General features: G+C 42.8%; 42 protein-coding genes and 3 pseudogenes. 20 read left to right on the forward strand and 25 right to left on the reverse strand.

Annotated features, from left to right (window positions below; translation table 11 throughout):
- Positions 1-487 precede the first annotated feature (487 nt).
- From CKY02_RS18305 to CKY02_RS26415, 3 genes and pseudogenes are all read left to right on the forward strand, one after another.
- The gene (locus CKY02_RS18305; RefSeq protein WP_112896389.1) at positions 488-673 is read left to right on the forward strand and encodes a hypothetical protein; all 186 of its coding nucleotides are present in this window, start codon (positions 488-490) and stop codon (positions 671-673) included.
- A 682-nt stretch (positions 674-1355) separates the two neighbouring features.
- Positions 1356-2019, forward strand: a pseudogene (locus CKY02_RS18310) (hypothetical protein).
- Positions 2020-2111: 92 nt separating this feature from the next.
- Positions 2112-2246, forward strand: a complete 135-nt coding sequence (locus CKY02_RS26415; RefSeq protein ID WP_275658228.1) for a hypothetical protein — start codon at positions 2112-2114, stop codon at positions 2244-2246.
- Between the two features lie 159 nt (positions 2247-2405).
- On the opposite strand, the gene nqrM is transcribed toward CKY02_RS26415, so the two are convergent.
- The 8 genes from nqrM to CKY02_RS18350 all read right to left on the reverse strand — a co-directional run bounded on the left by nqrM (position 2406) and on the right by CKY02_RS18350 (position 9600).
- Positions 2406-2633, reverse strand: coding sequence for a (Na+)-NQR maturation NqrM (gene nqrM, locus CKY02_RS18315; RefSeq protein WP_112896390.1), 228 nt, complete (start codon positions 2631-2633; stop codon positions 2406-2408).
- Between the two features lie 13 nt (positions 2634-2646).
- Positions 2647-3675, reverse strand: coding sequence for an FAD:protein FMN transferase (locus CKY02_RS18320; RefSeq protein WP_112896391.1), 1029 nt, complete (start codon positions 3673-3675; stop codon positions 2647-2649).
- Between the two features lie 79 nt (positions 3676-3754).
- Positions 3755-4981 carry an NADH:ubiquinone reductase (Na(+)-transporting) subunit F gene (gene nqrF / locus CKY02_RS18325; RefSeq protein WP_112896392.1) on the reverse strand — a complete coding sequence of 409 codons (1227 nt, stop codon included), beginning with the start codon at positions 4979-4981 and terminating at the stop codon, positions 3755-3757.
- 15 nt (positions 4982-4996) lie between these two features.
- Positions 4997-5593, reverse strand: a complete 597-nt coding sequence (gene nqrE / locus CKY02_RS18330) for an NADH:ubiquinone reductase (Na(+)-transporting) subunit E (RefSeq protein ID WP_112878722.1) — start codon at positions 5591-5593, stop codon at positions 4997-4999.
- An 8-nt stretch (positions 5594-5601) separates the two neighbouring features.
- Positions 5602-6231: an NADH:ubiquinone reductase (Na(+)-transporting) subunit D gene (locus tag CKY02_RS18335; RefSeq protein WP_011145526.1), complete on the reverse strand. Its 630-nt coding sequence runs from the start codon at positions 6229-6231 to the stop codon at positions 5602-5604.
- Positions 6224-7021, reverse strand: coding sequence for a Na(+)-translocating NADH-quinone reductase subunit C (locus tag CKY02_RS18340; RefSeq protein WP_112896393.1), 798 nt, complete (start codon positions 7019-7021; stop codon positions 6224-6226). Before CKY02_RS18340 ends, CKY02_RS18335 begins: the two co-directional genes overlap by 8 nt.
- Positions 7014-8252: an NADH:ubiquinone reductase (Na(+)-transporting) subunit B gene (locus tag CKY02_RS18345; RefSeq protein WP_112896394.1), complete on the reverse strand. Its 1239-nt coding sequence runs from the start codon at positions 8250-8252 to the stop codon at positions 7014-7016. Before CKY02_RS18345 ends, CKY02_RS18340 begins: the two co-directional genes overlap by 8 nt.
- A 4-nt stretch (positions 8253-8256) precedes the next feature.
- The gene (locus CKY02_RS18350; protein ID WP_112896395.1) at positions 8257-9600 is read right to left on the reverse strand and encodes a Na(+)-translocating NADH-quinone reductase subunit A; all 1344 of its coding nucleotides are present in this window, start codon (positions 9598-9600) and stop codon (positions 8257-8259) included.
- Between the two features lie 419 nt (positions 9601-10019).
- Here CKY02_RS18350 and CKY02_RS18355 point away from each other — a divergent pair, with 419 nt between their 5' ends.
- On the forward strand, positions 10020-10754 hold the full coding sequence (locus tag CKY02_RS18355; RefSeq protein ID WP_112896396.1) for a L,D-transpeptidase family protein: 735 nt from the start codon (positions 10020-10022) through the stop codon (positions 10752-10754).
- Here the strand turns inward: CKY02_RS18355 and CKY02_RS18360 are convergent.
- Positions 10725-11492, reverse strand: a complete 768-nt coding sequence (locus tag CKY02_RS18360) for a class II glutamine amidotransferase (RefSeq protein ID WP_112878728.1) — start codon at positions 11490-11492, stop codon at positions 10725-10727. The genes CKY02_RS18355 and CKY02_RS18360 overlap by 30 nt on opposite strands.
- 25 nt (positions 11493-11517) lie before the next feature.
- Entirely contained in the window at positions 11518-12099 is a 582-nt protein-coding gene (gene lpcA / locus CKY02_RS18365) for a D-sedoheptulose 7-phosphate isomerase (RefSeq protein ID WP_112896397.1), read from the reverse strand.
- A 260-nt stretch (positions 12100-12359) separates the two neighbouring features.
- On the opposite strand from lpcA, the gene fadE reads away from it, so the two are divergent.
- Positions 12360-14795 carry an acyl-CoA dehydrogenase FadE gene (gene fadE, locus CKY02_RS18370; protein WP_112896398.1) on the forward strand — a complete coding sequence of 812 codons (2436 nt, stop codon included), beginning with the start codon at positions 12360-12362 and terminating at the stop codon, positions 14793-14795.
- 364 nt (positions 14796-15159) lie between these two features.
- On the opposite strand, the gene CKY02_RS18375 is transcribed toward fadE, so the two are convergent.
- From CKY02_RS18375 to CKY02_RS18400, 7 genes are all read right to left on the reverse strand, one after another.
- Complete coding sequence (locus CKY02_RS18375) at positions 15160-17898, reverse strand: DEAD/DEAH box helicase family protein (protein WP_112896399.1); 2739 nt, start codon at positions 17896-17898, stop codon at positions 15160-15162.
- Positions 17899-17910: 12 nt separating this feature from the next.
- Positions 17911-19698: a site-specific DNA-methyltransferase gene (locus CKY02_RS18380; RefSeq protein WP_112896400.1), complete on the reverse strand. Its 1788-nt coding sequence runs from the start codon at positions 19696-19698 to the stop codon at positions 17911-17913.
- A 13-nt stretch (positions 19699-19711) separates the two neighbouring features.
- Complete coding sequence (locus CKY02_RS18385; RefSeq protein ID WP_112896401.1) at positions 19712-21412, reverse strand: AIPR family protein; 1701 nt, start codon at positions 21410-21412, stop codon at positions 19712-19714.
- A complete protein-coding gene (locus CKY02_RS18390; protein WP_112896402.1) occupies positions 21412-24255 on the reverse strand; it encodes an SNF2-related protein in 2844 nt (947 codons plus the stop codon). Before CKY02_RS18390 ends, CKY02_RS18385 begins: the two co-directional genes overlap by 1 nt.
- Complete coding sequence (locus tag CKY02_RS18395) at positions 24255-24494, reverse strand: helix-turn-helix domain-containing protein (RefSeq protein WP_021323000.1); 240 nt, start codon at positions 24492-24494, stop codon at positions 24255-24257. The genes CKY02_RS18390 and CKY02_RS18395 overlap by 1 nt, the downstream gene beginning before the upstream one ends.
- A 237-nt stretch (positions 24495-24731) precedes the next feature.
- Positions 24732-25034 carry a Tn7-like element transposition protein TnsE gene (locus CKY02_RS26770; RefSeq protein ID WP_162120455.1) on the reverse strand — a complete coding sequence of 101 codons (303 nt, stop codon included), beginning with the start codon at positions 25032-25034 and terminating at the stop codon, positions 24732-24734.
- Positions 25021-25539, reverse strand: a complete 519-nt coding sequence (locus tag CKY02_RS18400) for a hypothetical protein (protein ID WP_146747472.1) — start codon at positions 25537-25539, stop codon at positions 25021-25023. Before CKY02_RS18400 ends, CKY02_RS26770 begins: the two co-directional genes overlap by 14 nt.
- Between CKY02_RS18400 and CKY02_RS18405 the strand changes: the two genes are divergently transcribed.
- Positions 25516-26709 carry an IS4 family transposase gene (locus tag CKY02_RS18405; RefSeq protein WP_112896404.1) on the forward strand — a complete coding sequence of 398 codons (1194 nt, stop codon included), beginning with the start codon at positions 25516-25518 and terminating at the stop codon, positions 26707-26709. The two genes, CKY02_RS18400 and CKY02_RS18405, sit on opposite strands and share 24 nt — an antisense overlap.
- Before the next feature lie 41 nt (positions 26710-26750).
- Here the strand turns inward: CKY02_RS18405 and CKY02_RS18410 are convergent.
- Together CKY02_RS18410 and lysA are read right to left on the reverse strand one after the other, a co-directional pair.
- A pseudogene (locus tag CKY02_RS18410) lies at positions 26751-26963 on the reverse strand (alpha/beta hydrolase); the annotation flags it as partial.
- A 160-nt stretch (positions 26964-27123) separates the two neighbouring features.
- Positions 27124-28416, reverse strand: coding sequence for a diaminopimelate decarboxylase (lysA, locus tag CKY02_RS18420; RefSeq protein ID WP_112896405.1), 1293 nt, complete (start codon positions 28414-28416; stop codon positions 27124-27126).
- 124 nt (positions 28417-28540) lie between these two features.
- Here lysA and CKY02_RS18425 point away from each other — a divergent pair, with 124 nt between their 5' ends.
- Positions 28541-29476, forward strand: coding sequence for a LysR family transcriptional regulator (locus CKY02_RS18425; protein ID WP_112896406.1), 936 nt, complete (start codon positions 28541-28543; stop codon positions 29474-29476).
- On the opposite strand, the gene CKY02_RS18430 is transcribed toward CKY02_RS18425, so the two are convergent.
- Entirely contained in the window at positions 29459-30373 is a 915-nt protein-coding gene (locus CKY02_RS18430; protein WP_112896407.1) for a LysR family transcriptional regulator, read from the reverse strand. The genes CKY02_RS18425 and CKY02_RS18430 overlap by 18 nt on opposite strands.
- Positions 30374-30478: 105 nt before the next feature.
- On the opposite strand from CKY02_RS18430, the gene CKY02_RS18435 reads away from it, so the two are divergent.
- Both CKY02_RS18435 and CKY02_RS18440 read left to right on the forward strand, forming a co-directional pair.
- A complete protein-coding gene (locus CKY02_RS18435) occupies positions 30479-31363 on the forward strand; it encodes an MBL fold metallo-hydrolase (RefSeq protein ID WP_112896408.1) in 885 nt (294 codons plus the stop codon).
- A gap of 31 nt (positions 31364-31394) precedes the next feature.
- Positions 31395-32036, forward strand: coding sequence for a DsbA family protein (locus tag CKY02_RS18440; RefSeq protein ID WP_112896409.1), 642 nt, complete (start codon positions 31395-31397; stop codon positions 32034-32036).
- A 76-nt stretch (positions 32037-32112) separates the two neighbouring features.
- On the opposite strand, the gene CKY02_RS18445 is transcribed toward CKY02_RS18440, so the two are convergent.
- Positions 32113-32799 (reverse strand): prepilin peptidase, encoded by a 687-nt coding sequence (locus tag CKY02_RS18445; RefSeq protein WP_240002088.1) that lies wholly within the window; start codon positions 32797-32799, stop codon positions 32113-32115.
- Between the two features lie 252 nt (positions 32800-33051).
- Here CKY02_RS18445 and rsmE point away from each other — a divergent pair, with 252 nt between their 5' ends.
- The 4 genes from rsmE to ruvX all read left to right on the forward strand — a co-directional run bounded on the left by rsmE (position 33052) and on the right by ruvX (position 35836).
- Positions 33052-33783, forward strand: coding sequence for a 16S rRNA (uracil(1498)-N(3))-methyltransferase (gene rsmE, locus CKY02_RS18450; protein ID WP_112896410.1), 732 nt, complete (start codon positions 33052-33054; stop codon positions 33781-33783).
- Between the two features lie 9 nt (positions 33784-33792).
- Entirely contained in the window at positions 33793-34743 is a 951-nt protein-coding gene (gene gshB / locus CKY02_RS18455; protein WP_112896411.1) for a glutathione synthase, read from the forward strand.
- A gap of 109 nt (positions 34744-34852) precedes the next feature.
- Entirely contained in the window at positions 34853-35416 is a 564-nt protein-coding gene (locus CKY02_RS18460) for a YqgE/AlgH family protein (RefSeq protein ID WP_112878744.1), read from the forward strand.
- Positions 35417-35836 carry a Holliday junction resolvase RuvX gene (gene ruvX, locus CKY02_RS18465; protein ID WP_112896412.1) on the forward strand — a complete coding sequence of 140 codons (420 nt, stop codon included), beginning with the start codon at positions 35417-35419 and terminating at the stop codon, positions 35834-35836.
- A 102-nt stretch (positions 35837-35938) separates the two neighbouring features.
- Here ruvX and CKY02_RS18470 read toward each other — a convergent pair.
- A pseudogene (locus CKY02_RS18470) lies at positions 35939-36457 on the reverse strand (RNA-guided endonuclease InsQ/TnpB family protein); the annotation flags it as partial.
- Entirely contained in the window at positions 36381-37445 is a 1065-nt protein-coding gene (locus CKY02_RS18475) for a type IV pilus twitching motility protein PilT (RefSeq protein ID WP_112896413.1), read from the reverse strand. The pseudogene CKY02_RS18470 and the gene CKY02_RS18475, both read right to left, overlap by 77 nt.
- A 21-nt stretch (positions 37446-37466) precedes the next feature.
- On the opposite strand from CKY02_RS18475, the gene CKY02_RS18480 reads away from it, so the two are divergent.
- The 7 genes from CKY02_RS18480 to CKY02_RS18505 all read left to right on the forward strand — a co-directional run bounded on the left by CKY02_RS18480 (position 37467) and on the right by CKY02_RS18505 (position 42266).
- Complete coding sequence (locus CKY02_RS18480; RefSeq protein WP_112896414.1) at positions 37467-38162, forward strand: YggS family pyridoxal phosphate-dependent enzyme; 696 nt, start codon at positions 37467-37469, stop codon at positions 38160-38162.
- A gap of 25 nt (positions 38163-38187) precedes the next feature.
- On the forward strand, positions 38188-39009 hold the full coding sequence (proC, locus tag CKY02_RS18485; RefSeq protein WP_112896415.1) for a pyrroline-5-carboxylate reductase: 822 nt from the start codon (positions 38188-38190) through the stop codon (positions 39007-39009).
- 18 nt (positions 39010-39027) lie between these two features.
- The gene (locus CKY02_RS18490; RefSeq protein WP_112878749.1) at positions 39028-39576 is read left to right on the forward strand and encodes a YggT family protein; all 549 of its coding nucleotides are present in this window, start codon (positions 39028-39030) and stop codon (positions 39574-39576) included.
- A 26-nt stretch (positions 39577-39602) separates the two neighbouring features.
- Complete coding sequence (locus CKY02_RS18495) at positions 39603-40196, forward strand: XTP/dITP diphosphatase (protein ID WP_112896416.1); 594 nt, start codon at positions 39603-39605, stop codon at positions 40194-40196.
- Complete coding sequence (gene hemW / locus CKY02_RS18500; protein WP_112896417.1) at positions 40189-41319, forward strand: radical SAM family heme chaperone HemW; 1131 nt, start codon at positions 40189-40191, stop codon at positions 41317-41319. The genes CKY02_RS18495 and hemW overlap by 8 nt, the downstream gene beginning before the upstream one ends.
- A gap of 592 nt (positions 41320-41911) precedes the next feature.
- Positions 41912-42085: a hypothetical protein gene (locus tag CKY02_RS24895; protein ID WP_162120922.1), complete on the forward strand. Its 174-nt coding sequence runs from the start codon at positions 41912-41914 to the stop codon at positions 42083-42085.
- 16 nt (positions 42086-42101) lie between these two features.
- Positions 42102-42266 carry a hypothetical protein gene (locus CKY02_RS18505; protein WP_238399272.1) on the forward strand — a complete coding sequence of 55 codons (165 nt, stop codon included), beginning with the start codon at positions 42102-42104 and terminating at the stop codon, positions 42264-42266.
- A 436-nt stretch (positions 42267-42702) separates the two neighbouring features.
- Here CKY02_RS18505 and CKY02_RS24900 read toward each other — a convergent pair whose 3' ends face one another.
- Positions 42703-42870 carry a hypothetical protein gene (locus tag CKY02_RS24900; RefSeq protein ID WP_162120923.1) on the reverse strand — a complete coding sequence of 56 codons (168 nt, stop codon included), beginning with the start codon at positions 42868-42870 and terminating at the stop codon, positions 42703-42705.
- 88 nt (positions 42871-42958) lie between these two features.
- A complete protein-coding gene (locus tag CKY02_RS18510; protein WP_112896418.1) occupies positions 42959-43939 on the reverse strand; it encodes a siderophore ABC transporter substrate-binding protein in 981 nt (326 codons plus the stop codon).
- Positions 43940-44131 lie beyond the last annotated feature (192 nt).

A 44131-nucleotide genomic window follows, 5' to 3' on the forward strand; every position in this document is an offset into this window, starting at 1 on the left:
TTAAAGGTTAAAGGTTAAAGGTTAAAGGTTAAAGGTTAAAGGTTAAAGGTTAAAGGTTAAAGGTTAAAGGTTAAAGGTTAAAGGTTAAAGGTTAAAGGTTAAAGGTTAAAGGTTAAAGGTTAAAGGTTAAAGGTCAAAAACATAGGCGCTCCATTAATACCAGATTTAAAAAAGAGACAACGTGACTAAAAACGGTTTTATTTTCTGGCACGTTTAATGCGTTTATCAGCAATGCTAATCGTCTGTCTATTTTACATTTATCTAACCGACCTAACCATTTAAAAACACTAATATAAAAAGATTAAAGTTTTATATAAAAGACAGATTTAAATCAATAAATGCACTTTTCAGATAAATAGTAAATCGAATTTAATCGAAAGCTATTAAACATTAAAAGAGAATTAAAAAGAAAACAACGAGAAAAAGAATATAATCTAAATAAGTTCATATTAAAGTGTTTTCCCGTCGTTATTTTACGAAGAAAACCATGAAAAAAATAGTAAAAAGATTAATTTGGCAAGATTTAAACCCTAAAAAAAGAGGGATTATCTTAAAAGAACATAAATGGGTATCTTTATATCATCAGACTATTTACTCATTGATTTATGAAGATAAAACCATGATGATTAAACTTGAAAAAACAGACGTTTCTCCCCGAAAAAAGGACAAATAAAAAGGTGAATGGTTTTAATACCAAATTTCTTTCCTAAAGCATAGAAGCTTTTATTTACCTGTTCGAGTTAATAGTTTCGTTTATTGGGGATAGTTGGGATAACAGAATTTAAAGCATTTATTTATCATTTTCACACTTAAATGCTCATTCCCATCTCGTCAGGTTAAATCACATTTGAGTGTGGGGCTTTATTCTATTACTCAGCTTTAAGCATTATAAAAACCCGAGCCTAAAGGGCTTAAGTCTATAATGCTATCTCATCAGGGATTATTTTAGCCATTATGATGTAGGAATATAATGGCTGACGCGTTGCGCTTATACAACTTTTTGCTATTATGTAACCAATGCGGATTTTTTTTACACAACGATGTTATACTCAAATCGGAAACTCCGTCCGTTAAATACTAATGTGACGACTTTTGATTTTAAGAATATTAAAGGAAATTTCACAATGACACATAAAAGACACAGCCCCTCTTGGGAAGGCTATATGGGGGATTTTCTAAGAGGTAATGTTGGGATTAATCATTTAAATCCCCAATATCAGTTCTTTGATGCTATTGGTCTTGAGAAACAGTTAAACGAGAATACAACGTATATTGCACTGCTATCCTTAGAGGAAGCGAAAGATGTTTTAGAGGATCTTGACTCTCCAAAACCAAAAAGCCCATTTATGAAGAAAGTGTTTTCGGTTGCCGATCCTATATCACCCTATGCAGGTAATATACGTGATGCTTTCGACTTTATAAATGTAATAGGAGAATTTAAAAAATTAGGGATTAAAGCCACAGAGTATGTTGGCAAAGATATATTAAAATCTCAGGTCATGCGGGGCTTAGAAAAATCATCACCGCTTCAAGATACAGCGCTTCTAACATGAAGATAATCTCTATGGGAATAGGGCAACAAGGAATAAATAGTGGCATAGTTAAGGGAGTTAAATTCAATATATTATTTTCCTCAGCCTATCGGGCGGTTGAATACATCTTTAAGGATGAATACACGCTGGCTGATTTCTTAGGAAATATTTCAGTCTGGCTAAGGCGGCAGTGGCGGCTTTTACTTCTTGGGTTATTGGGGCTGTTCTCTCAGCTTTCTTTGTGGCTGGTGGTAGTGTAATTGCTGTGGCTGGTATTATGCTTCTCGTAGGTGTTGCAACTGTATATACACTTGATATAGTGGATAAAAAATTTAAAATCAGTGAAAGCGTGATTAATTTGATCAAAAAAGAAATAGAAAGAAAACCAAAAACGCCAGAAGCTAATTTCAATCAATTTCTTCATAACTGGGGTAACTTTGGCATCTATTTTTCGCAAGGATTTATTAAACTAACCCCTGTCGATTAAATAGTTTTAAAAGGTACAATTACATAATCTGAATTTCATATTTATATGAATTCAGATTACTCACTTTATTTTAAAACCTATATTAACGGAGTGTGTATACCTTATGGATTTCAAGATGCATCGCGGCGGCAAGGGAGCGAATCCCCGGGAGCATAGATAACGATGTGACCGGGGTGAGTGAGTGCAGCCAACAAAGAGGCAACTTGAAGGATGACAGGTATATTTAAAAAACCCTTCACAGTAAACCGTTTAATATGAAGGGGATTTTATCAAACTGACATCTCTGTTTTTTATTTGCTTTATCTTAAACTACGTGAAATCTCTCTAAAAGTTCGCTTTGCTCTCAATGAGTATTGAGGAAGGAGTATTACGCAGATTTGTTAAACTCAGATAATCCGATGTTTCTCTAATTGAACCTGCCGCACAGCCTCACGAGCCATACGTCTCTTACGAGCATCACAAGGTTCCGGGCAGTCACATATTTTCTCTACGCCAATACTGCTTAAACCACCACAGCTCCCTTGTATGCTTTTACGTTTAATCATATAGCCTAACGACATTCCCGCAAAAGCCAGCAGGAAGAAGACGAAGGCTGCAATAAATACTTTCAGCATTTTCTTCCCCTTCTCATTGATTTTTCTGTAAGTATGGCTCAAAGGCTTTATTGTAACGCTCTTCAAAACCATTTTTCGTTTTTATGATCATAAAAACCGGGATACTCAGATTTTCTGCAACTTCCATCCCTTTTTCCGGCCCTAAAACATTCAGTCCAGTAGAAAGGCCATCAGCGCTCATACAAGCTGGAGCAATCACTGTAATAGAAACTAAATTATGAGAAATAGGGTTCCCCGTTTTTGGATCAATCGTATGTGAATAGCGCACACCATCTTGTTCAAAGTAATTACGGTAATCACCAGAAGTCGCTATCGACATATTCCCAGGCATTATCACTTCCTGAGCATTTTGTGCCATGCCAGTATCAGATGGCTTTTCAATCGCAATCCGCCACGGCAGATCTTTACCATTATGGCCTGATGTACGGACTTCACCGCCAATATCAACCATATAATCCTTGATATTCTGCGATTCCAGATATTCAGCAATAACATCTACGCCATAACCTTTAGCGATAGATGATAAATCGATATACAGCTCTGGAACGGTTTTAATCAGGTTATTGCCTTCTACCACCAGTTTATCAATTCCAGTCCATTCACGGCGTTTTTCCAGTTCACTTGCAGAAGGTGCTTTCGTCACGTGCCCCTCAGGACCAAACCCCCATAAATTAACCAATGGGCCAACCGTCACATCCAACGCGCCATCCGTCAATTTATTAATGTAGATCGCTTCTTTAACCACTTTGGCTGTCGCGGGCGATACCGGGAATGGCCGATCAATTTGACGGCTTTGATTAAAACGACTCAATTCAGAATCGGGGCGATATGTCGACATCTGGTCGTTAACCTCCTCCAGCAAACGATCAATCTCTTTTTGCAGAGCTTCTGGCGAAGGTGCCGATGAACCCGTGACAAATTTAATGGAATAGTAAGTCCCCATTGTTTGCCCATGAATATTTTTCTGCTCCAGACCATCGCATGCCGCCAGCAGCAGTACTGCAAATATTAACGCTATCCAGCTACTTATCTTTTTACGCACAGTTAATTACTCTTTCTGAATTGTTAGCGCCCACAAAATTGTGGGCGCCAGTCATTAAAATCAAACTATTTATGGCCTATCAGCCACCGAAATCATCCAACATGATGTTTTCATCCTCGACACCAAGATCTTTCAACATTTTGATCACCGCGGCATTCATAACCGGAGGCCCACACATGTAGAACTCACAATCTTCTGGAGCCGGATGATCCTTCAAATAATTCTCATACAGAACATTATGGATAAAGCCGGTGTGACCATCCCAGTTATCTTCCGGCAGTGCATCGGATAGAGCTACATTCCAGGTAAAGTTTTCATTTTCAGCCGCTAGCTGATCGAAATCCTCTGTATAGAACATTTCACGTTTAGAACGGGCACCATACCAGAAGCTAATCTTACGTTTGGAATTCAATCGATTAAGCTGATCAAAGATATGAGAACGCATTGGCGCCATACCTGCGCCACCACCGATGAAGATCATTTCCGCATCAGTATCTTTTGCGAAAAATTCACCGAACGGACCAGAAATAGTCACTTTATCACCGGGTTTTAGTGACCAAATATAAGAAGACATAATTCCCGGAGGCGCTTCCGAATTTTTTGGCGGCGGCGTCGCAATACGAACGTTAAGCATGATAATTCCGTGTTCTTCTGGGTAGTTTGCCATTGAGTAAGCACGAACTGTTGGCTCTTTCACCTCAGAAACAAAACGGAACAAATTAAATTTATCCCAGTCCTCACGGTATTCTTTCGGCACATCATAATCCTCGTAACGAGCAATATGTGGCTGCGCTTCAATCTGGATATAACCACCTGCACGGAAAGGCACAACTTCCCCATCAGGGATCTTCAATTTTAGCTCTTTAATGAAAGTTGCTTTGTTATCGTTGGAGATAACTTCACATTCCCATTTCTTAACACCGAATATCTCTTCCGGTAACTTAATTTTCAGGTCCTGTTTTACATTGACCTGACAAGCCAGACGACAACCCTCTTTCGCTTCACGTTTACTAATGTGAGAAAGTTCCGTTGGCAGAATATCGCCACCGCCATCTTTAATCTTTACGCGACACTGACCACAAGAGCCTCCACCACCACAAGCAGAAGAGACAAAAATCCCCTGGCTTGACAACATATTTAGCAATTTATCACCGGCAGGAGCGGTAAAGCTCTTTTCCGGATCACCATTAACTTCAACCCTAATATCCCCAGTGTTAACTAACTTTGATTTTGCGAACAAAATCAGCGCCGTCAGTACCAACACAATTAGGGTAAACATCACTACGCCTAAAATTATTATATCCATGAACGCTTCTCGCCCTTATAACTGCACACCAGAGAAGGACATAAAACCCAATGCCATCAAACCCGTAGTGACAAAGGTGATCCCCAATCCTTTCAGCCCTGCCGGAACATCAGCATATTTCATTTTTTCACGGATAGAAGCTAGCAGAACAATCGCCAACATCCAGCCTATACCTGAGCCAAAACCATATACAACGGATTCCGAAAAACTATAATCACGCTGCGCCATGAAAGAGACACCACCAAAAATTGCACAGTTAACGGTAATCAGTGGTAAAAAAATGCCGAGCGCGTTATAGAGTGAAGGGAAATAACGATCAAGGATCATTTCAAGAATCTGCACTAACGCAGCAATCACGCCAATAAATGTAATAAAGTTCAGGAAGCTGAGATCAACCCCTTCAACCAATGCACCGTCACGCAATACCAAGTTATACACCAGGTTGTTGGCAGGAACAGAGATCCCCAAAACCACCGTGACGGCAATACCCAGACCAAACGCTGTTGTGACGTTTTTCGATACGGCCAAAAAAGTGCACATACCGAGGAAGAAAGCCAACGCCATATTCTCAATAAAAACGGCGCGGACAAACAGGCTTATAAAATGTTCCATGTTGTCAGTTACTCCTTCTCAACCTGCGCCGGTTTCAAAGTCCTCAGACCCCAAATCAGCATACCAATAATGAAAAACGCGCTAGGGGCTAACAGGAACAAACCATTAGGCTGATACCAACCGCCATTCTGTACCGACTCCATCACAGTAATTCCGAACAGTTTGCCGGAACCAAACAACTCACGCAGGAAACCAACCAGTACCAGAATAACCCCGTAACCCAAACCATTACCGATACCATCCATAAAGCTCTCAATGGGTGGAGATTTCATGGCATAGGCTTCCGCACGTCCCATCACGATACAGTTAGTAATAATAAGGCCAACAAATACAGATAATTGCTTGGAAATTTCATAAGCATAAGCCTGTAAAATCTGATCTACCACGATAACCAGTGATGCAATAATCGCCATCTGGACAATGATTCGCACACTGCCAGGAATGTAATGACGAATCAACGAGATAAAAAAGCTGGAAAAGGCAGTAACCAATGTTACCGCTATTGTCATTACCAATGCCGTTTCCAGCTTGGTTGTTACCGCCAGCGCTGAGCAAATCCCCAGAACCTGCAATGCAATCGGGTTATTATCCAAGAGTGGCCCAAGAAGGACTCGCTTTATTTCTTTACTATCAGCCATCTTTCAACGCTCCTTCGCGTACTTTTTTCAGGAACGGACCAAAACCGTTATCCCCTAACCAGAAATTAAACATATTCTGGACACCGGTAGAGGTAAGAGTCGCACCAGACAAACCATCAACACCATAAGGGTCATCGGCAGCAGCCCCGCCACGAACAATTTTGATCGCCGGATTGCCTTCATCGTTATACAGTTTTTTACCTATCCACTTTTTACGCCATTGTGGGTTATCCACTTCTCCCCCCAATCCCGGCGTTTCGCCATGTGAATAATAAGTGATACCGCGAGCCGTTTTGCCGTCTACATCAACGGAGATAAAAGCATGCATGACAGACCACAGGCCAGAACCATAAACAGGCAGAACGATTTCGCGAGTTTTACCCTGTTCATTCTTCACCAAATAGACCTCGGCCATATTGGCGCGACGGCGAATTTTCGCCAAATCCTTTTCAGGTGGTAATGCAATACTGGTATCATCACTGCGCAACGCATCGTTCAGGTTAAACTTGCTCTGACTGCTTTCAAGCGTTGCCGTCTCCAGATTCAATAACTCAGTTTTAATGCGGCTTTTGAACGCTTCTTTAACCTCATCGGCACTCATCCGTGGATTGAGTAACCCCGCAACATCGAGGATATTACGCTGTTTATCCAGCAATTTTTGTTCCTGTTGCTGAGATTTCAGCCCTACGGCAGAACCTGCTACCACAATTGAGCAAACGAGACATAGCACAAAAACAACGATAAATGTTCTGCCAATGCTGTCATTATTTTTTGGTTTATCATTAGCCACGGGCTTTTCTCCGCTTAATATTGGCCTGCACTACCAGATAATCAAACAATGGCGCAAACAGGTTCGCGAACAGAATCGCCAGCATCATACCTTCCGGGTATGCCGGGTTAACAACCCTGATCAGAACGCACATTACACCAATCAGAACGCCGTACCACCATTTACCTTTATCGGTAAATGAAGCAGACACAGGATCGGTCGCCATAAAAATCATACCAAAAGCAAAACCCCCCAGAACCATATGCCAATACCATGGCATAGCAAACAGTGGGTTAGTATCTGAACCGATAGCATTAAATAAGTAGGAAGCTGCAACCATACCTAACATCACCCCGGCGACAATGCGCCATGAAGCAATGCGGGTAAACAGGATAATTGCACCACCGATGAAAATCATCAGCGTAGACACTTCACCGATAGAGCCAGGAATATTACCAATGAAAGCATCCATCCAGGTAACAGGCTGACCGGTAACGGTATTCACTAATCCCTGACTACCACTAGCCGCCCATTGAGATAACGGGGTCGCCCCAGAGAAACCATCAGCCGCAGTCCATACCAAATCACCTGAAATCTGTGCAGGGTAAGCAAAGAATAGAAAAGCACGGCCAGCCAGTGCCGGATTCAGGAAGTTACGACCTGTACCACCAAATACTTCTTTCGCAATGACAACACCGAATGTAATACCCAGCGCCGCCTGCCACAGAGGAATAGTTGGTGGAACAATCAACGCAAATAAAATAGAAGTAACGAAAAATCCTTCGTTAATTTCATGCTTGCGGATAAGGGCAAACAGCACTTCCCAGAAGCCGCCGACCACAAATACAACGATGTAAACGGGCAAAAAGTAAGTTGCACCAAGCAACATTTTACTGCCCCAACCCGCATCCAGTGTCAGTGACGCACCCAAAAACCGAGCAACACCATAGTGCCAGTCAGATGCCAAATGTTGTTGTAATTCTGCGCCACTGTATAAATGATACAAAGCAGGGATTGCCTGCTGACCAACGTTATACATTCCCCAGAACATTGCCGGGAATACCGCCAGCCATACCATGATCATCATGCGCTTTAGATCGATAGCATCACGGACATGGGCACGGCCAGAAGTTACTGTACCCGGTGTATAGAAAATCGTCGTTACCGCTTCATACAGCGGATAATATTTTTCTAATTTGCCCCCGGGTTCAAAGTGGCGCTCAATTTTTTCAAAATAGTTTTTCAGGCCCATGAAATCATCCTTCCTGCTCAATCTTAGTCAGCACTTCACGCAGTACCGGACCATATTCATACTTGCCAGGACAGACATAGGTACAAAGCGCTAAGTCTTCCTCATCTAACTCCAGACAACCCAGTGCCTGAGCACTATCGGTATCACCCGCCAGCAGATCCCGCAGTAAATGTGTTGCCATGATATCCAAAGGCATAACACGCTCATAGTTACCGATTGGTACCATAGAACGTTCACCACCATTCATTGTCGTTGAAAAAGCAAAGCGCTTATTTTTCAGGAAATGACCAATGGTGGTGCGAGTGATGGAAAATTTATCGATACCCGGCATTATCCAACCAAATAGCTCTTTTTCGCGACCTTCACGCAAAACAGAAACCAAAGTGTGGAAACGACCAAGATAGTGATGAACCTCATCTGACTGTGTACCGCACAATACGGAACCTGAAATAATACGGTTTTCACCCTCTTTAAGCTGCTCCTGAGTTAACTCAAGCAGATCAGCCCCTAAGCAAGTACGTATAAGACGTGGTTTCTCAACCTGTGGACCGGCCAATGCAATGACACGATCAGTATAAAGTGTGCCGGTAGTGAATAATTTACCGATAGCAATCACATCCTGATATCCCAGGTGCCATACCGTTTTAGTCGCACTGACGGGTTCAATAAAGTGAATGTGAGTTCCAGCTAATCCCGCAGGGTGCGGACCTGAGAACTGATTATAAGTGATTTGTGCATTATTACCGACACTCGGCAAGCTTCCTGCACTATGGCAAACATGGACTTTACCTTCGGTCAGTCTAGTCAGCACATTCAGACCATCAACAAAAGCCTCTTCATCGGTAGCAATAATAACCTGTGGATTCGCAGCCAGAGGCTGAGTATCCATCGCGGTTACAAAAATTGCTTTTGGCGAGGAGCCGGGAGCAGGATTTCGACTGTAAGGACGGGTACGCAGTGCAGTCCATAACCCAGAATCAATCAGATTCTTTTCCACTTGTTCTCGGGATAACTGAGAAAGTTGGGAACGATCATAACGGCCAAAATCAACCTGTTCGTCTCCCGTTATCTCAATCACAATTGACTGCAAAATACGTTGTTCACCACGATTAATCGCCACAACCCGCCCACAGGCTGGGCTGGTGAAAACCACACCTGGATTCTTTTTATCTTCAAAAAGAATCTGGCCCTTCTTAACATGCTCACCTTCCTTCACCAACATAGAAGGACGCATTCCAACATACTCTTCACCCAACAGTGCTACATGGCGAATCGTCGGACCGTCTTCTATTACTTGAGCAGGCGCTCCTGCAATCGGGAGGTCGAGTCCTTTTTTAATTTTAATCATAAGATTTGCACAAGTTTATCAATTAAATCATATGCTACAGATTACCTGGTGGTAATATAGCCACTCTATAAAAAACCCCTTAAGTCACGAATCGTGCCCAGGTTATAGTTCTCCGATAATTGTTACTATTTTTTATTAATCTCCGGGCGGCAATTTTAACATCTCCCTTCTTAGACTGTCTGACTAATCAAGTGATTTAGTTCAAGCAAACAGGAATAATTTTGGCACTGAATGATTAATCGATCGCAAAAAACGAATGATTATATCACCTTTACCGACAACTGATTGTATTTTAACCTAACAATCACTTTGTAGTGATAATGTTACCGTCATCATTTTCTATTCACAAAGTCGATGACTCATGGCAATCTTAAGCTAAATTTTTAGTTAGTCCGCTACATCGCTATTACGGTAGTCACATGAAAAAAACTGCGGCTTTTCCTGCAATAATATTGTTGTTATTTAGTTCATTCACTCCTGTCTATGCTCAGGATACTTTAGTGCAATTGAAGCAAAATTTCCCTGTGCAGCCTGGCTCTCCTGTCTTTATCCAAATATTCAAAGAAGAGCGGATATTGGAGCTTTATACTAAAAATAGTCATGGAAGCTACCAACTATCTAAAAGCTACCCCATCTGTAATTACTCTGGCGGCCTTGGTCCCAAAACCACAGAAGGCGACCTGAAAAGCCCGGAAGGTTTCTATCGTGTAAAACCCCATCAACTCAATCCAAATAGTCGATATTACCGATCTATTAATCTCGGTTTTCCAAATGAATACGATAAATTCAGAGGCTATTCCGGCAACTATTTAATGATCCACGGAGAGTGTAAATCTGTCGGTTGTTACGCTATGACTAATGGTTACATGGATGAAATCTACGATTATGTAGAAAGTGCATTATTGCGCGGGCAGTATGAAATTAATATCAATATTTATCCATTCAGAATGACACCGCAAAATATGTTACGCCACCGTTCATCCTCCTATTACATGTTTTGGCTACAATTACAGCCAGCCTATGAGTATTTTGTAAAAAATCACCGGCCAGCAACGATTAGCGTCATTAACGGCCAATATGTGGTTAATGCTACACCTGAAAAATCGCCACTTTTGCAGCATCAATCACAATATGCGTTCACCAAGATGAAATAGTGCATAGCGACCCGGCTCAATACGATTCCAAGCTTCATTACCCGTTAAAGGTTGAGTAACAATAACAGAAACAACATCATCCGGCTGTGTATGTTGTTGAAAATCAATTTCAATATCCTGATCCAGAAGTTTTGCTTTTCCAAACGGCGCCCGACGGGTAATCCAATAAAGGTTGGTTGAACAATATGCCATCACAAAACGCCCATCCGACAGCAACATATTGAATACGCCTTTTTTGCTGAGTTCATCTGCGAGTGAGGCGATAAAACGAAAAACCTTAGGCCAGTTCGAGGGAGTTCTTGGATATTTTTGTGAAAGTCGCTGTAAAATCCAGCAAAAAGCATGTTCACTATCCGTTTGTCCAACGGGACGATACTGACCAGTTTCAAGCTGCCGATAGCCCCGAAGTTGCCCATTATGGGCATAAGTCCAGTTGCGTCCCCACATCTCACGAATGAAAGGATGAGTATTTTCCAACGCAACATTACCGCGGTTTGCCTGCCGGATATGAGAAACCACCACTCTAGATTTAATCGGGTACTCTTGTACAAAGCGGGCAACGGGCGAATTGTAACCTGGTTGATGATCTTTAAATGTGCGACAGCCCCGCCCCTCATAAAATGTGATCCCCCAACCATCTTTATGAGGCCCAGTATGACCCCCCCGTTGAATCAGACCACCTAAACTAAAGCAGATATCTGTTGGCACATTTGCACTCATGCCAAGTAACTCACACATTGCCCACCTCTGTAGCCTGTATAAATCAGGCTTTAACCATCTCTTTTTCAATAAGTTGAATCAGGATATGAATAACTTTGATATGAATTTCCTGAATACGATCTGCATAACCAAAATGCGGGACACGAATTTCCACATCAGCGGTTCCTGCCATTTTACCGCCATCCTTGCCTGTCAGCGTAATGACTTTCATGCCTCTTACGCGGGCAGCTTCTACTGCTTTGATAATATTACCGGAATTACCGGAAGTAGAAATACCCAGTAACACATCCCCCTCTTTCCCAACCGCTTCCACATAACGAGAAAAAACAAATTCATACCCGAAATCATTACTGACGCAGGAAAGATGGCTGACATCAGAAATCGCAATCGCCGGATAGCCAGGACGATTTTCGCGGTAACGGCCGGTTAATTCTTCAGCAAAATGCATCGCGTCACAATGCGAACCCCCATTACCGCAGGACAATACCTTGCCGCCCGCTTTAAATGAATCAGCCAGTAATACTGCTGCTTTTTGAATTGCTTCAATATTTGCATCGTCACTTAAAAACTTTGCCAGCGTATCCACGGCTTCGTTCAATTCACTACGGATCAGGTCTTGATACATAGGCTCCTCACTTCGGTCAGGTAATCTTTAATGTTGTGCCGAATGGCAGTTTACCGGATCAAGAGAATTGAAAGAAGACAACATTACGTTTCTGGAGAATTAAGCCGCCCCCGATCACCATGAGTTTGTGAGCTACATTGTAATTAAGATGTAAAGATATTGCTAAAAGCAATTTCCTGGTCTAAAAAAGAGAAGAACACCACAACAGGTCCGACCTCTGATGACTTATCTGACCCTGAGATTAACCAGGAGCTTTTATTATGACCACATTGAGTATTGTTCTATTCTTAGTATTGATTGGGATACTTTGCTATCACAAAGTCAATCTCAGTCTTAGCAGCTTACTGCTCCTTGTCTATACCGTCTTGATGGGCGCTATTGATGCATGGAGCTACTGGATGTTGTTACCAATGGCCATTATTCTGTTCCCGCTGAATTTTGCGCCAATGCGCCACTCCTTACTTACTGTTCCGGCCTTAAAAGCCTTCCGTAAAGTAATGCCAAGTCTATCTCGCACGGAAAAAGAAGCTCTTGATGCAGGTACTACCTGGTGGGAAGGCGAACTGTTCCGCGGTAAACCCGACTGGAAAAAATTACATGACTATCCAAAGCCTCAGTTAACCGTTGAAGAACAAGCATTTCTGGATGGCCCGGTAGAAGAAGCTTGCCGCATGACCAATGATTTCCAGATAAGCCATGAACTTGCTGATTTACCACCTGAGTTATGGCGTTACCTGAAAGAACACCGCTTCTTTGCCATGATCATTAAAAAAGAGTATGGCGGTCTGGAATTTTCAGCCTATGCACAGGCACGAGTCCTGCAAAAATTGGCGGGTACATCCGGCATTCTAGCAATTACCGTAGGTGTACCTAACTCTCTCGGCCCTGGTGAGTTATTACAGCATTATGGCACCGAAGAGCAGAAGAACCACTATCTACCTGGGCTTGCCCGTGGTGAAGAGATCCCATGTTTCGCACTGACCAGCCCGGAAGCTGGCTCTGATGCCGGATCAATCCCAGATACAGGCGTAGTCTGTATGGGAGAATGGCAAGGTGAACAAATTCTCGGTATGCGCCTGACCTGGAACAAACGTTATATCACACTTGCCCCTATCGCTACCGTACTCGGTCTGGCTTTCAAACTGTCTGACCCTGACCATTTATTGGGTGATACAGAAGAATTGGGCATTACCTGTGCATTGATCCCGACCAATGTACCAGGAGTAGAAATTGGTCATCGCCATTTCCCATTGAATATTCCATTCCAGAATGGTCCAACTCGCGGTAAAGATATCTTTGTTCCGATCGACTACATTATTGGTGGGCCAAAAATGGCCGGACAAGGCTGGCGGATGCTGGTTGAGTGTCTGTCTGTTGGCCGCGGTATCACTCTGCCATCAAATGCAACCGGCGGTTTGAAAAGTGTTGCGATGGCGATTGGCGCATACTCTTATATCCGCCGCCAATTCAAAATGCCAATTGGTAAAATGGAAGGGATTGAAGAACCACTAGCACGCATTGCCGGTAACGCCTATTTGATGGATGCCGCTTCAACGCTTGCAACAACCGGTATTATGCTAGGTGAGAAACCCTCTGTGTTATCCGCTATCGTCAAATATCACTGTACTCACCGAGGCCAAAAGTCTGTTATTGATGCAATGGATATTGCCGGTGGTAAAGGGATTTGCCTTGGTCCATCCAACTTCCTTGCTCGCGCTTATCAAGGCGCACCTATCGCCATTACCGTTGAAGGTGCCAATATTCTGACCCGTAACATGATTATCTACGGTCAGGGAGCTATCCGCTGCCATCCTTATGTTCTTGATGAAATGGCCGCGGCTGAAAATAATCGTATCAAAGATTTTGATAAAGCACTGTTTAGCCACCTTGGTCACGTTGCCAGTAACATGTTACGCAGCTTCTGGCTTGGCTTAACCAATGGCCGCACCAGCAGCACACCGGTCAATGATGCAACACGCCGTTACTATCAACAATTAAACCGCCTGAGCGCCAACCTTGCGCTATTATCAGATGTGGCAATGGGGGTATTAGGTGGTAGCCTGAAACGTCGTGAACGTGTCTCCGCCCGGCTTGGGGATGTTCTGAGTCAAACCTATCTGGCTTCCGCGACGTTGAAACGCTACGACGATGAAGGTCGTCAAAAAGAAGATTTGCCGCTAGTTCATTGGGCCGTTCAAGATAGTTTGTATCAGGCAGAACAAGCGATAGATAATTTACTGAGTAACTTCCCTAATCGTCTGGTCGCCGGCCTGATGCGTGTTATCGTCTTCCCTCTAGGGCGTGTACATTCAGCACCATCTGACCATCTGGATCACAAACTGGCCCAGATCTTACAACAACCGTCGGCTACCCGTGATCGCATTGGCCGAGGTCAATATCTGACACCAAGCGAGCACAATCCTCACGGATTACTGGAAGAAGCTCTGCACGACATTATTGCCGCAGAACCGATCCATTCCCGTTTGAGTCGCGAAGCGGGTAAACGCCTCGGCTTTACTCGCCTTGATAAACTGGCAGAACGCGCACTCGCGGAACGTAAGATCACGCCAGACGAAGCCGAAATTCTGAAACGTGCCGAAGCAAGCCGTCTACGTTCTATTAACGTCGATGAGTTTGAACCAGAAGCACTGGCTGTCGCAGCCCCGGTCAAAAAGCCGAGAACAAAAGCGGCCTAAAACTGACGATTAAAGGATGGACGTAATCACGGGGCGATACCTTAAAGTATCGCCCCAGATTGTTGGCTAACCCATTTAAAAAAACAAGGGATGTTTTCACATCATCGAAAATTTCAGATTGTATGTTATCGGTTGATTGGCTTTTCTCCAATGCTTAATAACACCTTATTGCATCAACGATGGTTCAAGGTCTGGCAGATTAATCCACCAAAAAGGTTATAAAAGTTAAATAACCTCAGCTGTATGTTTCCAAGCCAAATTGAATCTTACTTTTGCCTTGGGAACACTGAGTAATTCCTCAGTCCCAGCGGATTTTATTGTTTTCCCAATAAAACTTCAGAATTATTCATTATGTTTTCTTTTCTTAAATCGTCGAGACGAACCCCGACAAATCTCTGTTCTCCAGCACCTCATCATGTGGTATCAGCCAATACTCCCACGGCTTACCCCCGTGTTTCCCGAGATACTCTGACGCGTTTTTGCACCATTTTTTGGCAGCTTCCGCTTTGGCTAGAACAATTGCATCTGTCAGATCAGCTCTCGCCTTGGTTTCCACCATAATGACTTTATCGTTCACTTCTGCCACAAAATCTGGCAAGTATTCCCGCTGGTTGACACCATCCTTGTAGTAGATCTGAAACTGACCACTGACCGGCTTGAACCACTTCTGAGCCTCACGCTCCAGGATCAACGCAAAGGTGCGTTCAGTATCGGAGTCGAATTTCTGCACGTCATACAGGCAGTACTTGAAGCCACCAAAAAGCATTTTTTTGATTTTGCTTTTATCCTGCACTGTTGTACGAACATTATGAATATCTTTATCCCCAGTGGTATAGACCGCGTCCTTCAGAGGAATAAAGCCAGCGGTTACGGTTACCTCGTAAGAGCTTGCTTTTTCCCAGTAATGCTCGGCCATTTGTGCATGAATAGTGTCAGCTATTCGTTTTCCAAAGCCGAAGAATATGTTATGAAGTTCGTCTTCTGAATACTCACGAACGTCACAGAAATAATTCACCGCTTGAGTAGCCAAGTCATAAATAAGCTCTGCGTGTTCGTCATAGGAGATATCATCATAGTCAACAAGATGCTCAACTACATAATCTTCCAGTCTTTGATATTTATGACTCATTGAGCTTGTTAAACTAACCTGCTCATCTGTTTGCAAACTTCTGATGATCAGATCTCTATTGGATGGCTGAAGATTGAGATTACCCATATCTAGAAGGAAAGGGGTGTACCCATAAGTTATTTCTCCCGAAGGCACCACCATGATTCTAGGAATATCAATGGTTTGCTCTATCACAAGTTGAGTGGTCTTATTAATCAACTCATACAGATCAATCTTTTCTTCTTCCGCCAGCAGTGATTGCTGTCTGCCGCTTAGGTGTTCCGATACGGCTTTATAAGTATGCTGCTGAATCTCTTCGTTAAGCAGTGCTTTGCTTGTCGGCACCACGCTTGGTTTGTTCTGGTAACTTTGCAGCACACGCAGAGCAGCAATTGCCGCTTCCTTTTCTGCTACGCCGCTGAATATTGGTTTTTGGTGCTTCTTGTCGCCTCCGACTTGATATTGATGGCCTGTAGCACTCTGTACCGATTGCCCAGTTACCAGCGCTTCAAGCTTGGAAATCACGGCTACGCTGTCTTTCGGCTGCCCACCATTGTCCTTTTCCAGAATAACCTGACGCATCCTCAACGGATTATTCGGGTTGTTGGCTTCGTCTACAATTTCCTGGAAACGATCATGGGCAACGATGTTAAGTCTGTCTATCGCATCAACGCCGATTCGCTTGCCATAAGGTAGGCGAAGACCACGCCCAATGGATTGCTCAATCAGGGTACGCGCATTCGCAGCTCGAAGCGGAACAATAGTATAGAGGTTAGTTACATCCCAACCTTCTTTAAGCATATTGACGTGTATAACAATCTCGGTAGGCTCATCAACACTTTCAACAGCCAGCAAACGTGTAATCATTTCTTCTTCCGCCGCGCCACTCTTGGAGCTGTCTACTTGAATGGCTTTACCTTGATAGCGTCCGTTAAAGAAAGCATCAGACTCAATATGCTCCAACAACTGTGCAGCGTGAGACGTGTCTCGTGCAATCACCAACATAAAGGGTTTAACTTGTTTTACGCCATGCAGTTTGGCATAGGTGAAGAGCTCTAACTTAGTTGCCTCGTGCAGTCTTACCCCATCTTCTAGCTTAACGCCCTCAAGTTGCTCTTGGCTGTACTGCTTGGGGTCAAAGTTGCGTTGAGTAACTACCGCTGGCTCTTTAACAAAGCCATCGTCCATCGCGCAAGCCAATGGATAATCAACAATCACGTTTTCAAAAGGTACAGGTCCCTTGTTTGACTCCGTGAATGGAGTGGCGGTTAGCTCCAAACCCAAGCGGGGCTTAAGTTCGTTAATGGCACGCATACCCGCACTAGCCCGATAACGATGGGATTCGTCCATCAGTAATACCAAATCATCCAGCTCGGCAAGATAACTGAAGTAGCTATCGCCAAGATATTCGGATAAGCGCTTAATACGAGGGGCTTTACCACCCCTTACTTCGGAAACTATTTTTGAAATATTAAAAATATTGATACGAATATCCAAAGCATCCCCGAATAAGTCATTCTTAAGCTGTGCACCTTTTTCTTCGTAGTTATCTCCTGTAATTACGATAGGCAGTTCAACTGCAAATTCTGCTATCCCGGTAAACACGTACTTGGGCGTGTTCGGGGTAAAATCCGCAATCAGCTTGTTATAAATGGTCAAGTTAGGCGCCAATACAAAGAAATTCTTAATGCCATATGCCAAGTGAAGGTAGGTGATAAACGCGCCCATCAGACGGGTTTTACCCACACCAGTTGCCAGCGCAAAACACAACGAGGGGAAATCTCGCTCGAAATCAGACAAAGTGGGGAATTCCGTACTCAAGGTCTTTAACAGTGCGGAAACATTTTGCGTAGGGGACAGCACGTCTGGCGCTGCCTCAATTGCCTTGGCCAGTGCATGGAGCGATTGTTCCTGAGGCTTACGCAGGCTCAAACGACCAGTAATGGCCTTCAGGATTCGAGACCTGTTTACATGATGAGTATTATTCGCAGTCATTCTGTACGTCCCTTAATCCTGATTGCCTTCAACATCGAATAAATCCGCCTGCCTTTGATTTGATTGGGGGGCTTCTTTTGGTTTTTCTTTCATTGGCAGGTTTTCTACGTTAAGGCTGTAGTCATCATGACCCCATTCACAGCGCGACAACACCATTTTCGGGATCTTCTTAAGTGTTAGATTCGGGAAGCGGTCAACCTTGCATCTAAAGGCGCTGCAGCACACCAGCAAGGTACGATCTTCACCCACTTCGTCACTCAAGACTTCCAACTGCTCAACAGACAGAGTTTGCGTTGTTACATAGATACGATCCTGCTCGGTGGAATAACCGTGATTCCACCATTCAGTATCGGAAGGCGCATAGGTAAAGCCTTCTAGCTTGCAGATCGCTTCGGCTAACATGGCGGCATCGTAGTCTTTACTGATCACCCAGCGACCCCAGCGATCTTGCTCCAGTAAGGAAGGAGCGAGTTTGTAGTAGCGGAAGCCACCTCCGCCTTGCCAGTTGACCGCTTTAGATATTCCGGTTTGGTCTTCACCGTCTATAACTTTTTTAAGGCGAGGAATAATATGCGTATTGCATTGATCACCAAGCTCAACCAAAACCCATTTTCTTCCCATTTTATGAGCTGTGGCAGCTGTTGTTCCAGAACCACCAAATGAATCTAAGACTAAATCTCCGGGGTTTGTCGAAATCTCCAATATGCGCTTTAGTAATTGTTCAGGTTTTTTTCCTCTAGGGAATTTAACACCACCTTCATTTGCAATATCTGCTTTTGGGATGTCCTCATTCCGCCAGAAGTTCGTTAAATTTGAGAACTTAACAATACTGTTATCCTTTATTTCTGCTGTGTCTTTTAACCAAGAAAACAGCTCCGCATTGTAATAAAATAAATCTATCTTCTGCCCCTCATATTTACCTCTACTTGGTGTGTATTCAACAGAGTAGAGTTTTTTTTTGTCCATATCTGAAACTAAATCTTTCTGAAACGAGTTTTCCTTCTGAATCTGGTTTGTTCTGAATAATGTGTCGAAGTTAGTTATTAGCTGCGAATCAATTTCTTGCTTTCTCTTTTCATAGTCTCGCAAAGAAATTGTTGCGATTTCAAAATCTTCATATTCGTAGACTTTTACTGGCTCACCATTTGATTTTGAAACAAAATCTCTTACGAGTCTTTTATCACCAATACGAGCAAGATATTTGTTGTATCTCTTAATTGTTTTAAGCTCCAATAGTATAGCGTTTTTTACATCATGCTCCTTCAGAGTCTCTTTTTTGTAACACAGGATGTGCTCTGATGTATCAACTAAAAATCCACCTTGACCTATACCCGCAGCAGCAGAACGCTCATATGAGATATGTGAAACAAAACATCCTCTACCAAATATTTCATCTAGCATTACTTTTAAATAATGCACCTCAGAGTCGTCGAGGTGAACCCACAATAGTCCGTCAGTCGACAACAAACGATTAATGATATTTAGCCTCTGATACATCAAATCGAGCCAAATGGAGTGCTCTAAACCATCGTCATAAAGATCAAAAGCTTGTCCTGTGTTAAATGGTGGATCTATGTATACACATTTTATTTTTCCAGTATATTCTTGTTCCAACGCCTTCAGAGCCAGTAAGTTATCACCGAAAATAAGTTTGTTATCAAAGATATCGTTTTCACCAACCTTATGACTGGCATGGTACGATTTGCTAGGTTCTTCCACTAAAATACGCGGTTCAAGCTTCGGTCGCTTGTCTTTACCAATCCACGTTAATTCAAGTTTCTTTTTGGATTTATTGCTCATACTTCAAAAATTCCTATGCGTCAGCCAGTGCGGCCATAACGGCACCTTTCAGTATCTTAAGGTCCGAGGCATTCTTAAACACCGAGACTGGAGATTTTCCCCAATTGACTTTTTTATACTCTGTGATGATGGTTTGTGCAATCGACTGTGCCGTCGTACAAACGATATTGCTGTGTGCCAGTGAAAGCTTTAACTCGTTGTGTTCTATATATTGTTTAAGCTTCAGATAAACAATATGAGACAGCAACATTAGAGAATTTGCGTTAATATCTTTATCAACGCCAGTAGACTGCCTTGCATCTGATTTAAGTGACTCGCGAATCAGCAAATAGATTTGCACAATCCGCCAAAGTTGCCGTGCCTGAAGGCTATCTTTAAACAAACAATGATAGGTAGAACCATGTAACTCTTCACCAGCCACGCGGGAAAACAGCTTTTTGGCGTCTTTCTTCGCTTGAGCAATTAAATTGCAATCACTGTCGCTCACCCAGCAGGCTAACGCTTTTGCTGCGGTTTCAACATCAAAGTCTTCCTGGTCCAGATCACCTGATTTATAGCGATAGAAAACACCAGACTGCTGAAGTGTTTGCGCCCATTGGATCTGGTTCTCATCCAATGCCGCGAAGTCAATATCGGACACTGTATTTTGATTGTTGCGAAAACGGGTGATCTTGCTGCCAAATTCTTCTAGGTCTGCGTCGAGCGCGATAAGGGTAGCCAGTACCTTAATATCAGGCTCTTCAGATTTTTCATCCAAGTCAATGGTCAGACTGCTGACAGTTTGAGCTCCGTTGATGACGGAAAGATTTTCTACCCTGAACTTTCCGCTTGAGCGTGTCTCATCACGGGCTCCAATAGGACGAATTGCATCGCAGATAAACGTTACCCCATTGTTAAAGTAGAAGAAGTGTTCGGGGTTGTTCTTGATGGTTTCTGAAATATCCTGATTGACGACCGTGTTACCCTGAAAATGTCGGATGTTCGCATCAAACAACTTCTCGCCATACTGATCTTTTAAAGACTTCAATTGGGTACCGGTGATGCTGCCGAAATAGCACAAATAGGGCTCATCAATGTGGCCATAGTTTTCCAATGTAATTTCAGCGGTGATAGGTGCAGGTAAATGCTCGTCCAGTTGGATTCGGTGGAAGGATGCCAATCCTCGATTCAGAAAGCTTAAAAAATAGGGATCAGCAGGTTGGTTGAGTGCTGCCTCTAAATCAGACATTAGTCGCTTTTTATCGTCGCCTAGAGCACCACCCGTATAGGCCAACACAGCTTTAACTTTTGCGACTCCGGAATCAAAAGCGAAACTTAAAGCCACAGTTTTTGCTTGAAGGTGCTCGTTAAAACGTTCGTACTTCTGTTTGGCTAAGTCTTTAACGCCGTCTACAAACTTGCTAACCTCTGCCAGTTCTACTTCACCAATACCTGAGTCTTTGTATTTCGACTGGACAAGCCAAACGGTTTGGGTGGCATCCACATAAACCGAGTCTATGCCATGATCCTGTCCGCCATCAATGGAAGCTTGAATGGCCTCCTGCTCGGAGGCACCAGCCTCTTGTATTAAAACATAGGCCGCCAGTGCTTTACTGTAAAAATTCCGATGTTTGGCATTTGCGTCGGTGCCAGTACCGATAATCTTCCCCCCAAATCGAGCATCCAACAATTCACATAGTTGGATAAGCTCGTGCGGCTTGACTCCCCCAGCCATTAAACAACCTCCCAAGTAATACTGAACAACACCTGTTCTTCAACGGTTTGATTCATTTTGTCTTCCAATTCGGTAATTAATACCTCTCGGCCTTCGTCGACTTCGTCCTGTCGATCAAACAGTTCACGGCGCTTTTTGTGACGCAGTTTTTCTAATTCTTTTTGCTTTTTCTGCCAATGCAGTTTTTCATGGAGGTCAGGCGCGAGCTTTGCAGTCCTGCGAACTTCTCGAATCTCTCGGTCGGTCTCTTTTATGTTCTGCTCTAACACCACTTTAAGGTCGTCTGCCCAAGCATCCAGCTTTTCAACTTCCGCTTCGAAGTATTTGAGATTGCGCTGACTGATATCACTGAGCAGCTCCTGTTTAGCCTGAGACAGTTCTTTTTCAATAGTTGGGTTGATTGAGAAAGTGGTTTGAGAATCACTTTTAACCGGGTAGGAAAGCAGCTTTTCCAGTACATCGGAATGAACCACTTCACCCTTGTTATTGATGCCAATGACAGCCAAGTGATCTTCGGCTCGTTCCATGGATTCAACCGTTACCCTGCATACTTGCAATTGACCAGTTTGTCCCCTGAGTTTTTCTACTACAGATACCTTGGTATCTCTGGCATCAGTGTTAAATACAAGATGTGCCTGACCTAAGCTTTTACTCTTTGCATTATCAATAGTCCACTGAGCCAGCGGGTGTTTGAGCCGGTACAGGTGGCAGTCCCCATCGCGTCTCGGTAGTTCGTACTCACCTGTCGGGATGTTGGCAGGTGCTCCCGATGGTAGTGACTTAATAACAAAGCCACCCTGGACGGGTTGAAAATGACTCGAAAGCTCTGTTTGAGTCAGCGCTAACAACATCTGTTCATACTTGTCGAGAGAAGCTTCGGTATCAATTTTCAAGCGTTGCAGAACGTCTTCATCAAAGTTTTCGAACAGTTGCTCACGCGTATTAATCATCTGAGCATTAATTTCGTGAGCAAGATCTTGCTGAAGTTTGTCAAATGCGCTTTTGATTTCTTCTGGGTCGCGACAAGTGTCATAGATTTTTTTAATTCGGCGCTCGAAATCCACCCCATTTTCGATTGCCCCCAGTACTTCATCAGAAGCCCCGAAGACCCCGTCAAATATCTTGAACTTCAGTTTTAATAACTCATGAACCCGTTGATCAGCAGGGTTGGTAGAATCAATAAAGTTGAGTACAACCACATCATGCTTCTGTCCATATCGATGACAACGTCCTATACGCTGCTCCATCCTTTGAGGGTTCCAAGGCAGGTCATAGTTGATCACCAATGAGCAGAACTGGAGGTTTACACCTTCAGCCGCCGCTTCAGTAGCGATCATGATCTTACCTTTTTCCTTAAAGTATTCCACCAATGCGGCGCGGGTATCCGCGGTTTTAGAGCCGGTAATATTGTCGCTACCTTCGTGCTTGACCAACCAGTTTTTGTAGATCTCTTTCGCCTGAGAGTCGCTGTTAGTGCCATTAAAAAGCAAAATGCCATCTTTGTATTCGCTGTTTCCTAATAGCTCAAACAGATAATCCTGAGTTTTTCTGGACTCAGTAAATATGATGGCTTTTTCTTGTGCGCCAAGCTCCTTAAGCTTCTCAAAAGCAATTTTCAGAGCTTTGAGTAAGGCCTCGCCCTTGGAGTTCTCTCTTATATTCTCCGCAAGCTCTTTGAATGACTTAAGCTCATTGATTTCGTCGATAATGGATTGGTGATTGGGCTTTTCTGATGAGCATGCGCTGTCTTCATCATCAGACCATTCTTCTGCAGTTTCATCCAGCGATTCATAGTCAGCATTGAGGTCACTATAAACACCTGATCCCACCCCATCGTTTTTCAGATCATTTTCCAATCGATTGATAATTGAGTTTAATGCACCAGCTATTGCAAAGGATGATGAAGCCAGAAGCTTCCACATCACCATGGAAATTAGTTGTCGCTGACCGCTTGGCAATGCATTGAGGTTTGATCGCTGTAGATAAGCCGACACAAGCCAATAAAGCTTTTGTTCATCACTAGACGGCGTAAACTCTTCAACCATAGCAATTCGCTTGGTATAGGGGACGTAGGCTTCAACATCTTTTCTTAAGGTACGCTTGCATACGGGTTTAATGCGTTTCCGCAGCTCGTTAAAGGAGAGGTTGTCGTTAAGACGTCCATACTTGATACGGAAGCTATCAAGATCTCCAAATACTTTTTCATCAATGATGCTGACCATACCAAACAGCTCCAACAACGAATTTTGAAGCGGCGTGGCAGTGAGCATGACCTTAAATGTACTACTCAAGGCATCGCGAATTGCAGCGGCTATTTTGTTCCCTTTTTTGTAGACATTTCTAAGCCTGTGAGCTTCATCTATTACCGCCAAATCCCAGGGGATCATTTGAATGTCATCTGCTTTAGCTTTTGCAAACTGATAGGAGCAAATGACTATTTTCTCACCCGCATCAAATGGGTTTTTGACACCTTCTTTTTTAACCTTTTTGTAGCTGTCTCCTTCTAGAATGAGGCCGTCTACACCAAATTTCTCTTGAAGCTCCTGGTGCCACTGTTTACGAAGGTTTGCCGGAACAACAATGAGGATACGTCGTTTACGCTCGGCCCATTTCTGGGCAATGACAAGACCAGCCTCAATTGTCTTACCGAGGCCCACTTCATCTGCCAGTATGACGCCATTGGATAAAGGATTACGAAATGCGAAGAGGGCAGCATCCACCTGATGGGGATTCAGATCTATCTGCGCATCCATAATTGCTCCAGTCAGCTTGTCTTCATCCTCACTATCTAGGCGACGAGTAAGCTGCCACGCAAAGTACTGGGCCTGGTGCTGGCTGTACATTATGCATCCCCCTGACTTTTAACTTTGATATGCTCTGCCAATTGCCCTAGGCTTACCTGGAAATACTCACAGAGCTTGTCCAGGACTTCGGTAGTCGTGTTATAACCTTTCTGATTGGATACCTTTGAGAGCGTTGTCCGGTGAATACCTGTTGCTTTAGAAATCTCCTCCAAGGTGATACGGCGTCCTTCTTGGAATTCTTTTTCAGCGATGAGTTCTTTTAGTCTAAATCTAATCATTCGGGGCACCTTTGAAGTGAAACATCACTATACCGAAATACGAATATAGATCAATTTGTATGTTTGATGCTTTATAAGGCTAAATATGATTTATAAGCACGAATGCAGAGTGAGAGTGACCTTTCCCTTTGGATTTGGACTCCCCCCACGAAGGTAGATAAATTCTATCCTTATAATAACGCCGCCTGAGTACCCATTACCTCATCGCTGCATAGACACGTTCAACCCAACGATTGATTACTTCTTCATCAAAAAAGATTGACCATCTACAATCATCTTCGGGTGTGAAAGACGCTCAAGCTTGTTGCCACATTTCGTTTTCAAGAACGAGGCCGACCAAGATAACGATTTTTTGACCAACAGCGTTTTCAGCTCAGACAAGAACTCAACCCATTCATGCGCAACCATTGGTTGTTTAATCAACAGGGTAGAAAGACGAGTGTTGTTATCTGAAGTATCTACCTCCAGTAAGGCATACTGCAGACCTTTCCTTTGCAGAAGATGAAACGCAATACAACGAGGGTTCCTAAGACAATAAATGTCTGGTGCATCTTTTTAGTACTGGAAGACGACGTAATTTAGCCGTCACTAGCTCACAATCAGGCATGGTCAACAATTTATCTACCATGCGATAGAAGGCATCAAAACGCCTGGCATACAAATACAAGTCATCGCTTTTATCTTCGATACCATCAAAATCAGCAGAAGGTAAAGCCCCCTGAACCGTTGCTTCATCGGTACTGACAGAAACAGTTGCCTTATCGGATGGCGGTAAATCGTTCTCGTCCTGCTCCCCTTTGCGTCCTTTTCTTATAGTCTCAAAAGGTTCTGAAAATTCAAAGGCCAATATCTCTGCTTCGATTTTTTTCAGGTTCCCATCCGCACCTGGATTTTCATCCTCGTCAATCTCAAGCTCAGAACCGGCGGCAGCCCCCACGGGGCTGAGGAATCCCCAGAAAATAGACAGGCATAGCGTTGTGTGATCTACTGATTGTTCCACCAAGTCAATAAGGTCACTGCTATGCCTGCACGTAAAGTATGTCACAACTTCTTCAAAGATGCCTTAGCACCGTTTCATAAATATCGCCAGAATGCATTAATCGATGCCACTATGGCTTTGATTAATGGCGCTTCTCTTACGCTAACCAGTATTGGACGTTTTTTGCCCGGACAGGCTCAGGTCAAAAACAAGATAAAAAGGGTTGATCGCCTGTTAGGAAACACCGCTCTTCACAACGATATTCCTGCGATTTTTAATAATATTACTGCCATGATAACTCGTCAGTTGCCTCTTTGCGTTATTGCTGTGGACTGGAGCGGTTATCCATCGCAGGAGTATCATGTGCTTCGTGCCAGCCTTCTTTGCGACGGTCGGGCAATGCCGTTATTGAGTTGGGTTGTATCCTCGGAAAAACAAAATAACACCTTAATACAAAATCAGTTTCTTGATTCCCTCGCTAAAGCCGTCTCTTCCGATGCCAGAGTCATCATCGTCACAGACGCAGGATTTAAGAGTCCATGGTTTCGACATATTGCCTCATTAGGCTGGGATTTTATTGGGCGGATCAGGAATAACGTTCAATTTCACCTGGCAGATAGTCCTGAAATATGGCTGAAAATCTCTGACTGTCCCGGAACAATAACGCCGAAATACATGGGGGCGGGAACGCTGGTCAAAGAAAAGAAAAACCGTATTAATGGTCATTTTTATACATACAAGAAATTACCTAAAGGGCGGAAAAGTAAACGTTCAAAAGGCAGGCCAATGTATACTAAAACAGACAACGAGTATCGGCAGTCAGCAAAAGAAGCCTGGCTTATTTTCAGTAGTATAGATGATTTAAAGCCACGGGAGATCATCAAGTTATACAGTCGTCGCATGCAGATAGAGCAAAACTTCCGCGATGAAAAAAGTGAGCGTTTCGGATTTGGTCTTCGTGCCAGCCACAGTCGCTCTGCGGGTAGAATGCGGGTACTGAGTTTACTGGCAACACTGAGCACAATCGCCCTGTGGCTGATTGGTTATCACGTGGAGAATAAGGGATTACATCTGAGATATCAGGCCAACAGTATCAAATCACAGCGGGTCATCTCATATCTGACGTTAGCAGAGAACGTCTTACGACACTCCCCACTGATTTTAAAGCAAATATCACTGAATGATGCTCTTAACCACTTAACAAGAGTCTACCGAAATATGGTGCTGGTTTATTAGCACCGATTTGTGGGGATCCCTCAGCCCCACGGGGGCAGAGGCTTCATCCGAGGCTCCACCGCCGCAGCGCTGAGGGCAAACCCTCCATTCCCGCAGATGCCGATGACACCAATGCGATTTCTGTCAACAAATGGCGGGTACCAATAAAATCCACAGCGGCACTAAAGTCCTCCACAAAAGCTTCAGGGGAGGCAATCGAACGAAGTTCACCCCCCACTCTCGCCATTATAGGATACATCCCAGGCCAGAGTAATATGAATAACAGCCTCCAAAATGGAGGCAAGAAAAAGCGTAATTGACCTGATGGGTTACCAGATCGATAATCTCTTTACACACCCATTTTCCGGCTTCACTAAACCATGCATCAAACTGGGCAAGGAGTTCAGCGATACCTTTGGGTATTGTCCCCATATTTCACGGCACAGATGCAAAAAATACGTCTTCCAACGCTAATAACTCTTCAATCGTTTGGCGACGACGAATTAATTGGGGGCTACCATTAACAAACAACACCTCAGAGATAAGCGGACGGCTGTTGTAATTGGAAGACATTGACGCACCATAGGCACCAGTATCATGAAAAACTAAATAGTCGCCAACTTGAACAGGCGGCAACGCTCTTGGCGCAACACCCCCGCCTTCAACCTGTGTAAAGATATCACCGGATTCACATAGCGGCCCCGCAACTAATGTTTCCCGCAATGGCAATTGCTCAATCTTACGTCCATCAGCAGGCAAAACTGAGATATGGTGATAACTGCCATACATTACTGGACGCATTAAGTCATTAAATCCCGCATCCACCAGAACATAATTACGGTTCCCCATCTGCTTAACCGCCCTAACTTCTGTCATCAGAACGCCAGATTCCGCCACCAAAAAACGCCCCGGTTCAATTTCCAGCTCAATTTTATGACCTAAATGCTGCTCAATTCTTTTACGAGCATCATCCCACAACCCAAAATAATGAGCGATATCGATTCGTTCATCACCCTGATGATAAGGCGTCGATAAACCGCCGCCGGCTGAAATTGCCTGAATATCTTCATCACAGAGAATAACCTGTTCAACCATCGCATTACACACACTGGCAAGATGATGATAATCAACACCAGAGCCAATATGCATATGTAAACCAAGCAATTTCAATCCATAGTGGCGGATTTTCTCAATTGCTCGTGGAAGATCCTGATACCAAATACCATGTTTACTGTTTTCCCCGCCCGTATTCGTCTTCTGGCTATGACCATGGCCAAACCCAGGATTAATCCGCAACCATACCGGGTGCCCTTTTTTATATTGACCAATCTGTTCCAACATATCGATAGAACCCGCATTAACCGGAATATCCAATTCAGTTACTCTTTGCAGCGTCGACACATCGATTAAATCAGCAGTGAAAACGATGTCTGCCATTTCTTGTCCTGGACAAAACCCTGCCCGTAAAGCACGCTCAATTTCTCCTAATGAAACGGCATCAACTTTCACACCATATTCACGCATCAGGCGCAAAATATGAGTATTAGAACAAGCCTTCTGCGCAAACCTGACCACATCAAACTGACATAATAATTTGATTTTTTGGATAATTTTTTCACTATCGTAAACCCATAATGGAGTACCGTACGTTTCTGGCAAACAACTCAAATTCTCCGCTATCAGATTGGGACAACTATTGCGGGTAAAATTGTAGGTAAAAGCACTCATCAGGGTTTCTCTCACAAAGTCAGCAGATAACCCATTATTGGCAGTAAAAAACAGGAATAAAAATATCCATTTCGCTATAGTCTATTCATCTGTGATATAGAATTATCTTTCGAAGGAACAATTTATGTCTTCTTGTTCATGGCGCCATATTGAAATCTTTCATGCGGTAATGACGACAAAAAACCTGACAGAAGCGGCTATTTTATTACAAACATCACAACCAACCGTCAGTCGCGAATTAGCACGATTCGAGCATCTAATAAAATTCAAACTATTTGACCGAGTAAAAGGCCGCCTGCATCCGACAGCACAAGGATTGCGCCTTTTTGAAGAAGTACAGCGCTCTTATTATGGACTTGAAAGAATAATGAATGCGGCTGACAACATACGTAAATTTCAACATGCTCAACTTTCCATTGCCTGCCTGCCGGTATTTTCTCAATCACTGTTACCGAAAGTTTGCCATCACTTCACCCGCCAATACCCTGACACTAATTTAACCATCATTCCACAGGAGTCACCTCTACTGGAAGAGTGGCTCTCAGCTCAACGCCATGATCTGGGTCTGACAGAACATTTGCAGACACCACCGGGTACACAGAGAGAAACACTGATCACACTAAATGAAATTTGCGTATTGCCCGCCGCTCATCCTCTCAGCCATAAACCGCTATTGACTCCAGAAGATTTCAACGAACAAAATTTCATCAGCCTTTCAATAACGGATAGTTACCGTCAGCTCATTGATGGAATATTCGCAGAACACCATATTCGCCGCCGCATGATTATGGAAACTCACAGTGCTGCATCAGTATGTGCAATGGTGCGAGAAGGCATTGGTGTTTCTATTGTCAACCCACTGACCGTACTCGATTATCTAGACAGTCATGGCAAATCTGAAATATGCGCTCGCCCATTTAGTATTAACATTCCTTTTACTGTTAGCCTGATAAAACCCATTCACCGCCCTTCTTCTGCCCCAGTCGATACTTTTATTGAACACCTAAAAGCACAAGTTACTCTGTTTCCTCAAAAACTAAAGTCAGCTTTTCAGCATTAGTGCTTGCCAGTACGGAGAGGAAGCAAACCATTGAACCAGAAAATCCAGTAATGCCCTCAGCGTTGCTGGCATATTTTGACGGCTGGCATAAATACCATAAATTCCCATAGCTTGAGGTCGATATTCTGGCAACAACTGAATCAATTTTCCTGACGCCAAATGCGAAGCAACAGAATAATAAGGTTGCATGGCGATTCCCGCACCTTGCAATGTTGCTTCCATTAACACCATCGATTCATTGGCACTCAAAGTACCGCTAACAGGAACAGAATATTTTTCCCCTCGATGTTCAAATAACCAAAGACTTTTACCAAAAAAGTTATAAGTCATACAGTTATGCAGGGCTAAATCAGCAGGCTTTTGCGGGAGCATTTTTCCCGCCAGATAACAAGGGGCGGCACAAACCACAGAATGACATGTCGATAACGGTCTGGCGATCAAATTGGGTTCCAGATTATTCGTGATGCGTAACGCTAAATCTATCCGCTCCTCGACCAAATTTATTGCCTTATTGCTTATTTGCATATCAATAGCTATCTGAGGATAAATCTGCATAAACTCAGGAATCGCCACAGACAATGCGCTTACTGCCAGAGATTGAGAACTGCTTATCCGCAAAAGACCACTCAGCTCCTGCGCTTCTACTGGTTGATGAACAGGTATCTCTTCCGACAATTGCAATAACTTACGGCTGCGCTGATAGGCGATCTCTCCTGCCGATGTCAGGCTGATCTTTCTCGTTGTACGATGTAACAGACGTACTCCCGCCCATTTTTCCATTTCAGCCAAATAACGGGATACCATTGCCCGCGAAATATCTAACCGTTCCGATGCAGCAATCATGCTGCCTTGTTCTACAATTATAGTGAACACTTGCGCAGCAGTGATTCTATCCATCAATTAGCTCGATTTATGCAACAAATAATTACCAATTATGCGGTTTTTCCATCGAAAAACGCAACTTATTATGAACCTCGTTCACACAACATCAGGAATTCAATCATGACTCGCAAAACAACACTAAATATTGCGCTGGCAGGTATCCTTTCCTTGGGTACCATTTCTCTGGCACAAGCCGCTGATCTCAAACTGGATGTTTATAATCCGGGTGAGAAAAGCCTATTTCCTGTCTCTTCTGAAATCATCAGTGGAGATAAAGAAGTTGTACTGATCGATGCTCAGTTTCAAAAAAATGATGCTGAAGCACTGGTCAAAAGAATTAAAGATACCGGCAAAAAGCTGACAACCATTTATATCAGTCAGTCCGATCCTGATTTCTATTTCGGCCTTGAAGTACTGACCAAAGCATTCCCTGATGCCAAAGTCATTGCATCACCAGAAACAATTAAAGAAATCAACAAGACCAAAGATGGCAAACTGGCTTATTGGGGAGGTGTCCTGAAAGAACAGGCACCCAAAAAAGTCATCGTGCCGCAACCACTGGAAGGTCACACTTTTACAGTTGATGGTGAGAAACTGATCGTCGAAGGTCTCGATGGCCCTGCGGCTGACCGTACTTTTGTTTGGATACCAAAACTAAAAGCGGTAGTAGGCGGTGTCACCGTTTCAAGCAACATTCATGTCTGGATGGCAGATACACAGACTAAAGAGTCTCGTAAAAACTGGATGCAGACATTAGATCGTATAAAAGAGATAAAACCGACAATTGTGGTTCCGGGACATTTCATTGGTAACACGCCAATGACGTTGGAATCCGTTCATTTCACGCAAAAGTACCTGACCATTTTTGAGAAAGAGCTGGCAAAAGCGAAAGATTCAAAAGCGCTAATAGCCGCAATGGAAAAACACTATCCAAAACTTGGAGACAAATCCAGTCTCGAATTAAGTGCTAAGGTGCTGAAAGGCGAAATGAAGTGGCCCCAATAAGTAAATTAACTCTTTTTCAGGAATAAGTAATATGCCCGGAATGACTCTGCATTATATCTATGATCCACTATGTGGCTGGTGTTATGGTGTTTCCTCTCTGATACAAGCAGCAAAAGAGGTCGCAAATGTGAAAATTGAATTGCATGGCGGCGGAATGCTGACAGGTGATAACAGACGCCAAATAGACAGCACATGGCGTGATTATGTCCTTAGTCAGGATAAACGGATCGCAAGCCTGACCGGGCAAACTTTCAGTGAGCAATATGTCGCACTGTTAAATGATAAATCACTGATTATGGATTCATTACCACCAATATCAGCCATTCTTGCAGCAGAAAAATTGGCTGGTAAAGGTGTCGAAATGTTACTGGCAGTACAAAAAGCGCATTATGTTCGTGGACTAAAAATCAGCGAAACTGAAACATTATTGAATTTGGCAAATGAATTGCAGCTTGATTCAGAACAGTTCCAGCAAGAGCTGATATTGAATAATGAATCAGAAAGTCTCCAACATATCAGGAAAAGCCGTGAATTATTGGCAAAAGTTAGCGGCTCAGGCTTCCCTACGTTTATTTTGGAAAATGACAGAAATGAGCTATCTATTATTTCTCTTGATAAATACTTGGGACAACCTAAACGTTGGCAAGATATGCTGATTCACTATCAGTTTTAATACCACAGTTTTAATACCACAGTTTTAATACCACAGTTTTAATACCACAATTTTAACTACTGGTGCCCATACGTTTTCAGCTATCGGGCACCATCCACGATACCCCATCCATTCCCAATAAGTTCAAATAGATCATTATGACCGCAGAAATGGCTATATATGGGCCAAAAGCAACAGGCTCTTGGCAATTTTCTCGTATTCTCCATTGCCACACGCACCCAATAATACCAAACAATGAGGATAAGAACATTAATAAAGGAATTGCGCTAATCCCCAACCAAGCACTAACCGCCGCCATTAATTTAAAATCGCCATATCCTAATCCCTCTTTATGACAGATTATTCTGAATAACCAATAAAGCGACCATAAAACCAAATAACCCGCAATCGCACCTGTCACAGATTGTTCGATAGGCACAAAAATTTGATTCAAATTCAATAGTAATCCTAACCATAACAGTGAATAATTTATTATGTCTGGCAATAATTTGATTTTTATATCAATAAAAGAAAGTATAATTAGTATCCAAGTAAATATCAAAACAAACATTAAAATAATATATGAATGAAAACTCAATGAAAAATAAATCACAAAAAAAGCCGTTATAAACAGCGTCACTAATTCAACTTGAAAATAACCAAAAACTATTTTTTCATAGCCATAAATAATTTTAATGAATACGGATATCACTTTATTCAAAATTATTCCAGATACTATTCCAACAAAAATAGCTAAAACAATAATCTTAATATTAAAATCCATTTAATAAAACACCTCCAAATTCATTATATCTTTGGTATAAAAAGATAATAATAAACATCACTGCTTTAAAACAACAAAATAAATATAAAACAGTCAAATAAGATATAAATATGCGAGCAGACTCGCAACATTTATTCAGAGATAACAATCTGCATCGAGATAGCTTGATAATTGGATTAAGCCTCCCTTATCATACCCCCCATTATTTATTGCTTTATGTATAGCTATACCCCGCAGGAAGGAAAGAAAAACATGCGTATACCCCGCGTATATCACCCGGAATTACTCTCATCGAATACTGAAATTTATCTGAGTGATGAGACGGCTAACCATGTTGGGCGGGTACTCAGAATGAGTCATGGTCAACAGTTACAACTGTTTGATGGTAGCAATCAGATCTTCAACGCTCAGATTACCGAAGCTAGTAAAAAATCTGTCAAAGTCCATATCAGCAATAGCGAACTCGCCGATAATGAATCACCACTTAATCTCCATCTGGGGCAAGTCATATCCCGCGGTGAGAAAATGGAATTCACCATTCAAAAATCTGTAGAATTAGGGGTAAATGTTATTACGCCTTTAATTTCTGAACGCTGTGGTGTAAAGCTGGATGGAGAACGGCTGGCTAAAAAACTTCAGCAGTGGCAGAAAATTGCTATTGCTGCCTGTGAGCAATGCTGTCGTAACCGTGTACCTGAAATTCGCCCAGTGATGCAACTTGAGCACTGGTGTGCAGAAAATGATGGCAGTTTAAAATTAAATCTACATCCACGAGCCAGCCAAAGCATCAATACCCTGCCTTTACCTGTAGAAAAAGTGCGTTTACTGATCGGCCCGGAAGGTGGATTATCGATAGATGAAATTGCTATGACAGCTAATTACCAATTTACTGATATCCTATTAGGACCACGGGTACTGAGAACAGAAACGACAGCGCTCACCGCAATTACTGCATTACAAGTGCGTTTCGGCGATTTGGGTTAAGGAGAAAGAATGATCAAACTCGGCATAGTGATGGACCCCATTTCATCCATCAACATCAAGAAAGACACCAGTTTTGCCATGCTATTAGAAGTACAACGTCGCGGCTGGGAACTCCATTATATGGAGATGAGTGATCTCTATCTGCACCAAGGGGAAGCCCGCGCACGTACCCGCTTATTGCAGGTAGAAAACCATCCACAACAATGGTATCAATTCGATAGAGAACAAGATCTGGCACTGGAAACATTGGATGTCATCCTGATGCGCAAAGATCCACCATTTGATACCGAATACATTTACGCCACTTATATTTTGGAACGCGCGGAAGAGAAAGGCACTCTTATTGTCAATAAACCACAAAGCCTACGCGATTGTAACGAAAAACTCTTCACAGCCTGGTTCCCTGATTTAACACCAGATACATTAGTGACTCGCAATGCCGCTCACTTACGTGAATTCCACCAGAAACATGGTGATGTCATCTTTAAACCACTAGATGGTATGGGCGGTGCATCGATATTCCGCCTGAAAAAAGATGACCCAAACGTTGGTGTTATTATTGAAACTCTAACGGAACATGGCAATCGCTTCTGCATGGCGCAGAATTTCTTACCGGCCATAAAAGAAGGTGATAAACGAGTATTAATTATCAATGGCGAACCCGTTCCTTATTGCCTGGCTCGTATCCCTGCCCAAGGTGAAACCCGTGGTAATCTTGCTGCGGGTGGCCGTGGTGAAGCTCGCCCGCTTTCAGAAAGTGACTGGGCTATCGCCAGAGCTGTTGCTCCAACTTTGCAAGAAAAAGGGTTAATCTTTGTTGGTCTGGACATCATTGGTGACAAACTGACTGAAATTAATGTCACCAGTCCAACCTGTGCACGCGAGATAGAAACCGCTTTCCCTGATATTTCAATCACTGGCATGTTAATGAATGCAATTGAAGAACGATTAGAGAAATAAAAAATTCTTTTTACGAATTTGCCTGTCAAGGTTTGTCATTTATACTTTTAGCCCACATACTGTTGGGCTAAATAATCCTTACATAGCCAGGTTAATTACTAGAAAAAAAATGAATCTACAGCACCATTTTCTTATCGCCATGCCTTCATTATCTGATCCCTATTTCAAACGCTCAGTTGTTTACATATGTGAACACAATGAAAATGGGGCAATGGGATTGGTGATAAATAAACCTATTGAGCAAATCTCCGTTCGGAAAGTTTTACAAAAGCTGAAAATATCACCAGAAGATCGGGATGAAAGTATCAATCTAAACAAGCCTGTTATGACGGGTGGCCCACTTGCTGAAGACCATGGTTTTATATTGCACACACCAAAACCAGGTTTCAATTCAAGTATCAAAATTTCCGATGACACAATGATCACCACCTCCAAAGACGTCCTTGAAACCTTGGGTACACCACGCCAACCAAAACAGATATTGGTCACGTTGGGGTATGCCAGTTGGGAAAAGGGTCAACTTGAAAAAGAGATAATGGAGAATAGCTGGTTAACAACAAACGCTGATCCACACATTATTTTCAACTCACCCATTGCGGACCGCTGGCGTGAAGCCGCATCTTTACTCGGAATCAATATCTATAATATTGCCCCACAGGCGGGACATGCATAGATGGATAACCGTACAATAATAGCCTTCGATTTTGGCACCCGCAGCATCGGCGCAGCCATTGGACAAGAAATCACGGGCACCGCCAGAGCACTAACCTCGTTTAAAGCCACAGATGGTATCCCCAATTGGGGGCAAATCGAAAAATTACTTAAAGAATGGCAACCTGATCTGGTTATCGTTGGTCTTCCCCTCAATATGGATGGCACTGAGCAATTCGTCACAGTGCAAGCACGTAAATTTGCAAACCGGCTGCATGGCCGGTTTGGCGTACAAGTTCAACTCCAAGATGAACGCCTGACAACGGTTGAAGCCCGTGCTCATCTGTTTGACCGAGGGGGTTATAAGGCCTTAAATAAAGGAAAAGTAGATGCTACTTCCGCTGTTATTATTTTGGAAAGCTGGTTTGAACAGCACTATTAACAGCAATCAAGTGACAAGTAACAACGATCAATGAACAGCAACCATTTGACATCCTCCCCGCCCTAAAAAGCACGAGGATTCCTACTACGTTCAGACCGAAGTCTAAATCATTTCGGGGGGTTCCTGCTTCAACGGGCGGTCTGACTGCACCCTCCCTCCACAGGCAAGCACGGCATGCCCTGCCGCTAAAATATTGCGCGCACCGTTGATATCGGCGTTTGCGGTATAGCCACATGCCTGACACTCGAATTTATTCTGTGACAGGCGGTTTTCTTTTGCGCTATGACCACAGCAAGCACATTGTTGACTGGTATAGGCTGGCGGGATTGCTAATACCTGACCTCCGCGCCAGAGCTGCTTATACTCAAGCTGACGGCGCATTTCATACCAGCCCTGATCCAGTATCGCGCGGTTTAAGCCTGATTTTGCTCGCACATTGCGTCCATGCTGTTCTGTCGTTCCTTTCGCCGATTTTGACAGGTTTCTGACCTTCAAGTCCTCAATGACTATCATTGCGTGGTTTTTGCTGATTGTCGTGGTGACTTTATGAAGATAGTCCTTGCGAATGTTGGCAATATGGGCGTGCAGTTTCTGAATTTTTCGTTTCTGTTTCTGCCAGTAATCCCTGTAATTTACGCTGCTGCCAGCCTTGCTCATAGGTTTGCATCCCACTGGCAGCGCCCGTCTGCATAAGTGTTGTTATTTGATGATTTTTTCCTTCTCGTATCAGATGACTCACTGCCTGATTAACTACCAATACTTCATATATAGCAACTCGTCCCCCTCCTTGGGCAGAGACTAATTGCTGTGCTATCACAGCTTTCAGGCTGCCTGCTAGCTGGCTACGTACCCACCCTTTTTCTTCAGCGGAGAAAATATCCACCAGCCGATCAATTGCCTGTACAGCACCTCTGGTATGCAAAGTCGACAATACCAAATGCCCAGTCTCTGCCGCGGTTAACGCCAAGCGTATTGTCTCTTTATCCCGCAACTCACCCAACAACAATACATCAGGATCTTGCCGGAGAGCTCCTTTTAACGCTTCCTGATAACTAGGAGAATCCAATCCGATTTGCCGTTGTTGTATCAGACAATTGCGACTATGGTGGATAAATTCCACGGGATCTTCCAATGTAATAATGTGCTGACAACAGTGGCTGTTCAGCATATCCACAATGGCTGTTAACGTTGTCGACTTCCCGCTGCCTGTAGCACCTGTTACCAGGATCAACCCACTCTCTTCCCGCAAAGCCATTTCACGAATAATTTCAGGTGCTTTTAGCTGTTCCAGAGTTGAACACCGAGAGTGAATTAAACGCAAAACGACTGACAACCCAGAGTGCTGACGAAAAATGTTGCCTCTCAATCGTTGGCCATTTTCCGTCCCCAGCGCAAAATCCACATGTCCACTCGTTAATAGCTGTTGTCGCTGATTTTCTGATAAAAACTGCCTACTCCACTCTTCCAGCAATAGATTATTTACAGATGGCAGTTGAGTTTGCGGACAAAGCACTCCATTTATACGTAATACAGGAACTTGCCCAATACAAAGATGCAGATCTGAAGCATTATGCTTTACACTAAGGGCCACTAGCTTATCCATATTCATTTTTTAATCTCCTGAGTCACCATGAACAATATTGAACAAAATTTACAAGATGTCAGGACCCACATAGCCATTGCCGCACAGAAATGCGAACGCGTTCCAGAAGAAATTACCTTGCTTGCAGTCAGTAAAACCAAACCTGTGGAAGATATCGAAAAAGCAATCGCTGCCGGGCAACGCCAGTTTGGTGAAAATTATGTGCAGGAAGGTGTAGAAAAAATTGCTTATTTTGCAAATTGTAATGATTTGATATGGCACTTTATCGGTCCGTTACAGTCTAATAAAAGCCGTTTGGTGGCAGAAAATTTTAACTGGTGCCATACCATTGACCGCTTAAAAATAGCACAACGCCTGAACGAACAACGCCCGGAGGGAATGGAACCGCTGAATATTCTTATTCAAATAAATATCAGTGATGAACGGAGCAAATCAGGTATTCAACTTGATGAACTATCAACGCTGGCAGCCGAAGTGAACAAACTGCCGAATGTAAGGCTCCGTGGTTTAATGGCAATCCCGGTGCCGGAACCTGACTATGAACGTCAATTGGCGGTTTTCAGGAGGATGGAACAAGCCTTCCTTAATCTGAAAACGAAATATTCTCAAATAGATACCCTTTCAATGGGGATGACTGATGATATGGCTGCCGCTATTAATTGTGGTTCCACATTAGTACGAATTGGAACAGCAATTTTCGGTGCACGTCAGTATCACAATTAACCATTTCAATGCTACGAGGTATTCAATGGAGAAACGTAAAATTACCTTTATTGGTGCAGGTAATATGGCTCACGCCATCATAGCTGGATTAGTAAAAGGAGGGTACCCTGCCGAGCTGATTAATGTCTGCGCACCAAGTCATACTCGCCGTGATGCACTAGCAACAGAGTATAGCGTTAACAGCGGTAGTGACAATATTCGCTACGCACAGGAAGCGGACGTTGTTATTCTGGCGGTAAAACCGCAAGTAATGGCAGATGTCTGCCTGCCTCTGAAAGAAAATGTAGATTTCAGTAACAAGCTGGTTCTGTCTATTGCCTCAGGTATTTCCGTTGCACGTTTTGATGCTTTATTACAAGACAAACTCAATATTGTTCGTATCATGCCAAACACGCCGGCATTAATTGGTCAAGGGGTGAGCGGATTATTCGCATCCGAGCAAGTCAGCCAGTCTGACCGTGATTTCACTCAAGCATTAATGAACAGTGTGGGTAAAACCTACTGGGTAAAAGATGAAAATGGCATCAATGACGTTATCGCCGTAGCAGGCAGTGCACCCGCTTATTTCTTCCTATTTATGGAATCAATGCAACAGGAAGCAGAACGTTTAGGTTTTGATAGCCAAACAGCCCGTGAAATTGTTTTGCAAACGGCAATAGGTTCTGCGGCACTGGCCGCATCAAATGTAGATCTCCCTTTTGCAACCCTGCGTGAACAGGTAACATCTAAAGGCGGTACTACTGCGGAAGCATTACGTATTTTTTATGAAGGCAAATTGCCGGACACCGTATCCAACGCTATGCAGGCGGCTATTCGCCGGGCACAGGAAATGGAAAAACAATTTTAATTTTATCAAGGCTGCTAAATGCAATTTTTAACCTTTATTCTGTTCACAGTTCTGGATTTATACATCGCTGTTTTATTACTTCGTGTATGGATGCAATGGGCTCGTTGTGATTTTTATAACCCATTTGCCCAATTTATTGTGAAAATGACCCAACCGATCGTTCGGCCATTACGCCGAGTTATACCGTCTATTGGTTCTCTCGATACTGCCTCCATTGTTGTCGCTTACGTTCTGGTATTGTTTAAATTGATCATGCAACTTTGGTTCAGTACCGGTGCGGTTGCTTTCCTCACACTTTTCATCCCTATCGGGTTAATTGAATTGCTGACAGCAGCAGGTAAACTGGTATTCTGGTTGGTGCTGGCACGTGCTCTACTCAGCTGGATAAGCCAGGGACGCAATCCGATTGACTATGTTCTGATGCAACTAACAGAGCCATTGATGGCACCTATCCGCCGCATTATGCCAACAATGGGCGGCCTTGATTTTTCAGCAATGATCGTCATTTTGATCCTCTACGCACTGAATTATCTCCGCGCTGATGTTCTTTCATGGCTGATACAGTAAATAAGAATTAAATTGGATTCAAAATAATGCAAAAAGTCGTTCTGGCAACCGGCAACCCCGGAAAAGTTCGTGAACTGGCACAATTACTGGCTGATTTTGGTCTGGATATTGTTGCTCAAACTGAATTAGGCGTAGATTCAGCCGAAGAGACCGGGCTGACATTTATTGAAAATGCCATTCTTAAAGCCCGCCACGCCGCACAAGTTACCGGCCTGCCCGTAATTGCTGATGATTCTGGTCTATCCGTGGACATCCTTGGCGGCGCTCCGGGTATCTATTCAGCCCGCTATGCAGGTGAAAATGCCACTGACCAGCAAAATTTGGAAAAATTGCTGGATACGATGAAAGATATTCCTGACGATCAACGTCAAGCTCAGTTTAACTGTGTGCTGGTTTATATACGCCATGCAGAAGATCCAACACCGCTGGTATTTCATGGTCGCTGGCCGGGGATTATCGCTCATAAGCCCGCCGGTAATGGTGGGTTTGGTTATGATCCCATCTTCTACATACCAAAATTAGGCTGTACTGCCGCTGAATTAACGGGTGAACAAAAAAATGCCGTTTCGCATCGTGGTCAGGCACTAAAGATGATGTTGGATACACTACGTAATGCTTAAGCTCCCACCATTAAGTCTTTATATCCATATTCCGTGGTGTGTACAAAAGTGTCCTTACTGTGATTTCAACTCTCATGCCTTGAAAGGTGATGTTCCGCATCAGGAATATGTTGACCATTTATTAGCAGATCTGAAAACGGATCTGCCAATGGTCAACGGACGGGAAATTACCACTATCTTTATTGGTGGAGGAACCCCTAGCCTGCTTAGCTCACAGGCAATGCAACAATTGCTGGATGGCGTTCGTGCTCTCCTACCGGTATCGCCACAAGCTGAAATTACGATGGAAGCCAATCCGGGTACTGTGGAAGCTGACCGTTTCAGCGGTTACCAGCAAGCGGGTATTAACCGAATATCCATTGGCGTGCAGAGTTTCAGCCCGGATAAACTAGTACGTCTTGGCCGTATTCACGGGCCGGATGAAGCCAAACGGGCAGCACATTTAGCCGCCAATCTGGAGCTACGCAGTTTTAATCTAGATTTGATGCATGGTTTGCCGAACCAAAGTCTTGATGAAGCGCTGAATGATTTACGTCAGGCAATTGCATTATCACCACCGCATCTTTCATGGTATCAGTTGACTATTGAGCCTAATACCAGCTTTGGTTCTCGTCCTCCCGTTCTACCCGATGATGATGCTTTATGGGATATCTTTTCACAAGGTCACCAATTGCTGACAGCGGCAGGTTATCAGCAATATGAAACTTCTGCTTATGCCAAGCCAGGCTATCAATGCCAGCATAATCTCAACTACTGGCGTTTTGGGGATTACCTTGGTATTGGCTGTGGCGCTCACGGAAAAATCACATTTGAAGATGGCCGTATTCTGCGCACAGTGAAAACCAAACATCCCCGTGGATATATGCAAGGACGCTATCTGGATAAACAGAATCAAGTAGAAAATGAAGATCGGCCATTTGAATTTTTTATGAACCGATTCCGTTTATTGGAAATGATGCCCAAACAAGATTTCAGTGATTTCACTGGGTTACCTGAGGCTTCAATCCGTTTTCAAATTGAGCAAGCCTTAGCAGCAGGTTATCTCTCTGAAACAGCAACACACTGGCAAATTACACAGAAAGGTAAACTATTCCTAAATTCATTATTGGAACTATTTCTTTAACACAAAAATCGCCTTCGAAAAATTCAACTCCACAAAGATTATCTTTGCATAAAATTGATACCTCCATTGGTTTCGTTTCTATTCATAATACATTTCCCCCACTGAACTTCAGAGGGGGCTCCATTAGACGGTAGTGACTGATTGTCCAGTGTCGGGTTCCTGTTCCTTTCTGAGGAGTGATTACACCCCCAAATTTAAATAATATCTAAGTTACAAATTATCCACGGCATTAATATTGAAATAATAATCCACAATTTAATTTTCAATGATAAGACTCAATATATAGAAAAATAAATCAACAAATATAATATAAAAACAATAATATAAAAATTTATTAATCCACCTACCCTAAAAATATATTTATCCATGTGGATAATAGTTAATATCGACCATCAATAAGAATATTAATTAAAATCAAATAAAACCACTCTCTACACAAAATTAATTTTTAACATATGTGAATTACGACACAATAATATCATTTGAATTATCTCAAATACGACTATATTTAATTTGTGCTTGGTTTTATTTCTATTGATAAGCACGAGCCTTTAAAAAATCATTTTTAATTTCACTTTGATTGGGGTAAAAAATGAATATTGAAAATAAAGAAATGTTATATACCTTATGGATTTCAAGATGCATCGCGGCGGCAAGGGAGCGAATCCCCGGGAGCATAGATAACGATGTGACCGGGGTGAGTGAGTGCAGCCAACAAAGAGGCAACTTGAAGGATGACAGGTATAGGCATTTCTGGAATAATTAATTGCTTAAAGGAGTCAATGCATTGGTACGACTGGGTTATTACCGGAATAACTGCAATAGCACAATTAACTATATGGTTTGCTACAGGTGGAGCTGCATTTATTGCAGAAATAGCACTGGCTGGTCCTGCTATAGCCAGATTGGTACTTGACTCTGTAGACGCAGTTAATACTTGTTCATAAAGCGTTTATCTGTAATCTCATTTAATTATCAATGAACTTATTATTTATTATAAGTTCCTTTCAATATAAATATCATTCTCCATATTATAAACTCGAATAAATCAGACATTCAAATATAAAATAAATAATAATTTCACCTTGTAAATTCAATATGTAAATCACTATTAACATTTTAAAATAATTATTTTTTCACGGAAAGTAAATTATCATCTGGAAAAATATTTAGATCAATTTAGGTTATTTAAAAATGACCAATATAAATAATTTCTCAGCTTACTTATATATAATATAAATATATTTATTAATAACGAAATTAGTTTTCATACTATATATCATGACACATTAATATTATATTTTATGAATAAAAAAAGCATTATTACGAATAGAAAACTTATCTATATTTTTAGTTATTAACGCTGGAAATACGCATAATAAGCTAATTATTCAGATACCCGTTATCTTTCAAGTTGCCTCTTTGTTGGCTACACTCACTCACCCCGGTCACATCGTTATCTATGCTCCCGGGGATTCGCTCCCTTGCCGTCGCGATCCACCTTGAAATCCATAGGGTATAGCTCAGACCAAACCTGACAGTTACTAGCATAAAAAACCGATAACTGTCAGACCAAACCTAAAACAATCCATTGTGGAACTTCAATCACTGTTCAAATTCAAAATGGCGCATGACCTGATTAAAGGGCATCAGCCACCGCATTAACTTGTGCTGACAGACTCTCCAAACCACCGCCAGACAAATACCACAGATCAGACTTCAGATAAGTAATTTTGCCATTCTTGTACGCTGAAGTGGATTTCACTTTATCATCTTCAAACTTCGCTTTATCTAGCTTACCAGCACCAATTGCTTCACTGCGGTCAATAATTAAAATCACATCTGGATTGGCTTGAGCAATCATATCAGAAGTCACTACAATGCGTTTGGTTTTATCTTCACCAGCAGGAATAGCTAATTCCGCTTTCTGTGCCTTAACCACGTCATACACGACACTCTGGTTATTCAGCATTAATTTATCTGCGTTATGCAGCAATACTAAAACTTTTGCATCAGCAGATTTAGCTTTATCCTGAGCTTTAGCAATAGTTTTTTCCAGATCGGCAATCTGATCTTTCACTTCACTCTGTTTACTAAATAATTCACCTAATAACGTTATGTTACTTTCAACTGAAACCAGATAATTTTTGCTATCAGTTCCCAAATTAATTGTCGGTGCTATTTTTGACAGTTTTTCATAGAAAGAACCTTGACGACCGGTAATAACGATCAAATCAGGTTTAAGTTGCGCCAGTTTTTCCAAATTAGGCTCTTTCATCCCCCCCGCATTTTCTACCTCTTTAGGTAAGCTATTACGGAGATATTCAGGCGTATTACCAGTAGGTAATGCAACAACCCTATCTGATAAACCTAATTTAACTAATGAATCATAAGTGCCGAAATCAAATAAAACAACTTTCTGAGGATTCTTTTTGACCTCAGTTTCACCGGAAAGGTGCTTAACTATAACCTTATCATCAGCCTGAGCTGTAACAGCATTTGGTATAACTACATTGGGTGTAACTACATTGGGTGTAACTACAGCAGATTTCTGACTAAATGCGGAATGGCTTGCAACAGCAAATAACGATACTAGAACGACGGGGATTATCTTTTTCATATATCGCACTCCAAGAAAGGATATTTAGTAAACATTTGCATTCTAGGTAGCGAAAAAAATATGTCAATCATAACCACCCGCATAGCGGGTGGTTTGCTCTAGCCCTATAAGGGCATGTTACCGACCGCGCCTAAATGACGCCGCTTTCTCTTTGTTCAAGCTAAAGGGTCATTGTCTCTTTGGCTTACCCCT

Origin of the sequence: Photorhabdus bodei (genome assembly GCF_003287735.1) — a bacterium.
Classification (GTDB): domain Bacteria; phylum Pseudomonadota; class Gammaproteobacteria; order Enterobacterales; family Enterobacteriaceae; genus Photorhabdus; species Photorhabdus kayaii.

Excerpts from the sequence above, each read along its gene's own strand:
- CKY02_RS18305 (WP_112896389.1), top strand. The coding sequence starts at position 488 with ATGAAAAAAATAGTAAAAAGATTAATTTGGCAAGATTTAAACCCTAAA.
- nqrM (WP_112896390.1), bottom strand. The coding sequence starts at position 2,633 with ATGCTGAAAGTATTTATTGCAGCCTTCGTCTTCTTCCTGCTGGCTTTT.
- nqrF (WP_112896392.1), bottom strand. The coding sequence starts at position 4,981 with ATGGATATAATAATTTTAGGCGTAGTGATGTTTACCCTAATTGTGTTG.
- nqrE (WP_112878722.1), bottom strand. The coding sequence starts at position 5,593 with ATGGAACATTTTATAAGCCTGTTTGTCCGCGCCGTTTTTATTGAGAAT.
- CKY02_RS18335 (WP_011145526.1), bottom strand. The coding sequence starts at position 6,231 with ATGGCTGATAGTAAAGAAATAAAGCGAGTCCTTCTTGGGCCACTCTTG.
- CKY02_RS18345 (WP_112896394.1), bottom strand. The coding sequence starts at position 8,252 with ATGGGCCTGAAAAACTATTTTGAAAAAATTGAGCGCCACTTTGAACCC.
- CKY02_RS18350 (WP_112896395.1), bottom strand. The coding sequence starts at position 9,600 with ATGATTAAAATTAAAAAAGGACTCGACCTCCCGATTGCAGGAGCGCCT.
- CKY02_RS18355 (WP_112896396.1), top strand. The coding sequence starts at position 10,020 with ATGAAAAAAACTGCGGCTTTTCCTGCAATAATATTGTTGTTATTTAGT.
- CKY02_RS18360 (WP_112878728.1), bottom strand. The coding sequence starts at position 11,492 with ATGTGTGAGTTACTTGGCATGAGTGCAAATGTGCCAACAGATATCTGC.
- lpcA (WP_112896397.1), bottom strand. The coding sequence starts at position 12,099 with ATGTATCAAGACCTGATCCGTAGTGAATTGAACGAAGCCGTGGATACG.
- fadE (WP_112896398.1), top strand. The coding sequence starts at position 12,360 with ATGACCACATTGAGTATTGTTCTATTCTTAGTATTGATTGGGATACTT.
- CKY02_RS18375 (WP_112896399.1), bottom strand. The coding sequence starts at position 17,898 with ATGACTGCGAATAATACTCATCATGTAAACAGGTCTCGAATCCTGAAG.
- CKY02_RS18380 (WP_112896400.1), bottom strand. The coding sequence starts at position 19,698 with ATGAGCAATAAATCCAAAAAGAAACTTGAATTAACGTGGATTGGTAAA.
- CKY02_RS18385 (WP_112896401.1), bottom strand. The coding sequence starts at position 21,412 with ATGGCTGGGGGAGTCAAGCCGCACGAGCTTATCCAACTATGTGAATTG.
- CKY02_RS18390 (WP_112896402.1), bottom strand. The coding sequence starts at position 24,255 with ATGTACAGCCAGCACCAGGCCCAGTACTTTGCGTGGCAGCTTACTCGT.
- CKY02_RS18395 (WP_021323000.1), bottom strand. The coding sequence starts at position 24,494 with ATGATTAGATTTAGACTAAAAGAACTCATCGCTGAAAAAGAATTCCAA.
- CKY02_RS18405 (WP_112896404.1), top strand. The coding sequence starts at position 25,516 with ATGCCTGCACGTAAAGTATGTCACAACTTCTTCAAAGATGCCTTAGCA.
- lysA (WP_112896405.1), bottom strand. The coding sequence starts at position 28,416 with ATGAGTGCTTTTACCTACAATTTTACCCGCAATAGTTGTCCCAATCTG.
- CKY02_RS18425 (WP_112896406.1), top strand. The coding sequence starts at position 28,541 with ATGTCTTCTTGTTCATGGCGCCATATTGAAATCTTTCATGCGGTAATG.
- CKY02_RS18430 (WP_112896407.1), bottom strand. The coding sequence starts at position 30,373 with ATGGATAGAATCACTGCTGCGCAAGTGTTCACTATAATTGTAGAACAA.
- CKY02_RS18435 (WP_112896408.1), top strand. The coding sequence starts at position 30,479 with ATGACTCGCAAAACAACACTAAATATTGCGCTGGCAGGTATCCTTTCC.
- CKY02_RS18440 (WP_112896409.1), top strand. The coding sequence starts at position 31,395 with ATGCCCGGAATGACTCTGCATTATATCTATGATCCACTATGTGGCTGG.
- CKY02_RS18445 (WP_240002088.1), bottom strand. The coding sequence starts at position 32,799 with ATGGATTTTAATATTAAGATTATTGTTTTAGCTATTTTTGTTGGAATA.
- rsmE (WP_112896410.1), top strand. The coding sequence starts at position 33,052 with ATGCGTATACCCCGCGTATATCACCCGGAATTACTCTCATCGAATACT.
- gshB (WP_112896411.1), top strand. The coding sequence starts at position 33,793 with ATGATCAAACTCGGCATAGTGATGGACCCCATTTCATCCATCAACATC.
- CKY02_RS18460 (WP_112878744.1), top strand. The coding sequence starts at position 34,853 with ATGAATCTACAGCACCATTTTCTTATCGCCATGCCTTCATTATCTGAT.
- ruvX (WP_112896412.1), top strand. The coding sequence starts at position 35,417 with ATGGATAACCGTACAATAATAGCCTTCGATTTTGGCACCCGCAGCATC.
- CKY02_RS18475 (WP_112896413.1), bottom strand. The coding sequence starts at position 37,445 with ATGAATATGGATAAGCTAGTGGCCCTTAGTGTAAAGCATAATGCTTCA.
- CKY02_RS18480 (WP_112896414.1), top strand. The coding sequence starts at position 37,467 with ATGAACAATATTGAACAAAATTTACAAGATGTCAGGACCCACATAGCC.
- proC (WP_112896415.1), top strand. The coding sequence starts at position 38,188 with ATGGAGAAACGTAAAATTACCTTTATTGGTGCAGGTAATATGGCTCAC.
- CKY02_RS18490 (WP_112878749.1), top strand. The coding sequence starts at position 39,028 with ATGCAATTTTTAACCTTTATTCTGTTCACAGTTCTGGATTTATACATC.
- CKY02_RS18495 (WP_112896416.1), top strand. The coding sequence starts at position 39,603 with ATGCAAAAAGTCGTTCTGGCAACCGGCAACCCCGGAAAAGTTCGTGAA.
- hemW (WP_112896417.1), top strand. The coding sequence starts at position 40,189 with ATGCTTAAGCTCCCACCATTAAGTCTTTATATCCATATTCCGTGGTGT.
- CKY02_RS24895 (WP_162120922.1), top strand. The coding sequence starts at position 41,912 with ATGAATATTGAAAATAAAGAAATGTTATATACCTTATGGATTTCAAGA.
- CKY02_RS18505 (WP_238399272.1), top strand. The coding sequence starts at position 42,102 with ATGCATTGGTACGACTGGGTTATTACCGGAATAACTGCAATAGCACAA.
- CKY02_RS24900 (WP_162120923.1), bottom strand. The coding sequence starts at position 42,870 with ATGCTAGTAACTGTCAGGTTTGGTCTGAGCTATACCCTATGGATTTCA.
- CKY02_RS18510 (WP_112896418.1), bottom strand. The coding sequence starts at position 43,939 with ATGAAAAAGATAATCCCCGTCGTTCTAGTATCGTTATTTGCTGTTGCA.